Source organism: Micromonospora arida, assembly GCF_042873195.1.
Taxonomy (GTDB): domain Bacteria; phylum Actinomycetota; class Actinomycetes; order Mycobacteriales; family Micromonosporaceae; genus Micromonospora; species Micromonospora arida.
This window is the reverse complement of sequence record NZ_JBIALC010000011.1, coordinates 1-57,671: the sequence shown is the minus strand read 5'-3', so window position 1 is coordinate 57,671 and position 57,671 is coordinate 1. Positions and strand designations below refer to the sequence as shown.

The window sequence follows — 57,671 nt, the reverse complement described above, 5'->3', positions numbered from 1 at the left end:
CGAACCGTCCCACCCGGCGTAGCCGTCGTGCGGCGGAAGAGTCCTGGTCCCGTCCGGCGGCCGACCCGTGGGTCCGCAGTTCGGAGCAGGTGGCGGAGCCCGAACCGTCGTACCCGCCTGCGGTGGACCCGTGGGACGCCTCGGGCGTGCACGCGTGGCCGCCGTCGGCCGGCGCGGACGGCGGGGACCTGAGCGGGCAGTGGTCGGCGGTGGAGAGCGTCGGTGGCTGGGAACGGTCGGACCGCACCGGCCAGTGGGAGCGGTCCGCGGTCGAGGAAGACCAGTGGGACCGTACGTTGGCGCCGCGCTCCGACCGCCCGGTGGCGGCCGAGGGGTGGCCGAGCAGGGAAGACGGGTTCTGGTCCGGCACTCGGTTGGCCGGTGACGACCCGCGTTGGATGGATCCGACGACCTCGGCGCCCCGGTCTCCGGTGGTGGGATACACCGCCCCACGGCCGCGCAGCGCGCCTGCGCCGCGTACGGGCGCTCCGCGTCCGGGTACGCCCCGGCGTGGGGCGGACCGGCCTGCGGTGGGAACGGCGTCGGTACGTCGGCGGGTCGAGTCGGCGGCCACGGGTGCCTGGGCGCGGCGTCTGGAGGACGACCTGCTGGACCCGGATCCGGGTGGGTCCGTCCGGCCTCTGCTGTACACGGCGGCCTGTTACCTGGTGCCGGCGATGCTGATCTTCGCTTGGTTGTTGACGTTGGACAGCCAGGCGCCGGCTGGTTGTGTGACCGACATCAGCGGGGGCGGGTGTGAGTCCGCACGGTCCCGCGCACTGGAGTCACTCCTGGCCGGTTCGCCGCGCTTCGGTCTGGCTTTGGTGAGCAGTCTGGTGGTGGCAGCGCTGCTGCGGCGGGTGGGTACGACGTGGCGCTCGGCGACCATCGCGGTTGCCGCCGCGGTGGTGGGCGGTGGCCTCTCCACGGTGCTGATCAGCGCGGTGACGGGCCAGCCCATCGGGTGACCCGTCAGCGGGTCCGTGCCGGCTCGGGCGGGCGTCGGGTCCGGGGCCTGCGCTGGCCGGGGAGGCAGGTCGCGGCCCGGCTGGGCACCGGGGCATGCCGGCGGCGACTGTCTCGGCCGGCAGTGCCGGGTTGGACGACGTACGCACGAGGGCCCGCACCGATCGCTCGGTGCGGGCCCTCGTGGTGGTGTTGCGGACGTCAGCCCTGAACGACGTTCAGGTTGAACGCTGCGGTCACCTCGGGGTGCAGCTTGATCTTCACCGGGTAGGTGCCGGTCGACTTGATGTGACCGGGCACCTCCAGCCGACGCCGGTCGAGGACCGGGCCGCTGGCCGCCTTGACGGCGTCGACGATCTCGGCCGGGGTGACCGAGCCGAAGAGCCGTCCGCCGTCGCCGGCGCGGACCTTCAGGTTGACCTTGAGACCCTCGAGCTGAGCCTTGACCTCGTTGGCGTGGTCGAGGTCGCGGATCTCGCGGGCCCCACGGGCCCGCTTGATGACCGTGACCTGCTTTTCCGCGCCCTTGGTCCAGGCGATCGCGAAGCCCTGCGGCAGCAGGTAGTTACGGCCGTAGCCGCTCTTGACCTCGACGATGTCGCCCGGGGCACCGAGGCCGGACACTTCCTGAGTCAGGATGATCTTCATATCGGTGCCTCCTCTCAGCGGGTGGTGGCCGTGTACGGCAGGAGCGCCATCTCACGGGCGTTCTTGACCGCACGGGCGATCTGCCGCTGCTGCTGCGAGGTCACGCCGGTCACCCGACGAGCGCGGATCTTGCCGCGATCGGAGATGAACTTGCGCAGCAGCGCGGTGTCCTTGTAATCGATGTAGGCGATCCCGTCCTTGTCGAGCGGGTTCACCTTCTTCTTCGGCTTGCGCAGTGCCGCAGCCTTGGCCGTTGCACGTGCTCCTGGTTTGCGATCGCGAGCGCTAGGCGCCATTAGAACGGTGGCTCCTCGTCAAAATTGGCGCCCGAACCGGCACGCGCGGGAGAGGGAGCGGCCGAAGCCCAGGGGTCGTCGAAGTTGCCTCCGCCGCCACCCTGGTTGCCACCGCCACCGCCGCCACCGAAGCCGCCGCCACCGCCGCCGGAGCGGGACATCTTCTGCACCTTTGCCGTGGCGTAGCGCAGCGACGGGCCGATCTCGTCGACCTCAAGCTCGATGACTGTGCGCTTCTCACCCTCGCGGGTCTCGTACGACCGCTGACGCAGCCGGCCCGACACGATCACCCGGGCGCCACGCTGCAGCGACTCGGCGACGTGCTCGGCGGCCTGCCGCCACACGGTGCATGCGAGGAACAGCGGCTCGCCGTCCTTCCATTCGTTCGACGCCTTGTCCATGAAACGGGGCGTCGAAGCGACTCGGAACTTGGCGACCGCAGCCCCGGAGGGGGTGAACCGCAACTCGGGGTCATCGGTCAGATTGCCGATGACCGTGATGGTGGTGTCTCCTGCCATGACCATCTCCTCGCGCACTCAGCGTCTCGTCGTACAGGCTCTCAGAGCCCTCCGACAGAGTCGCGGAGGCTGATCCGGACGAACCGGGGGTTGGAAGGCTTAGCGCATTTCCGGTCGGATGACCTTGGTGCGCAGCACGGACTCGTTGAGCCGGAGCTGACGGTCCAGCTCGGCCACCGCAGCAGGCGTGGCCTGCAGGTCGATGACGGCGTAGATGCCCTCGGCCTTTTTGTTGATCTCGTACGCGAGGCGCCGGCGGCCCCACACGTCGGTCTTCTCAACCGAGCCACCCGCGGTCCGAATCACGTTCAGGTACGTGTCGAGCGACGGTGCGACGGTGCGCTCCTCGAGGCTGGAGTCGAGGATGACCATCAGTTCGTAGTGACGCAAGACGTGCTCACCTCCTGTGGGCTAAGCGGCCACGGTCCTTCCGTGGCAGGAGGTCTTGTGTCGCTGCCCGCACGCGCCGAGGGAACCCGGCCGGACGCGGACAACCTGACCAGGATACCCGGTCCCAACGATCATGCCCGGGGTGGTGGGGTCCGGACCCGGACGAGCCGACGGGGGCCCACCGTCCGACCGTCAACCGGTCGGTGGTGGACCCCCGTCTACGAGGCCGCGGGGCGTCCGGTCCGCATTCCTTGGGTGGGACCTGGGGAGGAACGACCACACCGATGAGGTTGGACCGAAGACGCCCCGCGGAGCTTTATCGTGTTGTTATCTGACGATACAACAGCACTCGTACCTTGTCGGGGGAAAAAGCACAATTTTCCGAGATCCGTCGTCGCTCGGTACTGGTGTGCGATGGGGTCGCCCCCGCTGCGCCGGGCCGCGCCGCGGGGGTGACCTCGCTGTCGGCCGTCGACCGCCGGTCGCCGTGTGCGACGCTCGCGCCGCTGGCGGCACCGGGATAGTGGTCGCCGGTTCAAACCCATCAACGATCGTCGGTCCCTCCGGTGACGCGACACCGCCCCGGCCGTCGCCCCACCGGTCGGGGTCGCGACGTAGGCTCGCTCGCATGCGTATCGGAGCCCACGTCGACTCGACCGACCCGCTGGCGGAGGCGGCCGCCCGGTCCGCCGAGACGGTGCAGTTCTTCCTCGCCGACCCACAGGGTTGGAAGGCGCCCAAGCCTCGCGAAGATGCCGAGCGGCTGCGCGCCGCCGAGGTCGACCTCTACGTGCACGCTCCGTACGTCATCAACGTGGCCACGCTCAACAACCGCATCCGGATCCCGAGCCGCAAGCTGCTGCTCGGGCACGCCAACGCGGCCGCCGCCATCGGCGCCAAGGGCCTGATCGTCCACGGCGGGCACGTCAACGCCGGCGACGACCTGGCCGTCGGCTTCGACAACTGGCGCAAGACCTTCGCGTACGCGGCGGACTCCGGCGGCTTCGGCGTACCGGTCCTGATCGAGAACACCGCTGGCGGCGACAACGCCTGCGCCCGACGGCTGGACGCGCTCGCCCGACTCTGGGACGCCATCGGTGACTACGAGGTCGGCTTCTGCCTGGACACCTGCCACGCGTACGCGGGCGGCGAGGAGTTGCTCGGCCTGGTCGACCGGGTCAAGGCGATCACCGGGCGGATCGACCTGGTGCACGCCAACAACTCCAAGGGCGCGTTCAACTCCGGCCAGGACCGTCACGACAACCTGGGCGGCGGGACGATCGACCCGGAGCTGGTGGTGGCGGTGATCCGGGCGGCCGGCGCGCCGGTGGTCGTCGAGACACCGGGCGGTGTGACCGGCCAGGCCGCCGACATCGACTTTCTGCGTGAGCAGCTCGGAGCGGAGAGCCCGGCGGCATGACGACGAGCGGACAGCCCGGGACCGGCAACGCCCGGCCCACCCCCACCGGCGCGGCCGCCGAGAGTCAATCCGCCACCACCGCCGCAGGCACCCCTACCCAGCCGGATCGCACCTCCGACAAGGCCCCCGCCGAAACCACCGCGGACCACTCACCAGCGGGCGGCGGTAAAGCGGCCGGAGCCACCCCGAACGGCGATTCCGAGGTCGACCCCGCAACGAGCGGTGCCGCCAAGAAGGACGCGGCCCGGCGCGACGACAAGCAGGGCGACAGGACCAAGCAGGACGACGCAGCCAAGCAGGGCGTCGGCGAGGGCAGCACGGCAACCAGCGACACCACCACCAAGGGCACCGGCCCAGCCAAGGACAGCGAGCCAGCCAAAGACAGTGGCGCGACCAAGGACAGCGAACCGGCCAAGGGTGCGAAGACGGGCGGCACCGACGGTACGGACAAGGCCGACAGTGAGGCGAAGCCCGTCGGCCCGGAACGGTGGGAGGCGTTCGCGTCCGCCCCTGAGCCGAAGCCCTCAATCTTCAGTCGGGTGGGCCGGGCGGTCGGTCGGTTCCTGATCCACGAGTGGACCCTGGCCGCGCTCGGCGCGTTGGCGCTGGCCGTGTTGATGACCTGGCCGACGCTGCGCTATCCGCGCTACACCCTCCCGCAGGACTACTGGGACCCGAGCCTGCAGGCCTGGCAGATGGCCTGGTCCGGGCACATCCTGCTGGCCGAGCCGGCGCGGCTGTGGCAGTCCAACACGTTCTTCCCCGAGCTGTGGAGCTTCGCGTTCTCCGACACGCTGCTCGGGTACGCCCCGGCCGGGATGCTCGGCAGCGGTCCCGAGGACGCCGTGCTGCGCTACAACATCATGTTCGTACTGGCGCACGCGCTCGCCACGTTCGGGGCGTACGCGTTGGCCCGACAGCTCGGGGCCGGCCGGATCGGTGCGGCCGTCGCAGGGGTGAGCTACACCTACGCGCCGTGGCTGCTGGCCCAGGCCGGGCACCTGCACGTGCTCTCCAACGGGGGCATTCCGCTGGCGCTGGCGATGTTGGCGCGCGGGCACGGGTGGTCGCTGCGACACGGCTACCGGCCGGAGCGCCGGCATGACGGTTGGGTCTACGCCGGTTGGCTGGTGGCGGCCTGGCAACTCAGCCTGGGTTTCGGCATCGGGCTGCCATTCGCGTACTTCCTGGCCGGCGCGGTGTTGGTCACTGCCGTCCTGTTCTTCGTGCGGCGGCTGCGCACCGGGCAGGCCGTTCCGTTCGGTCGCCGGTTGTTCGTCGCCGACGTGCTCGGCGGGGTGTTGTTCGCCGGTGTCGGTCTGCTGATGGCGTTCCCGTTCTTCAAGGTGACCGAGCTGCATCCGTACGCCGAGCGCACCATCGGCGACATCAGCCTCTTCTCGCCGCCGGCGTCGGGCTTCGTGACGGCGCCCGGGGAGTCGCGGATCTGGGGTGGGCTGCACGAGGGTGCCCGGGCGGCGCTGCCGTGGCACCCGGAGATGACCCTGCTGCCGGGCTTCGTGCTCTACGCACTCGCCGCGGGCGGGTTGTTCTTCTCGGTCTGGCGGCTGCGGCACCGACTGCTGCTGCTCGCCGGGGTGCTGCTGACGATGGCCTTCGCGATGGGCACCCGTTTCTTCGACGGCACCTTCACCTACGTGCCCCTCTTCGAGCACCTGCCGGGCTGGAGCGGGCTGCGTACCCCCGGGCGGTTGATGCTCTGGACCACGTTGTTGCTCGGCCTGCTCGCGGCGGGCGCGGTCACCGCGCTCACCGATCGGGTCCGCGAGTTGACCGCGCAGCGGATTCCGTCGTGGCCGGGGCCGTGGCTGCGGATGGCCACCCTGCTGCCGTTGCTTCTGGTCACCGTCGAGGGCCTGAACACGACCCCACACCCGGTGGTGCCGACCCAACCGGCGGCGATGCGCTCGGCGGAGGGTCCGCTGCTGGTGCTGCCGAGCAATCAGAGCCTCGACCAGCACGTGATGCTCTGGTCGACCAGCGGGTTCCCCGACGTGGTCAACGGCGGTAGCGGCTTCACGCCGCGCCTGCTCGACGACGTCCGCCGGGTGAGCCAGTCGTTCCCGGACCAGACGAGCGTCGACTACCTGCGCACGCTCGGCGTCCGCACTGTGGTGCTGCTGCGCGGTCAGGTGGCCGGCACACCGTGGGAGATCAGCATCGACGCGCCGGTCGAGTCGCTCGGCATCAGCCGGCAGGAGGTCGGCGACGCTGTCGTCTATCGCCTGTGAGGCGTGGCGGCTCGATGCAGCTGCTCGCTGAGGCGGGTTTTCGGGGGAGCCCACCCGGCTCCGGGCGGTCAGGTTTGATTCCTGCGCCGGGCGGGCTCCCCCGAAAACCCTGACGTGGTCAGGCCGCGTCGGCCTGGGGGTCAGGTGGCGGTTGCGGGCTCGCGTGACGGTTCGTCGGTCAACGGTTGGCGGCGCCAGCGGTCTATCCAGGGGGCGTCCGGGGCACCGTCGAGAACGCCACCGTCCGGGTCGTCCGGGTAGGTGGCCCGCACCGCGTCCTGCTCGGGGTGCAGGATCTCCTTGACGACGAACACGCAGAGCACCACCACAGTGGCCAGTCGCAACGTCGAGGCCAGCACGAACACCCCCTCCGGGAAGACGGGCTTGCTGGTTGCCGCGCCGAGCAGTTCCCCGTAGAAGGCGACGAAGTAGCAGACCTCGGCGATCTGCCAGGCCAGGAACGCGCCCCACTTCGGTCGGGCCAGCACCACGAGCGGGAGCAGCCAGAGGACGAACTGCTGCGACCAGACCTTGCTGAAGATGAGGAACGCGGCGACCACCAGGAAGGCGAGCTGACCCAGCCGGGGTCGGCGCGGTGCCCGCAGCGCCAGCACGGCGATGCCGAGGCAGGCCAGCCCGAACAGCGCGTACGAGACGGTGTTGAGGGTCGGGATGTTGGCGTTGAGCCACTCGAACGGGCCGAGGTTGGCGGGGTCGTTGCCGATCTTGCCGTCCAGGTAGCGCCCGATGTACCAGAGCGTGCCCCAGTCGATCGGCCGGGTGGTGTTCAGTTCGAAGAACCGGTCCCAGTTCTCCGGGTATGCGCGGGCGGCCGGCAAGTTGACCAGCACCACGGCCGCGATCGCCGTCCCGATGGCGACGAGCGCGGCACGAACCCGGTCGGCCCGTAGCGCCAGGATGAGGATCGGCCCGAGCAGGAACAGCGGCCAGAGCTTGGCCGCGCCGGCCAACCCGAGCAGCACGCCGGCCACCGCCGGTCGTTTTCGGGCCCAGGCGAGCAGGCCGAAGGCGGCCAGCCCGATGGCGAGCAGGTCCCAGTTGACGGTGGCGGTGAGCACCAACGCCGGGGCGAGTGCGAACATCGCCGCGTCCCAGGGTCGTCGGCGGCGCAACGCCAGGATCACCGCCACCGTGGCCACCGCGAGCGCGCCCAGCACCAACGCGTTGAGGTTGTAGAACCACTGGCCCTGGTTGATGCTCGGGTCGCCGTCACCGATGGCGTGCACCGGCAGGCCCAGCGCCCCCATGAAGTAGCCGGTCAGCACCGGGTACTCGACCGGGTGGTCGCGGTAGGGCACCTTGCCCTCGTTGAGCCCTTCGGCGTAGTAGAGGGCGAGGACGTCGGTGTAGCAGAACCGGGTGTACTGGACGTTGTTCTGCCAGGCACCGTCCTGGCAGGGCGATTTCTGCACCCAGTGCAGCGCGAGCGTGAGGCACGCCAACGCCAGCACGATCCGCACGGCGGTCCAGAAGCGACGCTCCCGACCGGCCGGCCGGTTCAGCGCCGTCGCGTGGTCGCCCAGCGGGCCGCCGATGACGCTGGAGATGCCGCGGACGAACCCGTCGGAGCGGGACGGGTGATCGGTGGTTCCGGCGTCGTCGATGCCGGGCGTCGACTGGGTGCTCATGAAGAGGCATCCTGCCGTACGACGGGGGTGCCCGTCCCGTCCCGGCGCGGAGTTCCGGGTACGAAAACGCCGCCGCCGGCCGGGACAGGTCGTCCGGCCGGCGGCGGCGTCGTGTGCTGGTGCGGGTCAGTCCCGGTTGGGTGGCAGGCTGGGCAACTGCCCGCCGCCGCCACCACCTGTGCCGCCACCACCCGGATTGCCGCCGGGGTTACCGCCAGGGTTGCCACCACCGGGGTTGCCGCCACCGGGGTTGCCGCCGCCGGGGTTGTTGCCCCCAGGGTTACAGAACAGATCGATCAGCGGGTTGCAGAGAGGCCCCTGGCCACCGGGGTTGGTCGGCGGTGGTGGCGGCGGCTCCTTGCCGTTGCCCTTCGTGGTGTCACCCTCACCGGTGACGCTGGGCAGGGGGATCTCATCCTGGCCCTTGAGGGCGGTGTTCATGTACTTCTCCCAGATCGGGCCGGGGAGCGTCGAACCGCCGATGTCCTTGCCGCCGGTGAGCTTGATCTGCGGCTTCCTCGGATCCCGGCTGCCCACCCACACCGCTGTGGCGTTCTGCGGGGTGTAGCCGACCGTCCAGGCGTGCGAGTTGTCCTTGTTGTCGTACTCCCAGGTGCCGGTCTTGGCGGCGGCCTGGCGGCCGTTCTCCAGGGAGATGTTGTTGGGCCGGGGGATCTGCTTCAGGACGCCGGTGACCTCGTCGGTGATCTTCTTGGGGATCCGCTGCTCCGGCTTGATGCGCTCGCTGCCAACGACCTTCCACTTGCCGGTGGCCTTGTCCTGCTGTTCGATCTTGACCACGAAGTGGGCCTTGATGTACTTGCCGTCGTTGGCGAACGTGGCCATGGCGTTGGCGTGGTCGAAGACGGTGATCGGGTACTTGCCGAAACCGGTGTAGTTGTCGAACGGCGTCTTCTGCTTCTTCGACAGGTCGAAGGCCTGCGGCGGGTCGACGCCCCACATCGTGGTCACGCCTGCCTTCCGGGCCATGTCGACGACCTTGTCGGCGCCGATCGTGTCGGCGACCCAGTAGAAGGGCACGTTGTACGACTGGACCGTCGACTCTTCGAGGGTGCAGTACTTGCCGCACTTGAGGTTCGTGCGGTTGGCGTTACCGATCGTGTCCCTGGAGCCCTTGGGCTTGTAGGGCGTGGGGTCCCAGTGCGACTTGACCGAGATGCCCGCCTCGATCGCGGCGGCCAGGGTGTACACCTTCATCGACGAGCCCGGCTGGTGCCCACCGGTCAGGTCGCCGTTCTTGTCGATGTTCTTGCCGGCGTAGTCGAAGTCGGCACCGCTGTCACCGCCGTAGTAGGCGAGCACACGGCCCATCTTCGGGTCGATCGAGACCACCGCCGCCATCAGGTTCTTCGGCTGATCGTAGAGCTCGGAGCCCTTCTTCGACTGCATCGCGGTGTTCTCCGCGGCGGCCTGGAGCTTCGGGTCGATGGTGGTGGTGATCCGGTAGCCGCCGTCACGCAGGGCGTCGACGCAACTCGTCTTGCCCTCCGCACCGCTGTCGGAGCAGAGACCCATCTCGTCCATCTCTTGACGGACGTAGTTGATGACGTTGCCGCGAGGGCTGTCGACACCGAAGCCGACGCCGTCCTTCTTCGGCGGCAGGGGCTTCGGGTACTCGGTGGGCGCCGGGGGGTGGTTGGGGGAGTCCAGCCAGCCCTCCTTCTTCATGCCGCCGATCACGTAGTCCCACCGCGACTTGGCATCGGTCGGGTTGACCGCCGGGTCGTACCCCTTGTGGGTTTCGCTCGGCTGCGGCTGCTTGATCACTGCGGCCAGCACTGCTCCCTCGGCGGGAGTGAGCTTGATGGCCGGCTTGCCGAAGTAGGTCTGTGCCGCCGCCTCGATGCCGTACGCGCCGCGACCGAAGTAGATGACGTTCAGGTAGTGCTGCATGATCGTCGGCTTGTCGTACTTGTCGTTCAGCTTGGAGGCGAGGATCGCCTCCTTCACCTTCCGGCCGTACGTGTCGTCCTTGAGGTTCTCGAACGCGTTGCGGGCGTACTGCTGGGTGATCGTCGAGGCGCCCTGCTTGTCGCCGTTGGAGACGTTGTTCCATGCAGCCCGGACGATGCCCTTGTAGTCGACGCCGGAGTGCCGGTAGAAGTTCCGGTCCTCCGCCGCGGCGACCGCGTCCTGCACGTACTGCGGGATCTGCTGGATGGTCACGAAGGTGCGGTTCTCGCTGCCCAGCTTGGCGAGCTGCGTCTTGCCGTCCTTGGCGTACACGGTGGTGGACAGCGGCAGCGGCATCTCGTTCGGCATGACCACGTTGGTCGAGTAGTAGGTGAACCCGACCACGCCGATGCCGGCGAGCATGATGAAGACGGCGAACCCGGCGATCAGCAGGTTCATCCGCTTGCGCTTCTTTGCCCGCGCCGCGCCCGAGCCACCCGGACCACGGCCGCCCCGACCGGGCCCGCCCGGCCCGCCCGGACCACCGGGACCCCCGGGGCCGCCCGGCCCACCGGAGACCGGTGAGACACTCGCCCGGGCGACCGCCGCACGACCACCGACCGATGCGGAGCCGACGCTGGCCCGGCCCGCCGAGGCGGTGCCGACCGAGGCCGCACCGACGGCGGCGGCACCGACCGAGGCCCGACCCGCCGGCGCCGGGGAGACGGGCACCGAGGCCCGACCGGCGCCAGCGCGGCCAGCGGCCACACCCGGTGCCGGCGACACCGGCACCGAGGCTCGACCGGACCGGCCGTTCGCTGCCGAACCCACCGAGGCGGACCCGGCGGCCGCGCTGCCACGCGGCGGCACCGAGGCGGAACCGCCGACCGTGGCGCGACCACCGGCAGCCCGCGGCGTCACCGAGGCCCGGCCTGGGGTTGCCGCGCCTCGGTCCGAGGCTGACCAGCCGCTCCCGCCGGAATCACCGCCGGGTCGGCGGTACGCGTCGTCCGCGCCCGGCCCGGGGTCACCGTCTGGACCCGAGTGCTGGGTCCGTCCGCGCGCAGAACTGGGATCGCCGTACGAGTTCATTCCTCACACCCTGCCGGTCGCGGTGGGGCGCGGCTGCGCCGCCACCGGGTTGCCGTGAGTTGCTTCACCCGGGGCGCCGGCATGGGGGTGCCGGCCGACCGGGGTCATTGCCGTATCAATCGGGCCAATCGGGCCAACGAGCGGTCGGCCGTCCCGGGTTTCGTCTACGGCCCCGGGGCCGGTCCAACCAGCTGAGATCACCGTTGCGCCTCTCGCCTCCGCCGACCGGCGCCTCCGGCGCCCGCCGCGTCCTGCTCGCTGATGCCGTCGCTGTCGCCGGTCAGACCGTCCCGGCCGAGCAGGTACTGCTCGACGAGATGGTTCCAGTCACAACCGAGGCACACCTCCACCACGAAGACCTGGAACTCACGCAGCGTCATCGCCAGCACGGGCAACTCAGTCAGTGTCCGAGCCTGTCCGGCGGACTGCTTGAGTTCGTCACCGTAAATGTAGTGGACCAGGGTCAGGTTTTCGCTGCGGCAGATCGGGCAGCGCCGGTCGGTCGGCTCACCGTGGAACCGAGCGGCGTTCTTCAGGTACGGCGACGCGTCGCAGACGTCGTACGTGCCGACTCGTCCGGCCAGGAGCTCACGCAGCACTGCTCGCTTCTGAAGCGAGTAGTCGACGACCTGGCGCTGCGTACGCATGCGGAGAAGGGTACGCGGTCCGGCCCGACCAGGCGACCACGCTCACAATCCGTGACGACAGCATCTCGGAACGGGGGTTTGCCCTGGCCCGCACGACCCGCTAACGTGCGATGTATCGGTCCGATACATCGCGGCGGTTACCACTCCACGCCGGAGGGTAAAGAGAGGGTGGCCAGTGCTTGAGTTCGCCATCCTCGGCCTCCTGCAGGAGTCTCCGATGCACGGCTATGAGCTGCGCAAGGAGCTGACCGCCAAACTCGGCGCGATCCGGGCGGCGATCAGCTACGGCTCGCTCTATCCCACGCTACGCAGGCTGCAGGCGGCGGGATGGATCACCGAAGCTGCTGAGACACCCGCCACTGCCGAGGAGGTTCCCGCGCTGACCAGCCGACGAGGTCGGGTGGTCTACAAAATCACCGCGGAAGGCAAGGAACGCTTCGCCCAGCTGATCGCACAGGCCGGGCCCGAGACGTACGACGACACGGGCTTCGGGGTGCACTTCGCGTTCTTCGCCCGGACCGACCAGGCGACCCGACTGCGCATTCTGGAGGGTCGCCGCCGCAAGATCGAGGAGCGTCGCGAAGGGCTTCGTGACGTGCTGGGCCGGGCGGCCGAGCGCCTCGACGCTTACACGCTGGAACTGCAGCGCCACGGCCTTGATGCCTGTGAGCGCGAGGTCCGCTGGCTGGAGGAGCTCATCGCCAACGAGCGCTCCGGCCGAGCCCCGACGGTCCCGAACATCGGGACAGCCGGCGGCCGACGAGAAGACAACAGCCCGCCTCCGCCTGGAGAGACCAGGAATGAGCGGCCGTGACAGAAAAGAAGGAGGCAGACGCTATGGGCTCCGTCCGCGTCGCCATCGTCGGTGTGGGTAACTGCGCCTCGTCCCTGGTTCAGGGCGTCGAGTACTACCGGAACGCCAACCCGAACGACCGCGTCCCGGGTCTCATGCACGTCGCCTTCGGCGACTACCACGTCAACGCCGTGGAGTTCGTCGCGGCATTCGACGTGGACGCCAAGAAGGTGGGCATGGACCTCGCGGAGGCGATCGTCGCCAGCGAGAACAACACCATCAAGCTCTGCGACGTGCCGCCGACCGGCGTCAGCGTGCAGCGCGGTCCGACCTTCGACGGTCTGGGCCAGTACTACCGCGAGATCGTCGAAGAGTCGGACGCCACCCCGGTCGACGTGGCGCAGGCGCTGCGCGACGCGCAGGTCGACGTCGTCGTCTGCTACCTGCCGGTCGGCTCCGAGCAGGCCGCCAAGTTCTACGCCCAGGCCGCGATCGACGCCGGCTGCGCGTTCGTCAACGCCCTGCCGGTCTTCATCGCCTCCGACCCCGAGTGGGCCAAGAAGTTCGAGGACGCGGGCCTGCCGATCGTCGGTGACGACATCAAGAGCCAGGTCGGTGCCACCATCGTGCACCGTGCCCTCGCGAAGCTCTTCGAGGACCGCGGCGTCGAGCTGCTGCGCACGTACCAGCTCAACTTCGGCGGCAACATGGACTTCATGAACATGCTGGAGCGCAAGCGCCTGGTCTCGAAGAAGATCTCGAAGACCCAGTCGGTCACCTCGCAGATCCCGCACGAGATGAGCAAGAGCGACGTGCACATCGGCCCGTCGGACCACGTGCCGTGGCTGGACGACCGCAAGTGGGCGTACATCCGCCTGGAGGGCCGCTCGTTCGGTGACACCCCGCTGATGGCCGAGCTCAAGCTCGAGGTGTGGGACTCGCCGAACTCGGCCGGCGTCATCATCGACGCGGTCCGGGCCGCGAAGATCGCCCTGGACCGGAAGATCGGCGGCCCGATCCTGTCGGCCTCGTCGTACTTCATGAAGTCCCCGCCGGTGCAGTACGCCGACCACGACGCCCACCAGGCCGTCGAGGAGTTCATCGCCGGTGAGGTCACGCGCTGACGCGCTGAATCATCAAGCACGTGGAAGGGCCGGGTCCGTGCGGACCCGGCCCTTCCACGTGGGTCGGCTTCCCGGGGTACGAGCGCTGTCCCGTGACCTCCGCCACCGTTTTCGGGACCACGGGGAGCGGGGGAAGCTATCGATAATCGATTCATGGTCTCCCGCACCAGCACGACCTCGACGGGCCGGCACCCGGCCCGACCTCCTCGGCCGCGCATCGTCGCGCTGGCCTGCCTACTGCTTGCCCTGGCCGCCGTCGCGCAACTGGCCGCACTTCCGCTCCGCTACTGGCACCAGGACTTCTTCCACACGGCCGCCAGCTCCTTCGAGCCCACGGACGGGGTGGCCTTCGCCGCCCTGGGCAGCACCGCCGATCTGGCTGCTGACCTGTTGACGGCGGTGCTGGCGATCGGACTCCTCACGCTGGCCGCAGCCACCGTCGTGGGCGTGAACGGCGCGCGGATCGCCACCTGGAGCGCAGCGCCCCTCCTCGCCTGCTGCGCCACCGTCGGGGCGATCCGGTCCCCGCGGCCGCTCTACTCCGTGTACTCCGCCGAGGACCTGGACCGGATCGCCGCAATGGCGCGAGACGCCATGCCGGATTGGCTGGAGCCTCTGCTGCTCACCCTGGGCCTGGGCGCGCCGGTGGCGATACTCGCCGCGCTGGTCCTGCTGGCCCTGCCACCGGCCAACGCCTTCTTCCAGCCGCGGACCCCGATCGACCCGCCATGGCCCGCCCGGACCTCACCCGCCGCCGGACCCGAAGGGTCGCCCAGCGCCCGGTGACGCCACCGCCGACGCCGGACGGCTCAGGACCAGGCGCGTCGCAGCGCGACCCCGGCCTCCAGCTCCAACAACGTGACCTTGCGAGGCAGGCCCCCGCCGAAGCCGACCAGCTTGCCGCCCGCCCCGACGATCCGGTGACACGGCACGATCACCGGGACCGGGTTGCGGTTGCAGGCCACTCCCACCGCCCGTGCCGCCCCAGGGTCGCCCACCAGACGCGCCACCTCGCCGTACGTCAGCGTCTCCCCGTACGGGATCCGCGTCATCTCCCGCCACACGGCGCGCTCGAAGTCGGAGCCGCGCGGCACCGACACCGGAACGGTGAACGTGGTCAGCTTGCCGGTGAAGTACGCCCGCAGCTCGTCGACGGCCTGCCGGGACAGCGCGTCATCGGGCTCGTCGGTGGCCGCCCCGAGCCGGCCGAAGTGGGCACCGCAGACACTCGTGCCGTCGGTGGCCACGGAGAACTCACCGATCGGTGAGTCGAGCACGGCCCAGCGCATTCACCTATTCTCCCCGACGCGGACTCTCTCGCCGGCCCGGCCTCCGGCGTCGGGGCCGAGCGCCACTCCCGACCCGCATCGGGAGATCATCTCCGCGTCCTGTCAGGCCGTTCGGCGTTGCGCGGCGTCGATACCGTCAAGGTCGTGGCAACGGGGACGCTCATCTTTCTGATCATCGGCGGGGCGGGCATCGGTGTGCTCGCGCTCGCTCTGCTCGGCACCGAGCTGCTTCACTTCGGGCACGCCGACGTGGACGGGCCGATCTCGGTCGAGACCGTCGCCGGCTTCGCCGGGGCTTTCGGGTTCGGCGCGGCCATCGTCAACGAGCTGCTTGGTGCGCGTACACCTGGCATGGTCGTCGGGGCGGTGGCCGGCGGCGTGTTCGCGGCCGTGCCCACCGGCTGGTTGGCGTCGCGGCTGAGTCGGGCGGCGCGGAACATGCGCACCGACCGCACGCCCACCCGCGACGACCTTGTCGGCGCGCTCGGCCTGGTCGTCACCCCGGTGCCGGCCAACGGGTACGGCGAGGTCCGCATTCGCCTCGCCGGCCAACCGGTCAAGCTCAGCGCCCGCGCGGACCAGCCGATCCCGATCGGTGCCCAGATCTTCGTCGTGCAGGCGCTCAGCGAGACCAGCGTGCACGTAGAGACCTACTGATCTCCCCCTCACAGACGGGACTTTTCATATGGCCCTACTCATCGCCATCGGTGGCGCGGTCCTCCTCGTGCTCATCCTGGTGCTCTTCGTGCTCTCCCGGATCAAGGTGGCCGGTCCGAACGAGGCGTTCATCGTCACCGGTCGCAAGGGCCGCACCACGCAGACTGCCGACGGCGGGCGGTCCACCGACAACTCCGGGCAGAAGGTCGTGCTGGGCGCTTCGGTGTTCGTGCTGCCGGTGGTGCAGAAGCTCCAGTCGCTCGACCTGTCCAGTCGGCGGATCGACGTCGGAATCCGGGGTGCCGTCAGCAAGCAGGGCATCCGCGCCGACCTGCACGGCGTGGCGATCGTCAAGGTCGGCGGGACCGAGGACGCGATCCGGGCCGCCGCACAACGGTTCCTGCACCAGCAGGACGAGATCGACAACTTCACCCGGGAGGTGCTGGCCGGCGCGCTGCGCTCGATCGTCGGCCGGCTCACCGTCGAGGAGGTCATCCGGGACCGGGCGGCGTTCGCCAGCGCCGTCGCCGAGGAGGCCGAGCACTCGATGACCAACCAGGGTCTGGTGTTGGACACCTTCCAGCTCCAGGACATCCTCGCCGAAGGCTCCTACCTGCAGGACCTGGGTCGGCCCGAGGCCGCCCGGGTGCTCAAGGACGCGGCGATCGCCGAGGCCCGGGCCCGGCAGCAGGCCGAGCAGGAGCGCCTGCTCGCCGAGGAGGCCATCGCCGAGGCGAACCGGAACCTGGCCCTCAAGCAGGCCGGCATCCAGGCCGAGATCGACGCGGCGAAGGCGAAGTCCGCGGCGGCCGGACCGCTGGCCCAGGCCGAACGGGACCAGGCGATCCTCTCCGAGCAGCAGAAGGTGGCCGAGCGCAACGCCGAACTCAAGCAGCGCCAACTCGACACCGAGGTTCGCAAGCCGGCCGACGCGGCCCGGTACAAGGTGGAACAGGAGGCCGAGGCGTCCCGCAACGCGGCGGTGCTGCACGCCGACGCGCAGCGCCAGTCCGTCATCGCCGCCGCGCAGGCCTCCGCCGAGCAGGCCCGCCTCACCGGTGAGGGTGAGCGTGCCCGACGGGCCGCGCTCGCCGAGGCCAACGCCATCGAGGGCGCCAAGGAAGGTGAGGCCGAGCAGCGGCGACGCTCCGCCATCGCCGAGGCCGTGGAGCGGGAAGGCCAGGCCGAGGCTGCGGCCATCCTCGCCAAGGGTGAGGCCGAGGCCGACGCGATGGCGCGCAAGGCCGAGGCGTTCGCCGCGTACGGAGAGGCGGCCGTGCTTGACCTGCTGGTCAAGGTGCTGCCGCAGGTCGTCGAGGCGGCCAGCGCACCGATCGGGGCGATCGACAAGATGACCGTCATCTCCACCGACGGCGCGTCGTCGCTCACGAAGTCGGTCGCCGGCAACGTGGCCCAGGGCCTTCAGCTCGGCAGCGACCTCACCGGGATCGACCTGCCCGGCCTGCTGGCACGGCTCGGTTCGGCGTCCACTCCGGGCAACGGCACGTCGACCGGCAAGGGCGCGGTCTCCGTGGACGGGGCGGCCGTCGAGACGCGCTGACGCGGTGCGCTGACGGGCCCACTCCCGGTTCGGGGGTGGGCCCGTCGGCGGGTCAACCTGGGGGCAGCTAGTCAGATCCTGGCGGGGCATCGCACGGCATCGATCGTTGCTACTCTTCGATCAACGTTGAACGTTGCATTGCACCTGAGGTGCGGATCGTGCCGGGACGCCGGTTTGCATGCTGACGGGATCGACGAACGGGGATGCTTCTATGAAAAAGTTTGGGTCCACAAAGATGGGACGGGTGCTGACGGCAGCGCTGATCGGGGCGCCGCTGGCGGTGATTCCGGCACTGCCGGCCCAGGCCGCTGCATGTCTGGACGGCGCCGTCTCGTGGTGGGCTGACCAGGCGGGTTCTGCAAACCAGCTGTTCCCGTCTTCCAGCACGTCCTACAAGACGTCAACGCGGTGCAACGACATCAACTTCCGGGTCGGCAAGTCGAGCTTCACAGGCAACGTCCGGGTTTGCTGGGTTTCTGCTGGTGGCTGCAATAGCTGGAAGAAGCACACGAGCACGACGGGCGGTTGGATGCTGATCGCCACTGACGTGAAGGACAATACGACTTTCCGGGTGGAGCTCGACTTCGCGACGGCCGACTACGGCAAGTTCCCGGCGGGGCAGGTCGCCTTCTAGACGCAGGTCGCCTTCGAGACGTGAGAGTCGGTGCCGCCACTCGGCGGTACCGACTCTTGCTGTGCCCTCATGGCTGGGTTCAGCCGAGAATCCCCTCGGCGCGGGCCCAGCGCAGCAGCTCCGCCTCGGCGGCGTCACGGTCCAGCGGGCCGTGCTCCAGGCGCTGCTCCTTGAGGTGCTTCCACGCCCGACCGACCACCGGCCCCGGCGGTACGCCGAGCAGCTCCATGATCGCGTTGCCGTCCAGGTCGGGGCGGACCCGCGCCAGGTCTTCCTCGGCCGCGATCCGGGCGATCCGATCCTCCAGCGCGTCGTAGTCGGCCGCGAGCTGGGCGGCCTTGCGACGGTTGCGGGTGGTGCAGTCGGAGCGGGTCAGCTTGTGCAGGCGGGGCAGCAGGTCACCGGCGTCGGCGACGTAGCGGCGCACCGCCGAGTCGGTCCACTCGCCCCGCCCGTACCCGTAAAAGCGCAGGTGCAGCGCGACCAGCGCGGTCACCTGCGCGGTGACGTCCTTGGGGTACCGCATCGCCTTCATCCGGGCCTTGGTCAGCCGAGCGCCGACCACCTCGTGGTGGTGGAAGCTGACCCGGCCGTCGGACCCGACCGCCTTCGTCGCCGGCTTGCCCACGTCGTGCAGGAGGGCGGCCATCCGCAGGATGAAGTCGCAGCCGTCCTCCTCGTAGGAGACCGCGTTCTCGACGACCGTCAACGTGTGCTCGTAGACGTCCTTGTGCTGGGCGTGCTCGTCGATCTCCAGCTTCAGGCCGGTCAGCTCCGGCAGGAACCGATCGGCCAGCCCGGTGTCGACCAGCAGCCGCAGCCCGGTGATCGGGTCGGCGCCGCAGAGCAACTTGGTGAACTCGTCGCGGATCCGCTCGGCGGTGATCCGGTCCAGGTCGGCGGCCATCTCGGTCATCGCCAGGTGCACGTCCGGGTGGACGGCGAACCGCAGCTGGGCGGCGAACCGGGCGGCCCGCAGCATCCGCAGCGGGTCGTCGCCGAACGACTCACCAGGCGTGCTCGGGGTACGGATCACCTTGGCCGAGAGATCGTCCAGCCCACCGTGCGGATCGGTGAACCGGTGGTCCGGCAGGCTGACCGCCATCGCGTTGATCGTGAAGTCGCGCCGCTTCAGGTCCTCGTCGAGGCTGGTGCCGTACACCACCACCGGGTTGCGGCTGACCTGGTCGTACGACTCCGCGCGGAAGGTGGTGATCTCCAGTCGGAGGCCGTCGCGCTGAGCGCCGATGGTGCCGAACTCCCGACCGGTCTCCCAGATCGACTCGGCCCAGCCCTTGATGATCCGCAGGGTCTCGTCGGGGTGCGCGTCGGTGCAGAAGTCGAGGTCGTCCCCGAGTCGACCGAGCAGGGCATCCCGCACCGAACCGCCCACCAGGTGCAACTCGTGACCGGCGCGGACGAAGCGGCGGCCCAACTCGTCGGCGACCGGGGACACCCGGAGTAGTTCGGCGACGGCGTTGCGCTGCGCGGCGGTGAGTTCGCGGCGGTCGGCGGCGTGAGGAGCGGAGGCTTCGGACATGGGATCGCCAGCTTATCGGGCCGGGGTGTGATCCGATCCGCCGGGCGCGGGTAACGGGTGGGGGTTGACTATGGTCTGTGGGTGCGGGTCGGTGTCCGACTCGACGTACCCCTTGGAGGCTGGAGATGAGCGGCGGGCTCTACCGCAGCGCCAACGCCATGCCGGACGGTAACGTGCCGCCGGCTGACGGGGCGGTCTTCATCTCCGCGGAGCCGCTGAACCAGCCTGCGGTGGAGGCGACGGCACCCCCGCCCGAGGTCGTCGGCGAGACCAGCGCCGCCGCCAACAGCGCGGTCATGGCCGTCGGCAGTCTGGTGAGCCGGGGCACCGGCTTCATCCGGAACCTGATGATCGGCGCCGCCCTCGGCAACCTGATCGGCAACGCCTACACGACTGCCATCTTCCTCCCCAACCAGGTGTACGAGTTCCTGCTCGGCGGGGTGCTGACCAGTGTGCTGATCCCGGTGCTGGTCCGTAGGCGCAAGAGCGACGCGGACCGGGGCGAGGCGTACGCCCAACGGTTGCTCAGCCTCGCGGTGCTGGCCCTGGCGGTGGCGGCCCTGATCGCCGTGGCGTCGGCGTCCTGGCTGACAGCCATCTACGCCAGTGGCAAGGACGAGGCCTACACCACACTGATCACACGCCTGTCGTGGCTGATCCTGCCGATGCTGTTCTTCACCGGCGTCAGCGCGTTGATCGCAGCGGTGCTGAACACCAGGGGTCACTTCGCCGCGCCGATGTGGGCCCCCATCCTCAACAACCTGGTGGTGATCGGCGTCTTCGGTCTCTACATCCTGGTCTACGGGGCGAAAGGGCTGGAGCCGTCGGAGGTGGGCACCGGCCGGATCCTGCTGGTCGGTGGTGGCACCCTGCTCGGCGTGGCGGTGCAGACCGCCGGTCTACTGCCGGCGCTGCGCAAGGTCGGCTTCCGGTGGCGGTGGCGGTTCGACTTCCGCGAGCTGGGGCTGCGCGAGCTGGCCAAGCTCGGGGCCTGGATGTTCTGCTACGTGGCGGTCAACCAGCTCGGCCTCTTCGTGGTGGTCAATCTCCTCACCCGGGCCGCGGGCACGGACCAGGCCGGCATCCTGATCTACAACAACGTCTTCCTGCTGCTGATGATGGCCCACGGCATCATCGCCGTCTCGATCATCACCGCGCTGATGCCCCGGATGGCAGCCGCCGCAGCCGACGGGCGGTTCCACGACGTCACCGCGGACCTTTCCCGAGGTGTCCGGATGGTGTCGGCGGTGCTCGCGCCGATCGCGGTCTGCTACGCGGTGCTGTCCATCCCGATCTCGGTGGTCGTCTTCCGGTACGGCGCGTTCAGCGCCGAGAACGCGTCAGCCACGTCCACCGTGCTGCTGTTCGCCGCAATCGCGCTGGTGCCGTTCGCGATCAGCCAGCTCTTCACCTTTGCCTTCTACGCCCTGCCGGACACCCGCACCCCGGCCCTGATCAACATTCCGGTGGTGGCGCTGCGGGTCGGCGTACAGATCGTGCTGTTCGCCGCGTTCGCCGCGCACTTCGCGGCAGCCGGAATGATGATCGGCAACGCGGTCTCCTACGTGGCGGCGGCGGTCGCGTCCGCCTGGTTGCTCCGGCCTCGGGTCGGCCGGATCGGCCTGGGCGCCATCATGCGTACCCTCGGCCGGGTCGTGGTCGCCGCACTCGGCGCGGCGCTGGTCGGATGGTTGGTGATCACTCTGCTGCCCGGCGGCGACGAGCCGAGCTGGTTCGAGGCGGCAACCCAGCTCGTGGTCGGCGGCGTGGTGATCGGCGGGACCTACCTGGGTCTGGCCATGCTGCTGAAGATCGGCGAGATCACCGAGGTGGTCGGGATGGTTCGCCGGCGCCTCGGTCGCTGAACGTTCGCATCTGATTACAACAAGTTGGCACTCATACCGACCGTGACTACGGATCACCAGGCTGGGGACGCACCTGTGGATAACTCCGCGATTCGCCGGTCAGCCGCCGCTTCGGCCTGTGGATAACCAACCGTACGGCTGAGGGTGGCGGCCCGATCGGGGGGAACGTACGAGGTAGCGCGAGCGCCACGCCATCCCAGCCCCGGCGTCGGTCACTTGCGGTGAAGCCGTAGATTAGCTAGTACATGTGCCAGCAACGTGGCTGACAACGGTCGTAACCGGACGAGCGCTTCGACTGCCGGAACCCCGCCAGGTACGGCGGGAAGATGACATGTCGGAGAGACGGGCAACCCGGGTAAGGTCGCTCTCGACGGGTACGGCAGGGGCCGACGCTGGGCGTCGACACCGGTCGGCCGGTTCCTTCAACGGCAGAGCGGGAAGCCACATGCCCAGCAGTTCGGGTTCATCGATCGACACGATCACCGAGGGAGGACGGGTGACCCAGGTCGGCGAGGGTCAGGAGGCGGACGAAAGCGCTCCTCCGGTCATGACCTTCGGTGCTCCCACGGCCGGTGAAGTCCTCGCCGAGCGGTACGAACTGGTTGAGCACATCAACAACGACAGTGCGGGTCGGCTGGTCTGGCGCGGGGTCGACGTCATCCTGCGCCGTCCCGTTGCCGTGGTGCTGCGTTACCCGGGTGGCGACTCCGCCACTGAGATGCTTCAGGCCGCCGTCGCGGCCAGCCGGGTCATCCACCCCAACCTGGTCGGCGTCTACGACGCGATCGACGAGGCCGACCGGGCGTACGTGGTGCGCGAGTGGGTCGACGGGCAGTCCCTGCGGGACCTGGCGACCGACGGCCCCCTGGACCCGGCTCGGGCCACCGCGATTGGCAACGCCGTCGCGAGCGCGCTCGCCGCGGTGCACGCCACCGGCATGGTGCACGGCAACGTCCACCCCGGCACCGTCATGATCAGCGACGAGGGCCGGGTGGTGCTGGCGGACGCCCGCACCGACGGCGCCGACAGCCAGGAGAACGACATCCGAGCGGTCGGCGGTGTCCTCTACTTCGCACTGACCGGCTCCTGGCCGCACGCCGAGGCACCACTGCGCGGCGCCACCGCCGGCCACGGCCGCGCCGCCATCCCGGACGCTGTTCGCGACGCCGGAGGTGCCATCGCGGCACCGCGCCAGGTTCGGGCCGGCGTTCCGGCGTACCTGGACGACCTGACCATGGACCTGCTCGACGCCGAGATCGCGCCGCCGTCGTCCGACGTGCTCGCCGCCGAATTGGCGCGACTGGACGTGCCGGCCGAGGATGAGCACTACCTCGACAACAGCGGCCCGCTGCGGTTCGCCGCCGACACCGGGGAGGAGCCGTCGCCGCTGGCCGCGGCCGGGGGCCGCAAGGTCGCCGTCGGCATCGCCAGCCTGTTGGCCGTCGCCCTGGTCGGTCTGCTGATCGGGATCATCGCGCTGGGCGGCGACGACGAGGACCCGCAGTCCAACACGGTCGCCGCCCCGACCACCAGTGCCCCGGCCGGCGACGCCACCCCGGCCGCTGCGACGGCGCGCAAGCTGACAGTGAAGAACGTCCGGATCATCGACCCGGACAGCAGCAATCGCAGTGAGGTCGACGGCGCCGAGAAGGTCATCGACGGTGACGAAGACAAGGGCTGGGAGACCGAGACCTACGACAACAAGCCCAACTTCGGCAACCTGAAGAAGGGCATGGGCGTCTGGATCGACCTTGGCGAGCCGCACACGGTCAAGTCGGTGCAGGCGGTGCTGTCGGCCACCGGCGCGTCCGCCCAGCTCCTCGCCGGCACGACCAACCCGCCGTCCAGCTCCAGCGGTGACAAGCAGTTGGTGGGGAGCTACAAGACCGCCATCGGCCAGCCGTTCGAGGACCACGACGGCACCACAATGACGTTCAACGGCTTCGACGCCGACCAGAAATACCGGTACCTGCTGTTCTGGATCACCGAGCTGCCTCCGACCGAGAACGGATTCAAGCTGGGGGTGCAGGAGATTACGGTCCAGGGGTCGTGAGCCGATCCGGGCACCGTACGCACTGGACGCGGTGATGGACGGGCGCGCCGCCGCGAAGGACCTGGAGCTGCTGCGCGCGCACGTCGCCGGAGACAGAGACGCCTTCGCCGAGCTGTTCCACCGGCACCGCGACCGGTTGTGGGCGGTGGCCCTGCGGACGCTCGGCGACCGCGAGGAGGCAGCCGACGCCCTCCAGGACGCCCTGCTGTCGGCGCATCGGGCGGCGGCCCGCTTCCGCGGCGACTCCGCCGTCACCACCTGGCTGCACCGGATCGTGGTCAACGCCTGCCTGGACCGGATCCGACGCCGGCAGGCGCACCCCACAGTGCCGCTGCCGGACGGCAACCGGGCCGACGACGGCATCGGCGGGCTGGAGCCGGCGGCACCGGTGACGGACCACGACACCGCGCTGGTGGTCCGGGAGGCGCTCGCCGCGCTGCCCCTTGAACAGCGCGCAGCGCTGGTGCTGGTCGACGTTCAGGGCTATCCGGTCGCCGAGGTCGCCCGCATCCTCGGCGTCGCCGAGGGCACGGTGAAGAGCCGGTGTGCCCGGGGCCGGGCGCGGCTGGCCGTGCTGCTCGGGCATCTCCGCCCCGCCGCCGTCGTCGCGACGACGTCGACCCGACCGGACCCCACCGCCCCGATCACGGGCGTGCCCGGCGTCACGCCGGGGAACCCCGGCCCGGTGGAAGGCGTCGGATCGGGGTCAGGTCGATACCGGCGGGACGCCAACCAGGAGGACACGTGACGACCGAGGGGTTCCGGGAGGTCGACGTCGACCTCCTCGCTGACTACCTCGGCGGGGCGTTGGACGGCACCCCGCAGCAGGACGAGGTCGCCCAACTGGTCTCCGCGGACCCGTCCTGGGCCGAGGCGTACGCGCTGCTGGCCCCCGCCGTGACCGAGGTCCGGACGGACCTGACCCGCTGGGCCGAGCCTTCCCCCGAGATGCCGTCGGCGATCACCGACCGCCTCCTGGCCGCATTGGCCTCCGCGGAGCCGAAGACCGACACCTCGACCGAGGAAGCACCCGCTGGCGCGCCCAGCCTCGATCGGGACGGCGACGCGGCGACACCGTTGGTCGTACCGGCGCAGGGCGGGTCCGGTCGCCGGCCTCCCGTCCCGCCCGGCGGGTCGGGGCGCCAGACGTCCACCGGTCCGGGCCGCCGCCGGCGCGGCTGGGCCCGCCGTGGCGCGCCCGTGGCCGCCGCCGCGATCGCCGTCATCGCCGTCGCGCTGGGCCTCAACCAGCTCTCGATGCGGGCGTCGGACGACTCCGCTGACACCAACCCCATGAACCAGCCGGCCAGCGCGCCAGAGGGCGTCGCGGGGGCCGGGACTGCCCGCACCACCGGGCCGGCACTGCGCAGTGGTACGAACTACAGCCCGCAGACCCTCGGCGACGCCTACGGCACGGACGCGCCGAGCACACCGGCTGCCAGCCGGGCGACCGGCAACCCTCCGGGCGGGCAGCCGGAGGTGGATGCCGAGGGCGGGCGCCGTCCCTCTCCCGACGGGTCGGACCAGCTGGCCCGGCTGACCGACGAGGCCGCGCTGACCAGCTGTCTGGCCAGCGTCGCGACGGAGCACGGATCGGCCCCACTGGTGGTCGAGGTGATCGACTACGCGCGGTTCCAGGGCGATCAGGCGCTGGTCATCCACTTCACCGACGCGACCGGCGCCCGGTGGGCCTGGGTGAGTGGCCCGGAGTGCGGAGTGCCCGGGTCCGGCTCGGACAGCCGGTATTCGGCGCGGGTAGGGTGAATCCACGGTCAATGGCACGATGACCCCCCACGTGACCTGACCCACCGGATGCCCGGCTCGGGAATCCCCGGTTCGTACGATGACGTTCTGGAAGTCAGCTGCCGGCCCCACCCAGGCGTCGGCGACTCGGATCAGCATCGGTGCTCGCGCCGACGCCGAACACACACAACTCGGGAGACGGCAGTGGACGAGGTCCGCAACCTGATCATCATCGGCTCCGGGCCGGCCGGCTACACAGCGGCGGTCTACGCCGCACGTGCCAACCTGAAGCCGCTGATCATTGAGGGCGTGCAGTCCGGTGGCGCGCTGATGACCACGACCGAGGTGGAAAACTTCCCCGGCTTCGCCGACGGCATCCTCGGCCCCGAGCTGATGGACAACATGCGCAAGCAGGCCGAGCGGTTCGGCGCCGAGTTCCTCACCGACGACGTGACCCGGGTCGAGCTGGTGGACACCGGCGACGCCGGCTCCGGCGCGGTGAGCACCGTCTGGGTCGGCGAGACCGCCTACCGGGCGCGATCCATCATTCTCTCCACCGGGTCGGCCTGGCGTCCGCTGGGCGTGCCCGGTGAGCAGGAATACCTGGGCCACGGCGTCTCCGCGTGTGCCACCTGTGACGGCTTCTTCTTCCGCAACCAGCAGATCGTGGTCGTCGGCGGCGGCGACTCGGCGATGGAGGAGGCCACCTTCCTCACCCGCTTCGCGGAGTCGGTCACCATCATCCACCGCCGCGACTCGTTCCGGGCCAGCAAGATCATGGCCGACCGGGCGCTGAGCAACGAGAAGATCAAGGTCGAGTGGAACAGCACCGTCGAGGAGATCCTCGGCGAGGACGGCAAGGTCACCGGCGTACGCGTCCGCAACGTGCACACCGGCGAGACCAAGGTGATGGACGTGACCGGCGTCTTCGTCGCGATCGGTCACGACCCTCGCAGCGAGCTGTTCCAGGGCCAGGTCGAGCTGGACGACGAGGGCTACGTGAAGGTCCACGCCCCGAGCACCCGCACCAACGTGCCCGGTGTCTTCGCCGCCGGCGACGTGGTCGACCACACCTACCGTCAGGCGATCACCGCGGCCGGCACCGGTTGTGCCGCCGCGCTCGACGCCGAGCGGTTCATCGCGACGCTCAGCTGAAACACTGAACACATCCCGGAGGAGGGGCATAGTGGGAACAACCAAGGCGGTCACCGACAAGAGCTTCGTCGCTGACGTGCTGCAGGCCGACAAGCCGGTGCTGGTGGACTTCTGGGCGGAGTGGTGCGGGCCGTGCCGCAAGGTGTCGCCGCTGCTCGAGGAGATCGCCCGGGAGATGGGTGACCAGGTCACCATCGTCAAGCTCAACATCGACGAGAACCCGGAGACCGCCCGGGCCTACCGGGTGATGTCGGTGCCGACGCTCACCGTCTTCAAGAACGGCCAGCCGGTGCAGTCGATCGCCGGTGCCAAGCCGAAGGGCGAGCTGGTCCGGCTCATCGAATCGGCCCTCTGACCAGCAGCAACATCAACCGAACCCCGTACCCGCTCGCCGGGTGCGGGGTTCGGTTGCTTCTCGGCCGTACCGCCGACGTATTTCTCGGCCCAGCCACCTCGCCGCCCCGGAGCGCATAGCCTCAAGCCTGGGCCGCCCGGCCAGCCAGCGTCGTGCAGAGGGGGTCGTGCGTGCGTCCGATCCGACCCGGTGACCGGGGACCCGCGGTCACGGAGATCCGTACCATCCTGACCGGCCTCGACCTGCTCGCCGCCGCCGGCTCGCACACCGACGAGTTCGACCTCGACACCGAGCGGGCGGTCCGCGCGTTCCAGCAGTCGCGCGGGCTCAGCGTGGACGGCCGCGTCGGCGCGGAGACCTGGCGTGCCCTGGATGCCGCCCGTTGGCGGCTCGGCGCCCGCACCCTCTACCACGCGGTTCCCGAGCCGCTCACCGGCGAGGACGTCCGGTCGCTACAGGAGCGACTGCTGGAGATGGGGTACGACGTGGGCCGCGCGGACGCGATCTACGGCGTCCGGACGTCGCGTGCGGTGGCCCAGTTCCAGCGTGAGGTCGGGCTCACCCCGGACGGCTCCTGCGGCCCCCACACCATGAACGCGCTCCGCCGCATCGGCCGCAAGGTGGTCGGTGGCCGCCCGCAGTGGCTCCGCGAATCTGACGCGATCCGGCAGTCCGGGCCGGCGTTGGTCGGCAAGACGGTCGTCATCGACCCGGGGCACGGCGGCACCGACCCCGGGATGGTGGTGCCCGACGGCTCGCTGCGCTGGACCGAGGCGGACCTGGTGCACGACCTGGCCAGCCGACTGGAGGGGCGACTCGCCGCCTCCGGGGTGCGGGTGCAGCTCACCCGAGGCCCGTCGCCCGACAGTTGCCTGCCGGACACCGACCGGGCCCTGCTCGCCAACTCGCTCGGCGCCGACGTGTTCATCTCGCTGCACCTGGACGGCCACGCCAACCCGGATGCGGAGGGCGTCGCGACCTACCACTACGGCACCGACAACGGGGTGACCTCGGCGACCGGTGAACGCCTGGCCGGGCTGGTGCAGCGGGAGATCGTCGCCCGCACCGGGCTGCGGGACTGCCGTACCCACGCCAAGACGTGGGAGTTGCTGCGACTCACGCGGATGCCCGCCGTCCGGGTCGAGGTCGGCTACCTCACCTCGCCGACGGACCGCGCCCACCTCGTCGACCCCCGGTTCCGGGACCGGGTGGTGGAGGCGATCGTGGCCGCGGTGCAGCGGATGTACTACCCGATCGAACGAGACGTCCCGACCGGATCGCTCGACGTCAGCGAACTGCGTGCCGTGGTGACCGCCGGCACGGTGGTGGACTGATTCGCCGCCGGGCGTCAGCCGTTGGTGGAGCGGGTGGCCGGGGCGGGACGGACCGGCCGGAGCAGGGTCTCGGGGCTCATCGACCCGAGCAGCTTCTCCAGCGCGTACTCGACGTCGGACTTCCAGCTCAGAGCCGTACGCAGCTCAAGACGCAACCGAGGGAAGCGCGGATGCGGACGTACGGTCTTGAAGCCCACGGAGAGGAAGAAGTCGACCGGGGCCACGCAACCACCGGCGGGGTCGTCCGCGTCGCCGAACTTGGCGTCGCCGAACGCCTCGATCGCCTTGATCCCACGCTTGGTCAGATCCCGGGCGACACCCTGCACCAGCATCCGGCCCAACCCGCCGCCGGAGAACGCGGCGACCACGTTGGCGGTCATCAACAGTGCCGCGTCCGCGGAGACCGGTGAGGTAGGGAACGCCATCGATCGGGGCACGTAGGCGGGCGGGGCGTACATCACGAAGCCGGCCGGCATGCCGTCGACGTACGCGAGTTTGCCGCAGGAGCCCCACTCCAGCAGCGTCTGCGAGACCCACGCCTCCTTCTCCAGGCCCGGATCGCCAGCGGCGCAGGCCCGGTCCGCGGAGACCGGATCGAGCTCCCAGTAGACGCACTGCCGGCACGGACGCGGGAGGTCTTCCAACGTGTCGAGGGTCAGGCTGACCAGACGTCGCGACATATGGCGCATCCCCACAATAGGCTCGGTGGTGAGACCGGCATGGAACGACAGCGCCGCCTTCCTGCCCCCGACGAGCGATCGTACGCCGCCGATCGGCGATACGGGAGGGGACGCGCAGATGCCCACCGCAACGGGGGACGCCGAGGACGGTCCGCCATGTGGTCGATCTGCCTCGGCACGCCGGCAGCACGACTCTGGCGGACTAGGATCGACAATCGGTGTGCCCGCCGCCATGGTCAGCGGTGTGCGGGGTACCCGGGGCGGGAGCCACTCGAGCAGCGATCGAGGTGAGGTCATGACCGGCACGACACTCGACGACTACACCGACCGGTACGCCCGGCGGGTACGCGGGATGACCGCCTCCGAGATCCGAGCACTTTTCGCGGTGGCAAGTCGTCCGGAGGTCGTCTCGCTCGCCGGCGGCGCACCGTACATCGCCGCCCTTCCGCTGGACGCGGTCGGCGAGATGCTCGGCCGGCTCGGTTCCGAGCACGGCGTGACCACCCTTCAGTACGGCATTGGTCAGGGCACCCTCGAGCTGCGCGAGCGGATCTGCGAGGTGATGTCGCTCTCCGGGATCGACGCCGCGTGCGGTGCTTCCCCCGAAGACGTCGTGGTCACCGTGGGCGGGCAGCAGGCACTGGACCTGGTGGCCCGGCTCTTCCTCGACCCGGGTGACGTGGTGCTCGCCGAGGGGCCGACGTACGTCGGTGCGCTCGGCGTGTTTCAGGCCGCCCAGGCGCAGGTCGTCCACGTACCGATGGATGCGGACGGGCTGATCCCGGAGGCGCTGGAGACGGCCATCGCCGACCTCGCCCGCGCGGGCCAGCGGGTCAAGTTCCTCTACACGATCCCCACCTACCAGAACCCGACCGGCGTGACGCTCAGCGAGGAGCGCCGGGAACGGGTGCTCGACATCTGTGAGCGCGCCGGCCTGCTCGTCGTCGAGGACGACCCGTACGGCCAGCTGGGGTTCGAGGGTGAGGCCCCGGCCCCCCTGCGGGCCCGCCGCCGCGACGGCGTCTTCTACCTCAGCACCTTCTCCAAGACCTTCGCCCCCGGGCTGCGGGTCGGCTGGATCCTGGCGCCGCACGCGGTCCGCGACAAACTGGTCATCGCCAGCGAGGCGCAGATCCTCTGCCCCAGCGGTTACGCACAGGCCGCGGTGGCCACCTACCTGAGCACGATGCCCTGGCGGCAGCAGCTCAAGGTCTATCGCGAGGTCTACCGGGAACGCCGGGACGCCCTGCTCGACGCGATGGCCGACCTGATGCCCGAGGGCACCAGCTGGACCACCCCGGCCGGCGGTCTCTTCGTGTGGGCCAGCCTGCCCGACGGGCTCGACTCGAAGGCCATGATGCCGCGAGCGGTCGCCGCCCGGGTCGCCTACGTTCCCGGCACCGGCTTCTACGCCGACGGCACCGGCACCGACGCGATGCGGCTCAACTTCAGCTTCCCGCCGCCGGAGCGGATCCGCGAGGGCGTCCGCCGGCTGGCCGGTGTGATGGAGCAGGAAATCGCGATGCGCCGGGTCTTCGGTGCCGTGGGTGGAGCCGCCGGCCGACGCGGCCGGGCCGGCTCCGACGTGCCCGGGCCCGACTTGGCATGATGCCGGCATGGGTACGACCGCCGAGCACCTCCTCGTGACCGATTCCGCCATCTCGGCCGACCTGCGCGTCGTGGTGCTCGCCGGTGGGCTCTCCTACGAACGGGACGTGTCGCTGCGTTCAGGTCGTCGGGTGCTCGACGCGCTGCGCGCCGTCGGGGTGGAAGCCGAGCTGCGAGACGCGGACGTGGCGCTGCTACCGGCACTCGCGGCCGACCCGCCGGACGCCGTGGTGATCGCACTGCACGGCGCGACCGGCGAGGACGGCTCACTGCGCGGTGTGCTGGATCTGTGCGACGTCCCGTACGTCGGCTGCGACGCTCGGGCCTCCCGGGTCGCCTGGGACAAGCCCTCGGCCAAGGCGGTGCTCCGCGAGGCCGGCATCCCCACCCCGGACTGGGTGGCGCTCCCGCACGATCGTTTCTCCGAGCTCGGCGCGGTCGCCGTCCTGGACCGGATCGTCGACCGCCTGGGCGTACCCCTGATGGTGAAGCCGGCGCAGGGCGGGTCCGGGCTGGGCGGGGCGGTGGTCCGGGACGCCGCCGCGCTGCCCGCCGCGATGGTCGGCTGCTTCGCGTACTACTCCACGGCGCTCGTGGAGCGGTACGTGCCGGGGATGGATGTGGCAGTCTCCGTCGTCGACCTCGGCGACGGCCCGCAGGCACTGCCGCCGGTGGAGATCGTGCCGCGCAACGGCGTGTACGACTACGCCGCCCGCTACACCGCAGGACGGACCACCTGGCACGCCCCCGCCCGGCTGGACCCGGAGGTTGCCGCCACGGTCGCTGACGTGGCCCTCGCCGCACACACCGCGCTCGGTCTACGGGATCTCTCCCGCGTCGACGTGATCGTGGACGCAGCCGGCCAGCCGCACGTGCTGGAGGTCAACGTCTCGCCAGGGATGACGGAGACGTCACTGCTTCCGCTCGCCGTGCAGGCGGCCGGGCTGGACTTCGGCCGACTCCTCGGCACCCTGGTCGCCCGAGCCGCAGCCCGCCTCACCAAGCACTGACCTACCCGCCAACCCGTTCGGCCCTGCGGACCACCCGCGGACGACCATGAGGCTGGCCTGTCGGGGTCAACCTCATGGTCGGTTCCAGATCAGTGGGTCGCGCGTACGTCGGGTTTGTCGCTGCCGTTGCTGCGCGCGGCCGCGCCCGGAGTGCCGGCGCCCTTCTCGGGGGCGGTCTTACTGACGGCCTCTCCGGAGGCGCCCTCGGCGGCCAGGTCGGACGCGGCCGGGTTGGCGGAACCAGCCTCGCCGGTGCTTCCGCTCGCCGGGCCGACGTGGGGCCCGCCGGTGGCCGTCTCCACCGAGCCAACGTGGAGTCCGTCGGTGGCCGTCGTGGTGGCGCTGCCGGATGCTGCGCTGCCTAGTGCTGCGGCGGTGGAGTCCCGGGTGCCGGAGGTCGGGATGCCGGGCGGATTGGTGGCGGATGCCGTCCGAACGGGTTCAGCCGCCGAACCGCTGACCGTGGCCGACCGGGCGGGTTCAGCCGCGCGGTCGGTGACGGTGGTCGTCGTCGAGCCGGCACCGTCCCGGTCCACGACCGGTTCGGCGCGGGGCCCGCTGTCGGCGTCGGCCGGATCAGGAGTGGCGTCGAGCGCTGGTTCCGGGATCTCCTCTGCCGCCTCGATGACCGAGACCGCCTCCGTCCCGGCTGCTGCCGCTGAGGCAGCCTCCGCTGCGGCAGCGGCATCGGCGGCAGCGGACTGGGCCAGCAGACTGGACGGCGCCTGCCATTGGATGCGGGGCGGCTCGGCGAGCGGGCGGCCACCGAACTCGGCGAGCCAGGCCGCGACGAGCGCCAGATTTTCCCGCCACTGCGCCTCGGAGATCGGCGGCAGGATCGAGTCCCACAGGGACAGGAACGTGCCCCGCAGCTGAAGGCGGCCGTACGGACGGGCGAGGAACCACATGTGCAGATGAGCCGAGCCGTCGCCCCAGCGATTGACGTGCACCCGTGCCACGCCGTCGAGCGACCGGATGGCCCGCTCCAGACGTACGGTCATCACCCCAAGCTCGGCGGCCAGCAGGTTCGGCAGGTCGCCGAGGTCGAGGTGGGTGCGCGATTCCAGGATGAGCACCATGGGCAGGCCGGTGGGCCGGTCCATGGCGCGGACCCGCCACCGCTCGCCCACCCAGATGTAGGCGTCGTCGGGTGCGTTGCAGGCGGTGCATTCCCGGAGACCCTCGCCCTTCCGGGGCGGTTCGACCGGGACCGGATCATCGAGTTGCTTCACGTGGAGGTCACCCTCAAAGGGAAATGACGGCCACTGGGTGAAGTCCGGGACTGAGGGAGGGTTGTCGTGCACGACGCTGACCCTAACCGAGTCTGGCACCGCTGTCCCTACCTGTTCGAGCGGTCACGGGCCACCGGATCGGTGCCCGCCGTCGACCGGCTGCGCGTGGCCGCGCGGGGCGCCGAGAGGCGATATCCACAGGCTGCCGAGATCCTGAACACAGGCCGTCATCCACAGGCTCGCACCCGCTCCCACGCGCTGTTTCACGTGAAACGGGGGGTGCCTGTGGACAACCGGTGTGGATAACTTTTCGGCCAGTCGGTCGTTGTCCGAGACCCGCCAAATCGGCGGGTTCGATGGCGACTAGAGACGGAATTGGACGGGGGCGCTCCGATCGGCTCCGCATGTCACCGCTGGCCCGGTATTTCGGTCGCCGACGACCGCCCGCTGGCTGATGTGGCACACGTCGGCGGCGACAGCTTGGCTCGTTCGCGGGCCGTGTCAGCAGACCCCCGGCCCGCGCGGCCTGGGCGCTCGAATGCCCTAAGCGCCACAGGACGGGGAGATCGAACCGCAGCACCGATATCGCGCGCCTGGGAGGGGCGACTCCCCTTGACCGTCGACTCCAGGGTTTCCGGTCGATGCCAGCGAGCCGCTAGCTCGGTTTCACGTGAAACCGAGATGCCGGGCAGTAGACGCAATCCGGCGAGCTGGGGCTGGACTCGCACCGGTCTACCGCCCGCACACCTAGTTCATGTGGCCCGGCCGCCCGGCGGCCCGGCGGCCCGGCGGCCCGGCGGCCCGGCGGACTCACACCTAGGTCGCTGCGAGGCGGTTCCGCCAGATTGACCGCGCCTGAGAGCCTCGGCACACCTGCCAATGACCACGAGACGTCGTTTCGCGCCACTCAGCGGCCCGCTGACGCTTTGATCGGCGCAGGGGGTGACTGCGGGTCGAGTGGACCATCCCGAAGCCCTCTGCGACGCGTGTAGAGGATCCACCGGCGCCCGCACTCACCTCACCAGCCGCCAGCAGACAACCCCCACCCCGACTGCTGCGGTGGAACCCCTCGACGGCTGCTGGCCGACCGGGCCGCTCGCTGACCGACCAGTTGCCTTGGGCTGGGGCGGCGGCCCACCGCCGCCTCAGCCCCTGCACCCGGCTTACCGTTCCCATGATCAGGTGATGAGAAATAGGTCTGCGGGACGTCTCGTGCCTACTTCTCATCACCTGATCATGCGTCGGACACCGGCGCGCGGTGCGGCCGGCGCGGCGGTGCGGCCGACGCGGCCAGCGCGGCGGCGCGGCCAGCGCGGCGGTGCGGCGGCGCGGCGGTGCGGCGGTGCGGCGGTGCGAGTCGGGGAGTCGGCGGGGTGTGCCGCGTCCGCTGCCCGCCGCTGCGTCCACTCCGCCTCTCTGAGCCACTCGCGACGCCGGCTCGTCGTCCATCGCCGCGCCCCGTCACCCTCCCCATCGCGGCCCCGCCCACCGCATCCGCCGGCCAGTGCCGCTGCCCATCGCCCATCGCCCATCGCCCATCGCCCATCGCCCATCGCCCATCGCCCATCGCCCATCGCCCATCGCCCATCGCCCATCGCCTGCGGATTGTGCTGTCGAACGTGCGGGCCAGCGTGACCGGCCCATCCGCCCGCCACTCCCGCCGACTCCTCCTCCTGCCGTCAGAGAGGGACGCCGGCCGGGCTGGTCGAGCCGAGGACGACGAGACCGCAGGGCCCGCCGATCCGCCGAATCAGCGCCGCTGTCTGTTTCACGTGAAACCGCGACGACCCCGGGAAGCAGAACGGCCGCGCCCCCGTTTGGGGTAGCGCGGCCGTAGGGCGAGCGGGCGGGGTCAGTCCTCCCCGCCCTCCTCCTGTTGCACTCCGATGATCCCGACGATCCGCTCAAGGTCGTCAACCGTCGCGAACTCAATCGTGATCTTGCCCTTGCTCCGGCCGATGTCCACCTTCACGCGGGTGTCGAACCGGTCGGACAGCCGATCGGCGAGATCGGTCAGGGCCGGCGCGTGCGCCTTGGGGCGCCGTTTGGCGGCCTGACCCTTCGCCGGCCCGTCGTTGAGTGCCAGGGCCACGATCTCCTCGGTCGCCCGAACCGACAGTCCCTCGGCCACGATCCGCAGGGCCAACTGTTCCTGCGCCTCCGCCTCGTCGAGGCTCAGCAGAGCGCGGGCGTGCCCCGCCGACAGGATGCCTGCGGCAACCCGGCGCTGCACCTGTGCGGGCAGGTTCAGCAGTCGGATCGTGTTGGAGATCTGTGGGCGACTCCGGCCAATCCGGCGGGCCAACTCCTCGTGGGTGGCCCCGAACTCCTCCAGCAGTTGCTGGTAGGCGGCGGCCTCTTCCAGAGGGTTCAGGTTCGCCCGGTGGATGTTCTCCAGCAGGGCGTCGCGGAGCATCGCGTCGTCACGGGTGTCGCGGACGATCGCCGGAATGCTTTCCCGGCCCACCGCCTGGGCGGCCCGCCAGCGCCGCTCGCCCATCACCAGTTCGTACTTCTCGTCGTCGAGTTGCCGAACGACGATTGGCTGGAGGAAGCCGACCTCCTGGATCGAGGTCTTCAGCTCCTCCAGCGCCTCCTCATCGAAGACCTGGCGGGGCTGCTTCGGGTTGGGCATGATCGCGTCGACCGGGATCTCGGCGAATCGAGCACCGGGCACCGGGCTCAACACGGGTTCCGGCTCACGGACCGGCGCTCCGGCCGGCACCGCTGCGACAGCCACGGTTTCCGCGTCGTCCAGGTGCTCGTTCTCCGGCTCCGCCGTCGCGGTGCCAGCGGCGGCCGGCGCCGGCCCGGTCGGGATCAGCGCCCCCAGGCCCCTACCCAGACCGCCCCGAGGACGGTTCTTCATGCCACGCCTCCCAGCGATTCGTCCGCACTACGCATTCCGGCCCACCGGCTCCTTGACGCCCCGCTCGGCGATCTCCTGGGCGGCCTCGAAGTAACTCGTGGCGCCCCGCGAACCGGGATCGTAGGTCATCACCGACTGGCCGTAGCTCGGCGCCTCGGAGACCCGGACGTTGCGGGGGATGACCGCCTGGAGAACCTTGTCGCCGAAGTGGTTCCGGACGTCCTGCTCGACGGCGTCGGCCAAACGGGTGCGACGGTCGTACATGGTCAGCAGGATGGTGGAGACGTCGAGCTTCGGGTTGAGGTGCTGGCGTACCAGGTTGATGTTGTTGATCAGCTGGTTGAGCCCTTCCAACGCGTAGTACTCGCACTGGATCGGGATCAGCACCTCCTGCGCGGCAACCAGAGCGTTGACCGTGAGCAGGCCGAGCGAGGGCGGGCAGTCGATGAACACATAGTCGAACTCGCCCGGGTAGGCGGCGATCGCCCGGTCCAGGCGCGACTCCCGGGCCACCACCGACACCAGCTCGATCTCCGCGCCGGCCAGGTCGATGGTCGCGGGTACGCACCAGAGATTGGGGATGCCCTCGACCGCCTGTGCCACCTCGGCCAGCGGCACGCTGTTGATCAGGCAGTCGTACACGTCGGGGATTCCGGTGTGGTGTGGGACGTTGAGCCCGGTCGAGGCGTTGCCCTGCGGGTCGAGGTCGACCACCAGCACCCGGTTGCCATGCAGGGCGAGCGCTACCGCAAGGTTGACGGTGGTGGTGGTCTTACCCACGCCACCCTTCTGGTTGGCGACGCACATGACCCGGGTCCGGTCCGGCCGAGGCATGGTCACCTCGCCACTGGGATTCAGGATCTGCACGGCGCGCATCGCCTCCATAGCCAACGGTGGGTCATCCTCTTCGCGCGTCGGGGTTTCACGTGAAACGTACGTGGGATCGGCCGCCACGGCGGCCAACGACTCGGTCGAAGCGACCGGTGCGTCGGCGACCACCGGCGCGGCGTCCCGAGCGGCCGCCGCAGTGGGTTGGTGCGGGACGGCCGGCTCGAAGCGAACCGCCGCAGCGGTGTTGCGGCGACCTGAGGTCGACCGCACCTCGGCGGCGTTGACCGGTCGACTCGACGCCTCCGGCGTTCGACGACCACTCGCCGGCTCCGGAATGGCCGAGCCCTCCGGCTGCGCGGGACCCGACGAGGGGTCGAGCGGCGCCGGCGGGTCGCTGTCGGTCGGTCGGTTCGATGGCCCGGTCGCACCGGGCGACCAGCTCGGGTAGTCGGTTTCACGTGAAACGGGATCGCTGGTCGACCCGGTCACGCGTGGATCGTCGTACCTGCCGTCGTCATGCACCTGTCATCCCTGCCCGCTTCGGATGGTCGGTCCGCGCCCCGGTCAACTTGGCCGCATCCACGCCCGCAACCCGGAGCGTACGGCCCGCGGGAGCGGTCGGAGACCCGCGACGTCCGTCACCCGCTCCACACTATCGACGCGCGGTCAGCCTACGGCGGACGGGCGCGGCCGGTCCACGTCGGGTTCTCATCCCCTCGTCCATCCGTACCGGTACAACGAGGCAACCCACCGGCCGGAAGCCCGATGGCGCGAAGTGTCAACCTCGGCGGGAGCGTCCACCCCGGGCGCGCTTCTTGGCCGCCGGGCGGGCCGGGCCGACCATCCGCTCGCGCACGATCTCCACGACCGTGGTGGGTGGAGCGATCACCCCGACGCCGCAGAGCTGCACGGTCGGCTCCCCGCCGCCGAGTCGCGCCACCACCTCGGCGTGCTCCTCGATCTCGGCTGCGGCGGACGAGCCCTTGAGCGCCAACAGCCGCCCACCGCGAACCGCCAGGGGAAGGCTCCAGCCCGCGAGCCGATCCAGGGGCGCGACCGCGCGCGCGGTCACCACGTCTCCGCTGATCGGCTCCCGGCCGCTCGACCCGCTGGCCGCCTCGTCGGCCCGGCCGCGGAACACCCGCACCGACCTGGCCAGACCGAGTCGCTCGACGACCTCGATCAGGAACGACGTCCGCCGGGCCAGCGGCTCGATCAGAGTGACCGTGAGGTCAGGGCGAGCGATGGCCAGGACGAGGCCCGGCAGACCGGCGCCGGAGCCGACGTCGAGCACCGTCGCGCCGGACGGGATCCGTTCGGCGACCGCAGCGCAGTTGAGCAGGTGCCGGTCCCAGATGCGGGGTGCCTCCCGGGGGCCGATCAGGCCGCGGACCACACCGTCGGTGGCCAGCAGTTCGGCGTACGCGGCGGCCAGGTCGAGACGGTCACCGAAGAGGGCCAGCGCGGCCGGGGCCAGCTCGGGCGGCAACGCCGCGTCGGCCGGTGACGGGGCGGTGTCACGCCCGGTCGATTCGGCATCGGCGTCGACGGTGGCGGGGCGGACAGCGGACGGCCCGGGCGGCGTGCCGCCCGGGCCGGACACGGCATCGGCCGTGATGTCGTCGTGGGTCACCCGATCAGTCCGCCGGCCGTACGACGATGCGCCGGTTCGGCTCCACACCCTCGGACTCGCTCGCCACGTCGGACATGGCGTTGACCACGTCGTGCACGCACTTACGCTCGAACGCGGACATCGCCTCCAGGCGGACCGGCTCGCCGTACTCCTTGACCTTCTCGACGGCGTTCTTGGCGACCGCGGCGAGTTCCTTACGGCGGTTCGCCCGGTAGCCACCGACGTCGAGCAGCAGACGGCTCGGCGTACCGGTCTGCCGGAAGACGGCAAGGCGGGTCAGCTCCTGGAGCGCCTCCAGGGTGGCACCGCGCTGACCGACCAGATTCTGCAGCCGCTCGCCGACCACCTCGACCATCGGACGGCCGGCGGCGACCAGCTCGTCGATGTCGCCGTCGTAGTCGAGGATGTCGAGCAGACCCTCGACGTAGTCGGCGGCGATCTCGCTCTGCCGGAACAGGTCGCCCTCGCCCACAGCCTTCTTCACCCGGGTGCCAGCGGCGGTGTCGGTGTCGTCGTCCGCCTCGGTGTCATCGGCTTCGGTGTCGTCGCCGTCCACCGCGAGCGTGGCGGTCTCCTCCTCGTCCAGGGACTGCTCGGCGCGGGGGATGCTGGTCTCGGTCACGGTCTCATCTCCGTACTCGCTCGGCCGGACCGTCGGGTCCGACTGGTTTCCCGGGGCCGGCGGGAGGTCGCCGGTGCCCACAGGCACGTCTGTACGGGCAGTGTCGCCCGTGGCCGCGCGGTGCGCGGTCGGTTCCGCCCGGCGCCGGCCGTACGGCGGCTGCGCGGTGCGGAACGGGCCGCCGCCGGATCACCGGCGGCGGCCCTCGTAGGTCAGCCCTGCCGCTTGGCGGGGCGGCTCTTCTTCGGGTTGTTCACCGGCTTGGCGCCCGGCTTCGGCGCGGCGACCTTGGGCGCGGCCGCCTTGACCGGTGCCGGCGGGGCCGCCTTGCCCCGACCGAACAGGCCACCGGACTTGGCGGGCTGCACCGGGTTACGGGTGGCGGCGGGGGCGACGGCCTTCTTGGCGGTCACCGGCGGCGGGAACTTCCGCAGCACCCACTGCTGCTGGCCGAGGGTGAAGAGGTTGTTGGTGACCCAGTAGATGATGACGCCGATCGGGAAGATCGCACCGGAGATCAGCAGCGACGCGGGGATGCCGTAGAGCATCAGCCGCTGGATCATCCGCTGCTGCGGGTCCTCCGCCCAGCCGGTCTTGAGGATCATCTGACGGCTGGTCAGGTAGGTGGTGCCGATCATGATCAGGACCAGGACGCCAGCAATGATCTTGACGGTGGTGCCGTTGGCGCCGAGGCTGGCCAGTTCGTCCGCCGTGGAGCCGAACTTGCCGGCGATCGGGGCGGTGAAGAGCTTCGCCTGCGAGGCGCTCTGGAACTGGTCGACGGTCCAGCCGTAGAGGGTCTTGTTCTGCTTGTCCGGGTCGAGCCGGCGCAGCACGTGGAAGAGGCCCAGGAAGACCGGGATCTGAAGGAACATCGGAAGGCAACCCATCAGCGGGTTGGCCTTCTCCTTCTTGTACAGCTCCATCATTTCTTTCTGGAGCGTCTCCCGGTCACCCTTGTGCTTCTCCTGAAGCTCCTTGACCTTGGGCTGGAGCGCCTGCATCGCCCGCTGCGACTTGATCTGCTTGACGAAGACCGGGAACAGGATCACCCGGACGGTGACCACCAGGAAGACGATGGACAGGATCCAGGCGAAGTTGGTGCCGATGACCGCGCCGACGGGCACCCCGATTGCGTCCCAGGCAGAGTGCCAGGTCAGCAGGATCCACGAAATCGCATAGTAGATCCAGTCAAGACTGAACAATTCTCAGGCTCCAGTCACATCAGCACGACGGCGGCCGCCCGGCTCCGGCACCGGGTCATATCCACCAGGGTGAAAGGGGTGGCAGCGCAACAACCGCCGGGCCGCCAGCACGGTTCCCCGGAGCGCGCCGTGCCGAACGACCGCCTCCTGGGCGTACGCACTGCACGACGGGTAGAACCGACAGCGAGCCGGCAGTGCCGGACTTATCCACCGACGGTACGCGATGATGGGCGCGATCAGCACCTTGGCACCGGTTGTCGACGGCCGTGGGGTGCTCTGCTCGGTGCCGCTCATCGGGACCGCCGTTCGCGCGGCGACCGGGCGACCGCGATGGCGGCGTCCAGGTCGGTGGCGAGCCGAGGGTACGACGCCTGCGCCGCGGCGGGGAGCGCCCGGACGACCAGGGTGCTGCCGGCGGGCAGGTCGGTAAGCCGTTCCCGGACCAGCGCCCGCAGTCGGCGCCGGACCCGGTTACGGGTCACCGCGTTACCGACCGCCTTGGAAACGACGAAGCCGGCACGGGACGGCACGGACGACTGCTCCGCACTGTTGTCCCGTACCGGCTCCGGCGAGGTCGGTGTGCTGGGGTCGACGGTCACCGGCACGGCCAGGTGGACCACGACGGCGCCACGTCCGGCGCGTCGGCCACCGCGAACCGCTGCGGCGAAGTCAGTGCTGCGCCGCAGTCGCTGTGCGGCGGCCAGCACGACTGCCCACGTCCCCTGGACCGGCCCGGTCGGCTCAGGCCGACAGGGTGGTGCGACCCTTGGCGCGACGGCTCGACAGGATGGCACGGCCGGCACGGGTGCGCATGCGCAGCCGGAAGCCGTGGGTCTTCGCGCGCCGGCGGTTGTTCGGCTGGTAGGTGCGCTTGCTCACGTCAGGCTCTCCGTTTTCGTACGCGCCCCGCGCGACGGGATCGCCGGGGTCGTGTGGTGGTCCAGGCCACCTCGACGGTGGCCCACGATCGGTGCTGTCCGGCGGAGCGGGACCTCGGCGATGCGGGGATGCGACCGCGGACAGCAAGCACCCATCACCCTAGCAGAGGGCGAGAAAGCAGCCGTTCCAGCCTACGCAGGGGGGCAATGACCGTCAAACACCTCGAGCAGGGGACAACGGGACGCGCCCGAGGCCGAAGGGCGGTTTTCGCTGATGCCGACAAGGGCGCCGCCGCGTCGCCGGTTGATGGCGCAGGGACAACGCTGTTACCGTGCCCGATTGCGGTGAGCGTCGGAAGCTCCGGTCGTCGCGCAGGCAAGACCGGACATGGCAGTGAATCGTTCGGCACGGTGAACCCGCTTCAGCGCCCGTTCAGGCAGGGGCAGGTCCCACCCGCGTCCGGCGGCGGCCACAATCGGTCGGTACACAGGCTGTGGATAACTTGTGGATGACCACCGGTCGACCGTCCGGGTGGGTGTTGTTCCACCCGCGAACGCGGCGGGCCCGGGACGGCCGGCTGGCAGACAGCGGCGGCCGGGAGCAGAAGCGAGGGGGTGGCACGACGGTGGCCGGTACGACCGACCTTGCCGCGGTGTGGTTAGCGGCGACCGACGAGCTCGCCGACGAGATCATCTCCGCCCAGCAGCGTGCCTATCTCCGACTGACCCGGCTGCGAGCGATCGTCGAGGACACCGCACTGCTCTCCGTTCCGGACGCGTTCACCCGCGACGTGATCGAGTCACGGCTGCGCCCGGCTATCACCGAGGCGCTCACCCGGCGGCTCGGCCGACCGATCCAGGTCGCGGTCACCGTTCGGGTGGCCGAGGACGCCACCGGCCGTCCGGCCGGCACCGTCTACCGCAGCGCCCCGGAGACCGGGCAGCTCGACATCGACGGCTCGGGTATCGCGCCCTTCGACGACGACCAGGGCGCTCGACAGCCGGCCGACGCGATGATCCCTGAGCAGTCACCCGCGCCGCGTACCCCTGATCCGGGTCCGCCGCCCGCTCCCGCGGGTCCGCCGCTCGCGCCGCCCGTGGAGGGGCATCGCGCGGGGTTGATCCCCGCCAGCAGGGACGGGCAGGAGGCGCTGTTCAGCGCTGCCTTCGCGGAGCCCCTGCGGCCCTCCCGGCCGGGTCCGGACCGGCGCGGCTACGACGAGCAGGCCGCCCGCCTGGACCCGTCCGGCCCCGACACCCGGCCCTACGAGCCCCGCTACCGGGACGACTCGGCGTCACCGCGCGACCAGCACGTGATCCGCTCGCTACCGCGGGACAGCGGAACGGACAGCGGCCCGGGTCGCAGCGCGGTGGACCATCGGACCGGTGGCCGCGACGACCGTCGGTTGCCCGGTGCCGACACCGGCGGCAACCGGCTCAATCCGAAGTACATGTTTGAGACGTTCGTCATCGGCTCGTCCAACCGCTTCGCCCACGCGGCGAGCGTGGCGGTGGCGGAGTCACCGGCCAAGGCGTACAACCCGCTGTTCATCTACGGGCACTCCGGGTTGGGCAAGACACACCTGCTGCACGCCATCGGGCATTACGCCACGACACTCGGCAACGCCCGCTCGGTCCGGTACGTCTCGACCGAGGAATTCACCAACGACTTCATCAACTCGCTCCGGGACGACAAGACCAGCGCGTTCCAGCGGCGCTACCGCGACGTCGACATCCTGTTGATCGACGACATCCAGTTCCTGGAGAACCGCGAGCGCACCCAGGAGGAGTTCTTCCACACCTTCAACACGCTGCACAACGCCAACAAGCAGATCGTGATCTCCTCCGACCGGTCGCCGCGCCAGCTCGCGACCCTCGAGGACCGGATGCGAACCCGGTTCGAGTGGGGGCTGCTGGCCGACATCCAGCCGCCGGATCTGGAGACCCGGATCGCGATCCTGCAGAAGAAGGCGGCGCAGGAGCGGATGTACGCCCCGCCGGACGTGTTGGAGTTCATCGCCTCCCGGGTGTCGAACTCGATCCGGGAACTGGAGGGCGCGCTGATCCGGGTGACCGCGTTCGCCAGCCTGACCCGGTCGACAGTCGAGCTGTCGCTGGCCGAGGAGGTGCTTCGGGACTTCATGCCCGACGGCGCCGGTCCGGAGATCAACGCCGACCAGATCATGGCCTCGACCGCTGACTACTTCGGGGTGAGCCTGGAGGATCTGCGCGGCCAGTCCAGGTCCCGGGTGCTGGTCAACGCCCGTCAGGTGGCCATGTACCTGTGTCGGGAGTTGACCGAGCTGTCGCTGCCCCGGATCGGGCAGGCGTTCGGTGGCCGGGACCACACCACCGTGATGCACGCCGACCGCAAGATTCGTCAGCAGATGGCGGAGCGCCGCTCGCTGTACAACCAGATCGCCGAGCTGACCAACCGCATCAAACAGAACAGCTGAACGTACGACCGCCGTCGCGCGGCGCACAGCCGCAGGACAGGACACGCCCGACCGGATCTCCGGTCGGGCGTTCTTTTTTGGTACGTCAGCTGGACTCTCGACATGGTGGAGACCACAGCATTGAGGCCGTGACCGCCTCGATCCCCACTCGTTGTCCACAGCTCGTTATCCACCGGCGGTGGATAACTACGGTCCGTCCTCCGCCAGTTACCCACAGGCTGTGGAGAAACCCTGTGTACGACGCTGTGGACGCCTGGGGACGACCGTCAGGTTATCCACCGATCATCATCAACCTGTGTACGGCCTGTTGAAGGTTCTGGGGATGACGGCAATGGTGATCTTCCCCGCGATCCACAGGCTTGGGGAGAAAGTCGGTGGATTACCGGTGGACAACCGGTGGACAACGGTGGACAACCGGCCGTCGTCGCCGGGCTGTGGACACACGAGCCGGTTGTACCCCTGGTTCTCCACAGCTAAATCACCGGTGGATAACCTGTCTGACCTGCGCAGACCTCGGTTTTCCACAGTTTGCACAGGTGCGATGAAGACGATGAGTTATCTCTTCTAAGAGAACAAAAACCAATCATCACCGTTGGGCTTTCTGTGGATCGGGCCGAACGCTGTCGGATCAGCCGGTCAGCATCGACACGATCCATGGGGTCGGACGCACAGCCGATGTCCCCGCGCCCTAAGGTGCGATGGGTACCCGCACGGTCGGGCGGGACGGTAGGCAGCGGTCGGCATGAGAGAGTTGTCGCTGACGTCGACGCGGAGGCATTGATGAAGTTCCGAGTGGAGCGCGACGCGCTCGCCGAGGCTGTGGCGTGGACCGCGAAGAGCCTGCCCAACCGGCCATCCGTACCGGTGCTCGCCGGGGTGATGCTCCGCGTCACCGACGGCAACCTGCGGGTCTCCGGGTTCGACTACGAGGTCTCCAGCCAGGTGACCGTCGAGGTGCAGGGCGACGCCGACGGCGCCGCGCTCGTCTCCGGCCGCCTGCTCGCCGAGATCACCAAGGCGTTGCCGGCCAAGCCGGTCGACATCGCCGCGGTCGGCGCGCATCTCGAGTTGGTCTGTGGCAGCGCCCGGTTCACGCTGCCCACCATGCCGGTGGAGGACTACCCCGCGCTGCCCGAGATGCCGCAGAGCGCGGGCACTGTCGACGCCGCGGCGTTCGCCACAGCGGTGGCCCAGGTGGCCATCGCCGCCGGTCGCGACGAGACGCTGCCGATGATGACCGGCGTCCGCGTCGAGCTGTCGGGTGACACCCTGTCGATGCTCGCCACCGACCGTTACCGGTTGGCGCTGCGCGAGATCCAGTGGCGGCCGGACGACCCCGAGGTGAGCATCAACGCCCTGGTGCCCGCCCGCACCCTGAACGACACCGCCAAGGCCCTCGGCCCGCTGGGCGGCGAGGTCACGCTCGCCCTCGCCCAGGGCGCTGCGGGCGAGGGCATGGTCGGCCTCGCCGGCGGCACCCGACGTACCACCAGCCGGCTGCTCGACGGCGCCAACTACCCGCCGGTGCGGTCGCTCTTCCCGGCCACGCACAACGCCGCGGCCCGGGTGTCGGTCAGCACGCTGATCGAGGTGGTCAAGCGGGTCGCGCTGGTCGCCGAACGGACCACCCCGGTGCTGCTCAGCTTCAGCTCCGACGGCCTGGTGGTCGAGGCCGGCGGTTCCGAGGAGGCACGGGCCAGCGAGGCGATGGAGGCCACCTTCACCGGTGAGCCACTGACCATCGGCTTCAACCCGCAGTACCTCATCGACGGTCTGGCAAACCTGGGCGCTCAGACGGCCGTGCTCTCGTTCGTCGACGCCTTCAAGCCCGCGGTGATCTCTCCCGCCGGCGAGGATGGCGAGGTCATTCCGGGGTACCGGTACCTCATCATGCCGATCCGCGTCTCGCGCTGATCGCGCCCAGCAACACCCAGATCCACGGAGGTAGAAACACATGCAGCTCGGCCTGGTAGGACTCGGCCGTATGGGCGGCAACATGCGGGAGCGGTTGCGTTCGGCCGGGCACGAGGTGGTCGGCTTCGACCACAACGCGCAGATCAGCGACGTCACGACCCTCGCCGGCCTGGCGGAGAAGCTTGAGTCGCCGCGAGCGGTCTGGGTCATGGTGCCCGCCGGTGTCACCGACGCCACGATCGACGAGCTCGCCGAGGTGCTCGGCGAGGGCGACATCATCATTGACGGCGGCAACTCGCGCTTCAGCGACGACGCGCCCCGCGCGGAGCGGCTCAACCAGCGGGGCATCGGCTACATGGACGTCGGGGTCTCCGGCGGCGTCTGGGGCCGGCAGAACGGCTACGGGCTGATGGTCGGTGGCGCCCAGGAGCACGTGGACCGCCTGATGCCGATCTTCAACGCGCTCAAGCCCGAGGGTGAGTTCGGCTTCGTGCACGCCGGCCCCGTCGGTGCCGGGCACTACTCGAAGATGGTGCACAACGGCATCGAGTACGGCCTGATGCACGCGTACGCCGAGGGCTACGAGTTGATGGCCGCCTCGGAGCTGGTGACCAACGTTCCGGGCGTCATCAAGTCCTGGCGGGAGGGCACCGTCGTCCGTTCCTGGCTGCTCGACCTGCTGGACCGGGCGCTCGACGAGGACCCGGAGCTGGCCGACCTGAGCGGCTACACGGAGGACACCGGCGAGGGCCGGTGGACGGTCGACGAGGCGGTCCGGCTGGCGGTGCCGCTGAACGTCATCACCGCTTCGCTGTTCGCCCGGTTCGCCTCGCGGCAGGACGACTCGCCCGCCATGAAGGCCGTCTCCGCGCTGCGTCAGCAGTTCGGTGGCCACGCCGTCCACAAGCGCTGAGCGGTATCCACAACCTGTGTACGTTCACCGGCTGGAACTGGTCAACTTCCGCTCGTACGAGCGGGTGGCCGTCGACCTCCAGCCGGGAGCGAACGTCCTGATCGGTGCCAACGGCGTCGGCAAGACCAACCTCGTCGAGGCGCTGGGCTACGTGGCGACCCTGGACTCGCACCGGGTCGCCACCGACGCGCCTCTGGTCCGGATGAGCGCCACGTCCGCGGTGATCCGCTGCGCGGTGGTGCACGACGGCCGTGAACTCCTGGTCGAGCTGGAGATCGTGCCCGGCAAGGCCAACCGGGCCCGACTGGGCCGCTCACCGGCACGGCGGGCCCGGGACGTGCTCGGGGCGCTCCGGCTGGTGCTCTTCGCCCCGGAAGATCTTGAGCTGGTCCGGGGTGACCCTGCCGAGCGCCGCCGCTACCTGGACGACCTGCTGGTCAACCGGCAGCCCCGGTTCGCGGGCGTGCGGGCCGACTACGAGCGGGTCGTCAAGCAGCGCAACGCCCTGCTGCGCACCGCGTACCTGGCCCGGAAGACCGGTGGGTCCAGGGGTGGCGACCTCGGCACCCTCGCGGTCTGGGACACCCACCTGGCCCAGCACGGGGCGGAGTTGCTCGCCGGCCGCCTGGAGCTGGTGGCCGCGCTCACCCCGCACGTGGCCAAGGCGTACGACGCGGTGGCCGCCGGTCGGGGTGCGGCGAGCATCACCTACCGGCCCTCGATCGAGCTGGCCGAGCCGACCACCGACCGGGCCACGCTGGCCGAGGCGCTGACGGCGGCCCTGGCCGCGTCCCGCTCCGCCGAGATCGAGCGGGGCACGACCCTGGTCGGCCCACACCGCGACGAGTTGGCGCTGAGCCTCGGCCCACTGCCCGCCAAGGGGTACGCCAGCCACGGCGAGTCGTGGTCGTTCGCCCTCGCGTTGCGGCTGGCCGGGTACGACCTGCTGCGCGCCGACGGCATCGAGCCGGTGCTGGTGCTCGACGACGTCTTCGCGGAGTTGGACACCGGCCGCCGGGAGCGGTTGGCGGAGCTGGTCGGCGGGGCGAGTCAGCTGCTGGTCACCTGCGCGGTGGACGACGACGTGCCCGCCGCCCTGCGCGGCACCCGCTACCAGGTCGGCGAAGGGACGGTACGCCGTGTCGGATAAGCCAGGCACCGATCGACCAGCGGCCGGCGACGGCCCGGCTGCGCGTACCCCGAAGGCGGCGGAGGGATCGGCGGGCGGTGAGCCGGCGGCGGCCGCCAGCGGGCCGGAGCTGGCCCGGGCGGTGCTCGACGCGGCGCTGTCCCGGCGACAGGCGGCGGCCCGCGCCCGGCGTACCCCCGGCGGCGGCGACGCTGCCGGCGGCTCGGGGCGGCGGTTGCGCGGCTACTCCGGCCCCGGCCCCGACCCGCGCGATCCGCAGCCGCTCAGCGCCGTGCTCAACCGGCTGGTGAAGGCGCGCGGCTGGCAGCAGCCGGCGGCCGAGGCCACCGTGTTCGGCGCCTGGGAGCGGGTCGTCGGTGCGGAGGTCGCGCAGAACAGCCGCCCGGTGAAGTTGGAGAACGGCGAGCTGACCGTGGAGGCGCGCTCGACCGCCTGGGCCACCCAGCTGCGGCTGCTCGCCGGCTCGCTGCTCAAGCAGATCGCCAGCGAGGTCGGGCACAACGTGGTGCGCAAGCTGCACATTCACGGCCCGGCCGCGCCCTCCTGGGGGAAGGGCCCACGCCGCGTACGCGGCCGGGGTCCGCGCGACACGTACGGCTGAGCCGGCCGTTCAGCCGCGCCGGTCGGCCTCGCGGGCTGCCCGCTTGCGTTCCCGCTGCTCCCGGGTGAAGCGCTTGCGCTCGGCCAGGTCCCGTTTCCACGCCTCGCGGGCCTCGGCCGAGCCGCCCTGCACCGCGCCCTGCACACCCTCGGCCGGGCCGGCGAGGTGCCGGAAGGCCCAACGCATCAATCGGCCGCCCTCGCCCGGGGCCCTGGTGATCGCGCCGTCGTCGCTCATCTGCCGCCCTCTTCCCCGCGTCGCCTCGCCGGTTCTCGCCCGCCGCACGAGCGTACCTTTGGCGCACCAATGGTTGGTGTACCAATGATCGGTACGATAGTCACCGTGCGGAGAGAGGGCAACCGATGAGCGAACGACCGGACGGCGTCGACCCGCTGGCCCTGGAGCAGCAGGTCTGCTTCGCCCTCTCGGTCGCGGCGCGCAGCGTCGTGGCCGTCTACCGGCCGCTGCTGGAACCGATGGGGCTGACCCACCCGCAGTACCTGGTGATGTTGGCGCTCTGGCAGCACGCGCCGCTGTCCGGCCGCGACCTCAGTCGCCTGCTCCAGCTCGACCCGGGCACGCTGTCACCCCTGCTCAAGCGGCTGGAGGCGGCCGGCTACCTGCGCCGGGAACGCGACCCGAACGACGAGCGCAGCCTCGCCGTCACCCTCACCCCCAGCGGTGCCGCGCTGCGGAGTCAGGCCGAGCTGATCCCGGCCGCGATCGTGCAGCGGCTCGGGCTGCCCGTCGAGGATCTGCAACACCTGCACGCGGTGCTCACACAGGTGATCTCGGCCGCCAACCGGCCGGCCGGCTCGGAGACCGACGCGGCGGCTCAGGCGTCGGCGTAGACGGCGAACCCGCGCTCGGCGCAGCGCCGGTAGAACGCGGCCAGCACGCCCAGTTCGGCACAGGTGAAGTTCCACTGCGGCGGATCACCGCGCTCGTCGCGCAGCGCGTCGAGCCGGCTCTCCAGCCAGCGCAGCTGCTGCTCGGCCAACCGACCGTCGCCGAGCAGGGAGCGCAGCACGGTGCTCACCGACTCGAAGGTGACCGCCTCGCCGGTCGCGCGGTGCGCGGACACGAACCGTTCGATGCCGCTCGCGATCCAGGAGCAGCCGTCCGGGTCGATCACCGGGTCCTCGTCCTCGGCGGCGGCGTCTGTGGCGTACAACACACCTTCGAGGCCGAGCAGTAGATCCACCAACTCGGTGTACGCGGTCGCCCGGATGGTGCCGGTCTTCGCGATCAGCTCGGCCAGCGCCGCGGTCGGTGCGGAGATGCGCGGCAGGTCGACGATCTCGCCGAAGTCGACGAACTCGGCCGGCGCGACCGGATCGTAGAAGCGGCCGGTCCGCGGCCAGTGCACCGCGACGTTGTCCAGCCCCATCTGTCACCTCTTAAGAGCACGTGTCGGGTCGATCGGGTCGATCGTCCCGGTTCCAACCGGTAAAGATCAAGGCTGGTTCCGGGGCGCCGCAAACGTACGGCACGGACGCTTCGGCCGCGACCCCCGACCCGCCCGACCGCGGGTCAACCCGTTTCGGGGCGGCGCGTGCGATGGGGGCATGGCGTGTGGGGGGAGTCGTGGGCGGCGGGGTTCTGCCGGCTACGGACATCTCAGCCGCCTCTCTGAGGGTGCCGAGTGGTGGTTCTGTCCCCCGCGCACAGTAGGATTGACAGCGAGACGAAGACCCGGTGTGGGAGAGGGACGGGGCCGGTGGCCCCAGATTCATTCTCCACGTCGGGTCGAGCCGATCGCGATCCGCGGGCAACCGCGGCGACCGGCGCGTTCGACCCGCTGTCCGGAGGTCTCCGGCACCGGTCCGCGCGCCGACGTCGCGTCCTGTCCGCCGAACCCGCGCCCGACGCGCCCTACCGGCGTGGCTGACGCGAGAAAGTGGCCGAGGGTGGCAGCGCAGGACAAGCAGGAGTACGGCGCAGAGTCGATCACCGTTCTCGAGGGGCTGGAGGCGGTTCGCAAGCGGCCCGGTATGTACATCGGGTCCACCGGCGAGCGCGGTCTGCACCACCTCGTCTGGGAGGTCGTCGACAACGCGGTCGACGAGGCGCTGGCCGGATACTGCGACACCATCGACGTGGTGCTGCTCGCCGACGGCGGCGTCCGGGTCACCGACAACGGCCGTGGTTTCCCGGTCGACCTTCACCCGAAGCTCAAGAAGCCCGGTGTCGAGGTCGCGTTGACCATCCTGCACGCGGGTGGCAAGTTCGACGGCAAGGCGTACGCGGTGTCCGGCGGTCTGCACGGCGTCGGTGTCTCCGTGGTGAACGCGCTCTCCACCAAGATGTTCGTCGAGATCCACAAGTCCGGCTCCGTGTGGCGGCAGCACTACACCAACTCCAAGCCGAGCCCGCTGGAGAAGGGCGAGGCCACCGACCGCACCGGCTCGGCGGTCTCCTTCTGGCCCGACCCCGACGTCTTCGAGACCGTCGACTTCGACTTCCAGACCATCTACCGGCGCCTGCAGGAGATGGCCTTCCTCAACCGCGCCCTGCGCATCCACCTGCTCGACGAGCGGGTGGCCGAGGAGGAGGACGGCCGGCAGCGCGAGGTCACCTTCTACTACGAGGGCGGCATCGCGGACTTCGTCCGGCACCTCAACGCCTCGAAGAGCCCGATCCACAAGACAGTGGTCGAGTTCGAGGCCGAAGAGGAGGGCATGTCCCTCGAGATCGCCATGCAGTGGAACGAGTCGTACGGCGAGTCGGTCTACACCTTCGCCAACACGATCAACACCCACGAGGGCGGCACCCACGAGGAGGGCTTCCGGTCCGCGCTGACCAGCGTGGTCAACCGGTACGGCACCGACAAGAAGCTGCTCAAGGGCGACGAGAAGCTCTCCGGCGAGGACATCCGGGAAGGACTCGCGGCGATCATCTCGGTCAAGCTGGCCAACCCGCAGTTCGAGGGCCAGACCAAGACCAAGCTGGGCAACACCCCGGTGAAGAGCTTCGTGCAGCGGGTCTGCAACGACCGGCTGGTCGACTGGTTCGACCGCAACCCGGCCGAGGCCAAGATGATCATCACGAAGGCGTCCCAGGCGGCCCGCGCCCGGATCGCCGCCCAGCAGGCGCGCAAGCTGGCCCGGCGCAAGTCGCTGCTGGAGTCCGGCTCGATGCCGGGCAAGCTGGCCGACTGCCAGTCGACCGACCCCCGCGAGTCCGAGGTGTTCATCGTCGAGGGTGACTCGGCCGGCGGCTCGGCCAAGCAGGGTCGCGACCCACGGACCCAGGCGATCCTGCCGATCCGCGGCAAGATCCTCAACGTGGAGAAGGCCCGGATCGACCGGGTGCTGAAGAACAACGAGGTCCAGGCGCTGATCACCGCGCTGGGCACCGGCATCCACGACGACTTCGACATGGAGAAGCTGCGGTACCACAAGGTGGTGCTGATGGCCGACGCGGACGTCGACGGCCAGCACATCCAGACGCTGCTGCTCACCCTGCTGTTCCGCTTCATGCGTCCGCTGGTCGAGATGGGGCACGTCTACCTGGCCGCCCCGCCGCTCTACAAGATCAAGTGGAACAAGAAGGGCGACGACGCCCAGTACGCGTACTCCGACCGCGAGCGGGACGGTCTGATCGTGCTGCGCCAGCAGAAGAAGCCGAACGCGAAGCCGGACGACATTCAGCGCTTCAAGGGCCTCGGCGAGATGAACTATCCCGAGCTGTGGGAAACCACGATGAACCCGGCGACGCGTACCCTGCGTCAGGTCACTCTCGACGACGCGGCGACCGCCGACGAGTTGTTCAGTGTGCTGATGGGTGAGGACGTCGAGGCGCGCCGGTCGTTCATTCAGCGCAACGCCAAGGACGTGCGGTTCCTGGACATCTGACGGACTGCGCCGGATCGGCCGGGTTCTGCCCGGTCGATCCGGCGGTCCACAGAGTTATCCACAGCTTGGCCGGTATCCACAGCCGTTATCCACAGCACGAAAACGACTCTGAGTCTGATAAGGGTATACAGTGACCGATTCTCCCGAGTCCACACCGAACGAGCCCGAGGTCCCCGCCGAGGCCATCGCCGCGGTGGTCGCGCACGACCGGATCGAACCGGTCGGGCTCGAGGTGGAGATGCAGCGCTCCTACCTCGACTACGCGATGAGCGTCATCGTCGGTCGTGCGCTGCCGGACGTCCGGGACGGCCTCAAGCCGGTCCACCGCAAGATCCTCTACGCGATGTTCGACTCCGGCTACCGTCCGGACCGCGGCTACGTGAAGTGCTCCCGCGTCGTCGGTGACGTGATGGGTCAGTTCCACCCGCACGGCGACTCCGCGATCTACGACGCGCTGGTCCGGATGGCGCAGTCCTGGTCGCTGCGCTACCCGCTGGTCGACGGCAACGGCAACTTCGGCTCGCCGGGTAACGACCCGGCCGCCGCCATGCGATACACCGAGTGCAAGCTCGACCCCCTCGCCATGGAGATGCTGCGGGACATCGACGAGGACACCGTCGACCTGCAGGACAACTACGACGGCCGGGCCAAGGAGCCCACCATCCTGCCGTCGCGGATCCCCAACCTCCTGGTGAACGGCTCCGAGGGCATCGCGGTCGGCATGGCCACCAAGATCCCGCCGCACAACCTGCGGGAGATCGGCGCGGCGGTGCAGTGGTGCCTGGAGCACCCGGAGGAGGACGAGGAGACCACCCTCGAAGCCCTGCTCGGCATCGTCAAGGGCCCGGACTTCCCGACCCACGGTCTGATCGTCGGCACCACCGCGATCCAGGACGCGTACCGCACCGGTCGCGGCTCGATCCGGATGCGCGCCGTGGTGGAGGTCGAGGAGGACAAGCGGGGCCGCCCCTGCCTGGTCGTCAGCGAGCTGCCCTACCAGGTCAACCCGGACAACCTCGCCGAGCGGATCGCCGAGCTGATCAAGGAGGGCAAGCTCGCCGGGATCGCCGACATCCGCGACGAGTCCTCCGGTCGTACCGGCATGCGGATCGTCCTGGTGCTCAAGCGCGACGCGGTCGCGAAGGTCGTGCTGAACAACCTCTACAAGCACACCCAGCTCCAGGAGACCTTCGGCGCCAACATGCTGGCCCTGGTCGACGGGGTGCCGCGCACGCTCAACCTGGCCCAGTTCCTCCGCTACTACGTCGAGCACCAGATCGACGTGATCCGCCGGCGGACCGCGTTCCGGCTGCGCAAGGCCGAGGAGCGGGCGCACATCCTGCGCGGCCTGGGCAAGGCGCTGGACGCGCTGGACGAGGTGATCGCCCTGATCCGGCGCTCGCCGACCGTGGACGACGCCCGGCAGGGCCTGATCCGGCTGCTGGAGATCGACGAGATCCAGGCAACCGCGATCCTGGACATGCAGCTGCGCCGTCTCGCCGCCCTGGAGCGGCAGCGGATCATCGACGACCTGGCGAAGCTCGAGATCGAGATCGCCGACCTCAAGGACATCCTCGCCAAGCCCGAGCGGCAGCGGAAGATCGTCTCGGAGGAGCTGGGCGAGATCGTCACCAAGTGGGGCGACGACCGCCGGACGCAGATCATCCCGTTCGACGGCGAGGTCTCGATGGAGGACCTCATCGCCCGCGAGGACGTGGTCGTCACGATCACCCGCACCGGGTACGCCAAGCGGACGAAGGTCGATCTGTACCGCTCGCAGCGGCGCGGCGGTAAGGGCGTCAGTGGCGCCACGCTGCGGCAGGACGACATCGTCAGCCACTTCTTCGTCTGCTCGACCCACGACTGGATCTTGTTCTTAACAAACAAGGGCCGTGTCTACCGGGCCAAGGCGTACGAGTTGCCGGAGGCCAGTAGGGTAGCCAAGGGCCAACACGTGGCCAATCTGCTCGCCTTCCTACCCGACGAGCAGATCGCGCAGATCATTGAGATCCCGAACTACCAGGTAGCTCCCTATCTGGTACTGGCCACGAAGAACGGCCTGGTGAAGAAGACGCGGCTCGAGGAGTTCGACTCCAACCGTTCCGGCGGCATCATCGCGATCAACCTGCGCGATGAGGACGAGCTGGTCGGTGCTGCGCTGGTTGCGCCGGAGAACGACCTGCTGCTGGTCTCGAAGAAGGCACAGGCGATCCGGTTCAACGCCTCGGACGAGGCGTTGCGGCCGATGGGCCGGGCCACCTCGGGCGTGATCGGCATGCGCTTCACGGACGACGACGTCCTGCTCGCCATGGAAGTCGTGCGGGAAGGTTTGGACGTTCTGGTGGCCACGAACGGGGGATACGCGAAGCGCACCCCGATCGAGGAATACCCGGTGCAGGGCCGGGGAGGTAAGGGCGTGTTGACTGCAAAGATCACCGAACGGCGCGGTGGTCTGGTTGGCGCGGTGGTGATCGATCCGGACGACGAGCTGTTCGCGATCACCAGCAACGGTGGTGTCATTCGGACTCCGGTGAAGCCTGTACGCCGTACGCGTGACCGGAACACAATGGGGGTCAAGCTGATGGACCTCCCGGACGGCGTGACTATCGTGGCGATTGCTCGCAATGCCGACGAGCCTGACGAACAGGACTAGTTGAATGACGGAGACACAGGCGAAGTCGGGGAACACGGGGACCTCGGCCAAACCGGTCGACGAGGAGGCCGCCAAGAGCGGCACACCAGCGACCGGCCGCGCGGCCGTGGGCCGGGCGACGGTCCCCGCCGATGCGCCTGCCCCGAAGTTCACCAGGGCTCCAGGTATGACACCCCCGCCGGAGCAGCCGGGCGAAGATGGCGAGTCCGGCGACAAGACCGAGGCGCCCAGCGCCGAGGCGCCGACGTCGGCCGCCGCCAGTCCTCCGGGTCCGGCTGCGGCACCCTCGGCGCGTCCGGCCACCACCCAGCCGATCGGTGTCCGGCCCGGTCAGGCGGTGTCAACCGGGTCCACCGGCACCCAGCCGCGGATCACGCCCGGGATGACCCAGCCGCAGCCGGAAGCGGCGCGTACGGCCGCCACTGCCGGCCGCCCGGCCAGCGGCGGTGGCCTGCCGCCGGGGATCGGCAACGCGTCCGCTGTCGGCGCAGCCCGCGTCGGTGACGCGGTGCGTGCGGCGCGTACGTCGGTCAGCTCGGCCGCCTCCCGCGGGCCGCGTCGGGCCCGGCTGAACCTCAAGCGGATCGACCCGTGGTCCGTGATGAAGTTCGCATTCGCGGTGTCGGTGGTGCTCTTCATCGTCGTGGTGGTTGCCACCTCGGTGCTCTACCTGGCGCTGGACGCGATGGGTGTGTTCCAGAGCGTCAACGAGAGCCTGAGTGACCTGGTCAACGCCGGCGGTGGGCAGAGCACCAGCGGTTTCCAGATCACCGCCAAGGGCGTGATTCTCAGCTCGGCGCTGATCGGCCTGGTCAACGTGGTGCTGTTCACCGCGCTGGCCACCCTGGGCGCGTTCGTCTACAACGTCTGCGCCGACCTGGTCGGCGGGATCGAGCTGACCCTCGCTGAGCGGGACTGAGTGACCGGGACGCCGGGGCACCGCGGAATGCGGTCGCTCCGGCGCCCCGTACTCGGGTAGGTTTTGCAGGCGGCGACGGACGTGGCCCGCAAGCTCGGACCCCGATTTGGGGCCGGCGGAGCGGATGGGTTAATCTTGCTCGTCGCAACGCGGGGCTATAGCTCAGTCGGTTAGAGCGCAGAGCTGATAACTCTGAGGTCGATGGTTCGATTCCATCTAGCCCCACCGCATGTCGTCCGACGGTAGTCGAGCGCGAGGGGTCGCCCCATGTTCAAGAAGCTGCTGATTCTGGCTGGCGTCGTCGGCGTCGCCGCCGTCGTGTTCAACAAGATCAAGGCCTCGAACGACGAGCGTGCCCTGTGGCACGAGGCGACCACCGCGCCCGACCTGCGCTGACGTACGGCCCGGCGACGAGCGATCGTCGCCAAGGCCACCCACGGGGCCCTAGCTCAACTGGCAGAGCACTGCCTTTGCAAGGCAGGGGTTAGGGGTTCGAGTCCCCTGGGCTCCACCAGCACTTTCCCGGCTGAACTCGGTCCGAGTACAGCCAAGCCGGTCACGCCGTCCCCTCCTGGCCGAGAATCCGGTCAATGGCCGAGGCAGCCTGACGAGCCCGCGCCGGCAGAACGTGGCCGTAGGTGTCGGCCGTCGATCTGATCGACATGCACCGAGACCGGCGCATGTACGAATGGCAAGTCGTCGCTCGGATGCCGCTCGGGTAGCCCTTGACGGTCTGCGTTGCCGAATTCCGCTCCATCAGATCAACGCGGCCCGCAAGCGGGCCGCGCCGGCCTGCTGGCGACCTCCGGCCGGCGTCAGCTGGGCCGGCCGGCCACGCTGACGAAACCACCAAGAGCACTGAGGTGAGACGATCGCCGGCAGGGCTGCTCCCCGTCGGGGTTGGGGCGATCGGCTGCCGCGCAGCAGAGCTGCTTGCCCCGGACTCTCGTGGGCGCAGCCCCGCGGTTCGATGACGACGAGGACCAGGGCGCGACCCCTGGATGCCCGATCCTCTACGCCACCCACTCGGCGTCAAGGGCGCTGCGCGTCGGCACGCCGGTGGCCTACGGCCACCCTTGACCCCGACCGGCCGCCGCAGTCCTTGGAACCTATCCGGGGAGTGGGGCAGACCAGCGGCCCAGAACTGACACTTTCACCGCGAGGAACGACCGATGTCTGTGCAGGAGCCGCCAGAGGCAGTCACCGAAGAAGCGGTGGCGATGCTGCTACACCTGGCGTTCATCGAGATCCGTGCCCAGACATCGCCCTTGACCGAGGACCAGCCACCAGAAGCACTGGCCAAGCGGCGTGACCGGATAAATGAACTCGCTGACCTCTGCCACAACCTGCCCGGATACCTCGCACCCGGACGACGGCACCGGGCTGCGGAAGGGCTGCGATACGTGTGGCAGGTCTCGTCAGGACGCAAACGCAACTGGCTCCGGAGTCGCTTAGACCACCTCGGCTACGACTATGGCTGGCTGGAAGCCCCCGACTTGGAGGAAACCGCCAAAAGCCGTCATGGGCCATCCGTGGGCCGGTAACCGCGCTGCGCAGCGGGCACGAGACGCAATCGCACCGACCCCCAGCCGCAGGCGTTCCGGGCATTACGGCCGGTCGGGCGCGAGCGAGGAGCCCTCTCTGCCCGTGCGAATCATGGTGCTGAGCTTCGCTAGCCTCTGCACGTGATCTTCTACCGCGCTACCGCCCCCGCAGAACTCGACCGCGTGACCCCGTGGATCGTGACCGAGCCCGTTGAGTGGATCCCCGCCGACCGTTACCTGGCCGAACTGGCCGAGGACATGTACCGGCCGGAATGGACATGGATCGCCGAGCACGACGGCCAGGTCGTGGGACGGGCATTGTGGTGGGGGCCGAAGGGCAGCCCGTATCCGGTCGCGCTTGACTGCCTCGACGTGGATCCTGCCGTGGGTGACCGCGCCGCTGTCGCCGCCGCGCTGATCAGGGCGGCGCTGGCCGGGTTCCCGGAGCCGGTGCAGTACCAGATCAAGGTCACCGGCGGCTGGCGTGACGATCCGGCTACCTCGGCTGCGGTGGAGTGGCGGCGGGCGGCGGCGCACGCGGCGGGCCTCACCCGGGAGGTGGAGCGGCTGCAGTTCGAGTGGGCACCCGCTGACGGGGTGCCCACTACGGCCGGCAGGCTGCGGTTCACCGAGGCCTCCGACGAGGAGTTCCTCGCCGTGTTCAGGAGAATCGCCGAGGGCAGCCTGGATGCCCAGACCCGTGCGAACCTGGCCGCCAAGGGTGTGGACGCGACCGCGCGCGAAGAAATGGACTTCTATCTCAGGGCGCCGGGCAAGCGGGAGTGGTGGCGGATCGCCTACACGCGCGAGGGCGAGGTGGCGGGCATGGCGATTCCCTCCGCGACTCAGTACAACGTGAATGTCGGCTATCTCGGGGTGGTGCCGGAGTTCCGCGGGCGCGGCTACGTGGACGAGGTGCTCGCCGAGATCACGCGCTTTCACGCGACCAACGGGGAGTCGCGCATTACCGCCACCACCGACATGGGCAACGCGCCTATGGCGGCCGCTTTCGGTCGCGCCGGATACCGCAACACGGGGATCCGGATCAACCTTTCCAACGACGTCCAGCCCTAGACGAGGAAAGGTCGGTGCCGATATCGCAGCACTAGGGCCTGTGTCGAAGTCGGTTACAGCCACTCGTTGATCGCGGCGATGTGAACGGTGGCTTCGTAGCGGACGGCGAGTTTGTCGAAGCGGGTGG

At 70.0% G+C, this 57,671-nt stretch carries 50 protein-coding genes, 2 tRNA genes and 1 pseudogene (1 of these 53 running past the window's edge); 32 read left to right on the top strand and 21 right to left on the bottom strand.

The genetic code is table 11. The features are described from left to right. On the top strand, positions 1-968 hold the 3' portion of the coding sequence (locus tag ACFYP0_RS26335; RefSeq protein ID WP_356975530.1) for a hypothetical protein. Its footprint begins 586 nt before the window's first position; only the last 968 of its 1,554 coding nucleotides appear in the window; its start codon lies off the left edge, out of view; the stop codon is at positions 966-968. A 199-nt stretch (positions 969-1,167) separates the two neighbouring features. On the opposite strand, the gene rplI is transcribed toward ACFYP0_RS26335, so the two are convergent. The 4 genes from rplI to rpsF all read right to left on the bottom strand — a co-directional run bounded on the left by rplI (position 1,168) and on the right by rpsF (position 2,818). Further along, positions 1,168-1,614 (bottom strand): 50S ribosomal protein L9, encoded by a 447-nt coding sequence (gene rplI, locus ACFYP0_RS26330; protein ID WP_124853585.1) that lies wholly within the window; start codon positions 1,612-1,614, stop codon positions 1,168-1,170. Between the two features lie 14 nt (positions 1,615-1,628). Next, positions 1,629-1,910 carry a 30S ribosomal protein S18 gene (gene rpsR, locus ACFYP0_RS26325; protein ID WP_051723758.1) on the bottom strand — a complete coding sequence of 94 codons (282 nt, stop codon included), beginning with the start codon at positions 1,908-1,910 and terminating at the stop codon, positions 1,629-1,631. Further along, positions 1,910-2,446, bottom strand: coding sequence for a single-stranded DNA-binding protein (locus ACFYP0_RS26320; RefSeq protein WP_181518404.1), 537 nt, complete (start codon positions 2,444-2,446; stop codon positions 1,910-1,912). The genes rpsR and ACFYP0_RS26320 overlap by 1 nt, the downstream gene beginning before the upstream one ends. Before the next feature lie 81 nt (positions 2,447-2,527). Further along, positions 2,528-2,818, bottom strand: coding sequence for a 30S ribosomal protein S6 (rpsF, locus tag ACFYP0_RS26315; protein ID WP_036391391.1), 291 nt, complete (start codon positions 2,816-2,818; stop codon positions 2,528-2,530). Between the two features lie 628 nt (positions 2,819-3,446). On the opposite strand from rpsF, the gene ACFYP0_RS26310 reads away from it, so the two are divergent. Beyond that, the gene (locus ACFYP0_RS26310) at positions 3,447-4,238 is read left to right on the top strand and encodes a deoxyribonuclease IV (RefSeq protein ID WP_112583906.1); all 792 of its coding nucleotides are present in this window, start codon (positions 3,447-3,449) and stop codon (positions 4,236-4,238) included. Next, on the top strand, positions 4,235-6,490 hold the full coding sequence (locus tag ACFYP0_RS26305; RefSeq protein WP_356975534.1) for a hypothetical protein: 2,256 nt from the start codon (positions 4,235-4,237) through the stop codon (positions 6,488-6,490). The genes ACFYP0_RS26310 and ACFYP0_RS26305 overlap by 4 nt, the downstream gene beginning before the upstream one ends. 140 nt (positions 6,491-6,630) lie before the next feature. On the opposite strand, the gene ACFYP0_RS26300 is transcribed toward ACFYP0_RS26305, so the two are convergent. From ACFYP0_RS26300 to ACFYP0_RS26290, 3 genes are all read right to left on the bottom strand, one after another. Then, positions 6,631-8,139, bottom strand: a complete 1,509-nt coding sequence (locus ACFYP0_RS26300; protein WP_356975536.1) for a glycosyltransferase family 87 protein — start codon at positions 8,137-8,139, stop codon at positions 6,631-6,633. A 126-nt stretch (positions 8,140-8,265) separates the two neighbouring features. Further along, positions 8,266-11,145 (bottom strand): transglycosylase domain-containing protein, encoded by a 2,880-nt coding sequence (locus tag ACFYP0_RS26295; RefSeq protein WP_356975538.1) that lies wholly within the window; start codon positions 11,143-11,145, stop codon positions 8,266-8,268. A gap of 197 nt (positions 11,146-11,342) precedes the next feature. Beyond that, complete coding sequence (locus ACFYP0_RS26290) at positions 11,343-11,792, bottom strand: DUF5318 domain-containing protein (protein WP_091396619.1); 450 nt, start codon at positions 11,790-11,792, stop codon at positions 11,343-11,345. Between the two features lie 175 nt (positions 11,793-11,967). On the opposite strand from ACFYP0_RS26290, the gene ACFYP0_RS26285 reads away from it, so the two are divergent. From ACFYP0_RS26285 to ACFYP0_RS26275, 3 genes are all read left to right on the top strand, one after another. Further along, positions 11,968-12,606 carry a PadR family transcriptional regulator gene (locus tag ACFYP0_RS26285; RefSeq protein ID WP_030331823.1) on the top strand — a complete coding sequence of 213 codons (639 nt, stop codon included), beginning with the start codon at positions 11,968-11,970 and terminating at the stop codon, positions 12,604-12,606. 23 nt (positions 12,607-12,629) lie between these two features. Further along, a complete protein-coding gene (locus tag ACFYP0_RS26280; RefSeq protein WP_124860420.1) occupies positions 12,630-13,709 on the top strand; it encodes an inositol-3-phosphate synthase in 1,080 nt (359 codons plus the stop codon). A gap of 153 nt (positions 13,710-13,862) precedes the next feature. Beyond that, the gene (locus ACFYP0_RS26275) at positions 13,863-14,495 is read left to right on the top strand and encodes a hypothetical protein (RefSeq protein ID WP_356975541.1); all 633 of its coding nucleotides are present in this window, start codon (positions 13,863-13,865) and stop codon (positions 14,493-14,495) included. A 23-nt stretch (positions 14,496-14,518) separates the two neighbouring features. Here the strand turns inward: ACFYP0_RS26275 and ACFYP0_RS26270 are convergent, their stop codons facing one another. Next, positions 14,519-14,998, bottom strand: a complete 480-nt coding sequence (locus tag ACFYP0_RS26270) for a methylated-DNA--[protein]-cysteine S-methyltransferase (protein ID WP_356975543.1) — start codon at positions 14,996-14,998, stop codon at positions 14,519-14,521. 99 nt (positions 14,999-15,097) lie between these two features. Between ACFYP0_RS26270 and ACFYP0_RS26265 the strand changes: the two genes are divergently transcribed. The 3 genes from ACFYP0_RS26265 (at position 15,098) to ACFYP0_RS26255 (ending at position 17,850) form a co-directional block, all read left to right on the top strand. After that, positions 15,098-15,655 (top strand): hypothetical protein, encoded by a 558-nt coding sequence (locus ACFYP0_RS26265; protein ID WP_124860426.1) that lies wholly within the window; start codon positions 15,098-15,100, stop codon positions 15,653-15,655. A 28-nt stretch (positions 15,656-15,683) separates the two neighbouring features. Next, positions 15,684-17,216 (top strand): flotillin family protein, encoded by a 1,533-nt coding sequence (locus ACFYP0_RS26260; protein WP_356975545.1) that lies wholly within the window; start codon positions 15,684-15,686, stop codon positions 17,214-17,216. Positions 17,217-17,460: 244 nt separating this feature from the next. Beyond that, on the top strand, positions 17,461-17,850 hold the full coding sequence (locus ACFYP0_RS26255) for a hypothetical protein (protein ID WP_356975547.1): 390 nt from the start codon (positions 17,461-17,463) through the stop codon (positions 17,848-17,850). A 79-nt stretch (positions 17,851-17,929) separates the two neighbouring features. Here ACFYP0_RS26255 and ACFYP0_RS26250 read toward each other — a convergent pair whose 3' ends face one another. Further along, a complete protein-coding gene (locus ACFYP0_RS26250; RefSeq protein WP_356975549.1) occupies positions 17,930-19,390 on the bottom strand; it encodes a CCA tRNA nucleotidyltransferase in 1,461 nt (486 codons plus the stop codon). 125 nt (positions 19,391-19,515) lie between these two features. On the opposite strand from ACFYP0_RS26250, the gene murJ reads away from it, so the two are divergent. From murJ to ACFYP0_RS26215, 7 genes are all read left to right on the top strand, one after another. Then, the gene (murJ, locus tag ACFYP0_RS26245) at positions 19,516-21,255 is read left to right on the top strand and encodes a murein biosynthesis integral membrane protein MurJ (RefSeq protein ID WP_356975551.1); all 1,740 of its coding nucleotides are present in this window, start codon (positions 19,516-19,518) and stop codon (positions 21,253-21,255) included. 445 nt (positions 21,256-21,700) lie between these two features. Continuing rightward, on the top strand, positions 21,701-23,308 hold the full coding sequence (locus ACFYP0_RS26240) for a protein kinase family protein (RefSeq protein WP_356975554.1): 1,608 nt from the start codon (positions 21,701-21,703) through the stop codon (positions 23,306-23,308). A gap of 34 nt (positions 23,309-23,342) precedes the next feature. After that, positions 23,343-24,056, top strand: a complete 714-nt coding sequence (sigM, locus tag ACFYP0_RS26235; protein WP_355495465.1) for an RNA polymerase sigma factor SigM — start codon at positions 23,343-23,345, stop codon at positions 24,054-24,056. Next, complete coding sequence (locus ACFYP0_RS26230; protein WP_355495463.1) at positions 24,053-25,072, top strand: hypothetical protein; 1,020 nt, start codon at positions 24,053-24,055, stop codon at positions 25,070-25,072. Before sigM ends, ACFYP0_RS26230 begins: the two co-directional genes overlap by 4 nt. 183 nt (positions 25,073-25,255) lie before the next feature. Then, positions 25,256-26,206 (top strand): thioredoxin-disulfide reductase, encoded by a 951-nt coding sequence (trxB, locus tag ACFYP0_RS26225; protein WP_124860440.1) that lies wholly within the window; start codon positions 25,256-25,258, stop codon positions 26,204-26,206. A 31-nt stretch (positions 26,207-26,237) separates the two neighbouring features. Next, the gene (trxA, locus tag ACFYP0_RS26220) at positions 26,238-26,561 is read left to right on the top strand and encodes a thioredoxin (RefSeq protein WP_030331849.1); all 324 of its coding nucleotides are present in this window, start codon (positions 26,238-26,240) and stop codon (positions 26,559-26,561) included. A gap of 170 nt (positions 26,562-26,731) precedes the next feature. Next, the gene (locus ACFYP0_RS26215; RefSeq protein WP_124860442.1) at positions 26,732-27,895 is read left to right on the top strand and encodes an N-acetylmuramoyl-L-alanine amidase; all 1,164 of its coding nucleotides are present in this window, start codon (positions 26,732-26,734) and stop codon (positions 27,893-27,895) included. A gap of 14 nt (positions 27,896-27,909) precedes the next feature. Here ACFYP0_RS26215 and ACFYP0_RS26210 read toward each other — a convergent pair whose 3' ends face one another. After that, positions 27,910-28,575 carry a GNAT family N-acetyltransferase gene (locus ACFYP0_RS26210; RefSeq protein WP_091396576.1) on the bottom strand — a complete coding sequence of 222 codons (666 nt, stop codon included), beginning with the start codon at positions 28,573-28,575 and terminating at the stop codon, positions 27,910-27,912. A 295-nt stretch (positions 28,576-28,870) separates the two neighbouring features. On the opposite strand from ACFYP0_RS26210, the gene ACFYP0_RS26205 reads away from it, so the two are divergent. Both ACFYP0_RS26205 and ACFYP0_RS26200 read left to right on the top strand, forming a co-directional pair. Continuing rightward, positions 28,871-30,184 (top strand): aminotransferase-like domain-containing protein, encoded by a 1,314-nt coding sequence (locus tag ACFYP0_RS26205; protein ID WP_112584007.1) that lies wholly within the window; start codon positions 28,871-28,873, stop codon positions 30,182-30,184. 7 nt (positions 30,185-30,191) lie between these two features. Further along, positions 30,192-31,193 (top strand): D-alanine--D-alanine ligase family protein, encoded by a 1,002-nt coding sequence (locus tag ACFYP0_RS26200; RefSeq protein ID WP_355495460.1) that lies wholly within the window; start codon positions 30,192-30,194, stop codon positions 31,191-31,193. 712 nt (positions 31,194-31,905) lie between these two features. Here the strand turns inward: ACFYP0_RS26200 and ACFYP0_RS26195 are convergent. The 9 genes and pseudogenes from ACFYP0_RS26195 to rpmH form a co-directional block, all read right to left on the bottom strand. Next, a pseudogene (locus tag ACFYP0_RS26195) lies at positions 31,906-32,272 on the bottom strand (hypothetical protein); the annotation flags it as partial. Between the two features lie 2,005 nt (positions 32,273-34,277). Next, the gene (locus ACFYP0_RS26190; RefSeq protein ID WP_355495458.1) at positions 34,278-35,294 is read right to left on the bottom strand and encodes a ParB/RepB/Spo0J family partition protein; all 1,017 of its coding nucleotides are present in this window, start codon (positions 35,292-35,294) and stop codon (positions 34,278-34,280) included. Between the two features lie 27 nt (positions 35,295-35,321). Then, positions 35,322-36,647, bottom strand: coding sequence for a ParA family protein (locus tag ACFYP0_RS26185; RefSeq protein ID WP_355495456.1), 1,326 nt, complete (start codon positions 36,645-36,647; stop codon positions 35,322-35,324). 256 nt (positions 36,648-36,903) lie between these two features. Continuing rightward, complete coding sequence (gene rsmG / locus ACFYP0_RS26180; protein ID WP_355495686.1) at positions 36,904-37,614, bottom strand: 16S rRNA (guanine(527)-N(7))-methyltransferase RsmG; 711 nt, start codon at positions 37,612-37,614, stop codon at positions 36,904-36,906. Positions 37,615-37,762: 148 nt separating this feature from the next. Then, on the bottom strand, positions 37,763-38,380 hold the full coding sequence (locus ACFYP0_RS26175; RefSeq protein WP_124854785.1) for a Jag family protein: 618 nt from the start codon (positions 38,378-38,380) through the stop codon (positions 37,763-37,765). A gap of 212 nt (positions 38,381-38,592) precedes the next feature. After that, a complete protein-coding gene (gene yidC, locus ACFYP0_RS26170) occupies positions 38,593-39,585 on the bottom strand; it encodes a membrane protein insertase YidC (protein ID WP_355495454.1) in 993 nt (330 codons plus the stop codon). Positions 39,586-39,588: 3 nt separating this feature from the next. Next, the gene (gene yidD, locus ACFYP0_RS26165; protein WP_355495452.1) at positions 39,589-39,879 is read right to left on the bottom strand and encodes a membrane protein insertion efficiency factor YidD; all 291 of its coding nucleotides are present in this window, start codon (positions 39,877-39,879) and stop codon (positions 39,589-39,591) included. After that, on the bottom strand, positions 39,876-40,292 hold the full coding sequence (rnpA, locus tag ACFYP0_RS26160) for a ribonuclease P protein component (RefSeq protein ID WP_355495450.1): 417 nt from the start codon (positions 40,290-40,292) through the stop codon (positions 39,876-39,878). The genes yidD and rnpA overlap by 4 nt, the downstream gene beginning before the upstream one ends. A gap of 34 nt (positions 40,293-40,326) precedes the next feature. Beyond that, complete coding sequence (gene rpmH / locus ACFYP0_RS26155; RefSeq protein WP_007453904.1) at positions 40,327-40,464, bottom strand: 50S ribosomal protein L34; 138 nt, start codon at positions 40,462-40,464, stop codon at positions 40,327-40,329. Positions 40,465-41,089: 625 nt separating this feature from the next. Between rpmH and dnaA the strand changes: the two genes are divergently transcribed. The 5 genes from dnaA to ACFYP0_RS26130 all read left to right on the top strand — a co-directional run bounded on the left by dnaA (position 41,090) and on the right by ACFYP0_RS26130 (position 47,497). Next, positions 41,090-42,919 (top strand): chromosomal replication initiator protein DnaA, encoded by a 1,830-nt coding sequence (dnaA, locus tag ACFYP0_RS26150; protein ID WP_124854793.1) that lies wholly within the window; start codon positions 41,090-41,092, stop codon positions 42,917-42,919. Positions 42,920-43,699: 780 nt separating this feature from the next. After that, positions 43,700-44,833: a DNA polymerase III subunit beta gene (gene dnaN / locus ACFYP0_RS26145; protein ID WP_124854777.1), complete on the top strand. Its 1,134-nt coding sequence runs from the start codon at positions 43,700-43,702 to the stop codon at positions 44,831-44,833. Positions 44,834-44,873: 40 nt separating this feature from the next. Continuing rightward, complete coding sequence (gene gnd / locus ACFYP0_RS26140; RefSeq protein ID WP_112583933.1) at positions 44,874-45,746, top strand: phosphogluconate dehydrogenase (NAD(+)-dependent, decarboxylating); 873 nt, start codon at positions 44,874-44,876, stop codon at positions 45,744-45,746. A 16-nt stretch (positions 45,747-45,762) separates the two neighbouring features. After that, positions 45,763-46,896, top strand: a complete 1,134-nt coding sequence (gene recF / locus ACFYP0_RS26135) for a DNA replication/repair protein RecF (protein ID WP_355495448.1) — start codon at positions 45,763-45,765, stop codon at positions 46,894-46,896. Next, the gene (locus ACFYP0_RS26130) at positions 46,886-47,497 is read left to right on the top strand and encodes a DUF721 domain-containing protein (protein WP_091396535.1); all 612 of its coding nucleotides are present in this window, start codon (positions 46,886-46,888) and stop codon (positions 47,495-47,497) included. The genes recF and ACFYP0_RS26130 overlap by 11 nt, the downstream gene beginning before the upstream one ends. 9 nt (positions 47,498-47,506) lie before the next feature. Here ACFYP0_RS26130 and ACFYP0_RS26125 read toward each other — a convergent pair whose 3' ends face one another. Further along, the gene (locus tag ACFYP0_RS26125) at positions 47,507-47,734 is read right to left on the bottom strand and encodes a hypothetical protein (protein WP_124862422.1); all 228 of its coding nucleotides are present in this window, start codon (positions 47,732-47,734) and stop codon (positions 47,507-47,509) included. 125 nt (positions 47,735-47,859) lie between these two features. Here ACFYP0_RS26125 and ACFYP0_RS26120 point away from each other — a divergent pair, with 125 nt between their 5' ends. Further along, entirely contained in the window at positions 47,860-48,348 is a 489-nt protein-coding gene (locus tag ACFYP0_RS26120; RefSeq protein ID WP_124862425.1) for a MarR family winged helix-turn-helix transcriptional regulator, read from the top strand. Here ACFYP0_RS26120 and ACFYP0_RS26115 read toward each other — a convergent pair. After that, positions 48,333-48,887 (bottom strand): hypothetical protein, encoded by a 555-nt coding sequence (locus ACFYP0_RS26115; protein WP_355495445.1) that lies wholly within the window; start codon positions 48,885-48,887, stop codon positions 48,333-48,335. The genes ACFYP0_RS26120 and ACFYP0_RS26115 overlap by 16 nt on opposite strands. A 520-nt stretch (positions 48,888-49,407) precedes the next feature. On the opposite strand from ACFYP0_RS26115, the gene gyrB reads away from it, so the two are divergent. From gyrB to ACFYP0_RS26075, 8 genes are all read left to right on the top strand, one after another. Next, positions 49,408-51,354: a DNA topoisomerase (ATP-hydrolyzing) subunit B gene (gyrB, locus tag ACFYP0_RS26110; protein ID WP_124862428.1), complete on the top strand. Its 1,947-nt coding sequence runs from the start codon at positions 49,408-49,410 to the stop codon at positions 51,352-51,354. A gap of 130 nt (positions 51,355-51,484) precedes the next feature. Next, positions 51,485-54,007: a DNA gyrase subunit A gene (gyrA, locus tag ACFYP0_RS26105; protein WP_112583939.1), complete on the top strand. Its 2,523-nt coding sequence runs from the start codon at positions 51,485-51,487 to the stop codon at positions 54,005-54,007. Positions 54,008-54,011: 4 nt separating this feature from the next. After that, the gene (locus tag ACFYP0_RS26100; protein WP_355495443.1) at positions 54,012-54,926 is read left to right on the top strand and encodes a DUF3566 domain-containing protein; all 915 of its coding nucleotides are present in this window, start codon (positions 54,012-54,014) and stop codon (positions 54,924-54,926) included. A gap of 151 nt (positions 54,927-55,077) precedes the next feature. Further along, a tRNA-Ile gene (locus ACFYP0_RS26095) sits at positions 55,078-55,151 on the top strand. Positions 55,152-55,193: 42 nt separating this feature from the next. Beyond that, positions 55,194-55,322 (top strand): DLW-39 family protein, encoded by a 129-nt coding sequence (locus ACFYP0_RS26090; RefSeq protein ID WP_209444550.1) that lies wholly within the window; start codon positions 55,194-55,196, stop codon positions 55,320-55,322. 42 nt (positions 55,323-55,364) lie between these two features. Continuing rightward, positions 55,365-55,440, top strand: a tRNA-Ala gene (locus ACFYP0_RS26085). Between the two features lie 658 nt (positions 55,441-56,098). After that, positions 56,099-56,470, top strand: coding sequence for a hypothetical protein (locus tag ACFYP0_RS26080; protein ID WP_355495441.1), 372 nt, complete (start codon positions 56,099-56,101; stop codon positions 56,468-56,470). 141 nt (positions 56,471-56,611) lie between these two features. Next, positions 56,612-57,544, top strand: coding sequence for a GNAT family N-acetyltransferase (locus ACFYP0_RS26075; RefSeq protein ID WP_355495439.1), 933 nt, complete (start codon positions 56,612-56,614; stop codon positions 57,542-57,544). The last annotated feature ends 127 nt before the right edge of the window (positions 57,545-57,671 follow it).

What these genes read in the sequence shown, in the direction of transcription:
- rplI (WP_124853585.1), bottom strand. Translation starts at nt 1,614, where the DNA reads ATGAAGATCATCCTGACTCAGGAAGTGTCCGGCCTCGGTGCCCCGGGC.
- rpsR (WP_051723758.1), bottom strand. Translation starts at nt 1,910, where the DNA reads ATGGCGCCTAGCGCTCGCGATCGCAAACCAGGAGCACGTGCAACGGCC.
- ACFYP0_RS26310 (WP_112583906.1), top strand. Translation starts at nt 3,447, where the DNA reads ATGCGTATCGGAGCCCACGTCGACTCGACCGACCCGCTGGCGGAGGCG.
- ACFYP0_RS26305 (WP_356975534.1), top strand. Translation starts at nt 4,235, where the DNA reads ATGACGACGAGCGGACAGCCCGGGACCGGCAACGCCCGGCCCACCCCC.
- ACFYP0_RS26300 (WP_356975536.1), bottom strand. Translation starts at nt 8,139, where the DNA reads ATGAGCACCCAGTCGACGCCCGGCATCGACGACGCCGGAACCACCGAT.
- ACFYP0_RS26295 (WP_356975538.1), bottom strand. Translation starts at nt 11,145, where the DNA reads ATGAACTCGTACGGCGATCCCAGTTCTGCGCGCGGACGGACCCAGCAC.
- ACFYP0_RS26290 (WP_091396619.1), bottom strand. Translation starts at nt 11,792, where the DNA reads ATGCGTACGCAGCGCCAGGTCGTCGACTACTCGCTTCAGAAGCGAGCA.
- ACFYP0_RS26280 (WP_124860420.1), top strand. Translation starts at nt 12,630, where the DNA reads ATGGGCTCCGTCCGCGTCGCCATCGTCGGTGTGGGTAACTGCGCCTCG.
- ACFYP0_RS26275 (WP_356975541.1), top strand. Translation starts at nt 13,863, where the DNA reads ATGGTCTCCCGCACCAGCACGACCTCGACGGGCCGGCACCCGGCCCGA.
- ACFYP0_RS26270 (WP_356975543.1), bottom strand. Translation starts at nt 14,998, where the DNA reads ATGCGCTGGGCCGTGCTCGACTCACCGATCGGTGAGTTCTCCGTGGCC.
- ACFYP0_RS26260 (WP_356975545.1), top strand. Translation starts at nt 15,684, where the DNA reads ATGGCCCTACTCATCGCCATCGGTGGCGCGGTCCTCCTCGTGCTCATC.
- ACFYP0_RS26250 (WP_356975549.1), bottom strand. Translation starts at nt 19,390, where the DNA reads ATGTCCGAAGCCTCCGCTCCTCACGCCGCCGACCGCCGCGAACTCACC.
- murJ (WP_356975551.1), top strand. Translation starts at nt 19,516, where the DNA reads ATGAGCGGCGGGCTCTACCGCAGCGCCAACGCCATGCCGGACGGTAAC.
- ACFYP0_RS26240 (WP_356975554.1), top strand. Translation starts at nt 21,701, where the DNA reads ATGCCCAGCAGTTCGGGTTCATCGATCGACACGATCACCGAGGGAGGA.
- sigM (WP_355495465.1), top strand. Translation starts at nt 23,343, where the DNA reads ATGGACGGGCGCGCCGCCGCGAAGGACCTGGAGCTGCTGCGCGCGCAC.
- ACFYP0_RS26210 (WP_091396576.1), bottom strand. Translation starts at nt 28,575, where the DNA reads ATGTCGCGACGTCTGGTCAGCCTGACCCTCGACACGTTGGAAGACCTC.
- ACFYP0_RS26205 (WP_112584007.1), top strand. Translation starts at nt 28,871, where the DNA reads ATGACCGGCACGACACTCGACGACTACACCGACCGGTACGCCCGGCGG.
- ACFYP0_RS26200 (WP_355495460.1), top strand. Translation starts at nt 30,192, where the DNA reads ATGGGTACGACCGCCGAGCACCTCCTCGTGACCGATTCCGCCATCTCG.
- ACFYP0_RS26190 (WP_355495458.1), bottom strand. Translation starts at nt 35,294, where the DNA reads ATGAAGAACCGTCCTCGGGGCGGTCTGGGTAGGGGCCTGGGGGCGCTG.
- yidD (WP_355495452.1), bottom strand. Translation starts at nt 39,879, where the DNA reads ATGAGCGGCACCGAGCAGAGCACCCCACGGCCGTCGACAACCGGTGCC.
- dnaN (WP_124854777.1), top strand. Translation starts at nt 43,700, where the DNA reads ATGAAGTTCCGAGTGGAGCGCGACGCGCTCGCCGAGGCTGTGGCGTGG.
- gnd (WP_112583933.1), top strand. Translation starts at nt 44,874, where the DNA reads ATGCAGCTCGGCCTGGTAGGACTCGGCCGTATGGGCGGCAACATGCGG.
- ACFYP0_RS26125 (WP_124862422.1), bottom strand. Translation starts at nt 47,734, where the DNA reads ATGAGCGACGACGGCGCGATCACCAGGGCCCCGGGCGAGGGCGGCCGA.
- ACFYP0_RS26120 (WP_124862425.1), top strand. Translation starts at nt 47,860, where the DNA reads ATGAGCGAACGACCGGACGGCGTCGACCCGCTGGCCCTGGAGCAGCAG.
- ACFYP0_RS26115 (WP_355495445.1), bottom strand. Translation starts at nt 48,887, where the DNA reads ATGGGGCTGGACAACGTCGCGGTGCACTGGCCGCGGACCGGCCGCTTC.
- ACFYP0_RS26100 (WP_355495443.1), top strand. Translation starts at nt 54,012, where the DNA reads ATGACGGAGACACAGGCGAAGTCGGGGAACACGGGGACCTCGGCCAAA.
- ACFYP0_RS26090 (WP_209444550.1), top strand. Translation starts at nt 55,194, where the DNA reads ATGTTCAAGAAGCTGCTGATTCTGGCTGGCGTCGTCGGCGTCGCCGCC.
- ACFYP0_RS26080 (WP_355495441.1), top strand. Translation starts at nt 56,099, where the DNA reads ATGTCTGTGCAGGAGCCGCCAGAGGCAGTCACCGAAGAAGCGGTGGCG.